The sequence below is a fragment of the Oceanobacillus limi genome, from assembly GCF_900111445.1.
In the GTDB taxonomy this organism is placed as follows: domain Bacteria; phylum Bacillota; class Bacilli; order Bacillales; family Amphibacillaceae; genus Ornithinibacillus; species Ornithinibacillus limi.
The window spans coordinates 359329-416999 of the sequence record NZ_FOHE01000001.1; the positions used below are offsets into that span (position 1 = coordinate 359329).

General features: G+C 36.4%; 60 protein-coding genes (1 of these 60 running past the window's edge). 40 read left to right on the top strand and 20 right to left on the bottom strand.

Translation table 11 applies throughout. The features are described from left to right. Positions 1-179 precede the first annotated feature (179 nt). A complete protein-coding gene (locus BMX40_RS19910) occupies positions 180-554 on the bottom strand; it encodes a hypothetical protein (protein ID WP_139177897.1) in 375 nt (124 codons plus the stop codon). A gap of 147 nt (positions 555-701) precedes the next feature. Between BMX40_RS19910 and BMX40_RS02000 the strand changes: the two genes are divergently transcribed. The 3 genes from BMX40_RS02000 to BMX40_RS02010 are packed head-to-tail and all read left to right on the top strand — an operon-like array spanning position 702 to position 2317. Beyond that, on the top strand, positions 702-1427 hold the full coding sequence (locus BMX40_RS02000) for an AzlC family ABC transporter permease (protein WP_090866303.1): 726 nt from the start codon (positions 702-704) through the stop codon (positions 1425-1427). Beyond that, positions 1427-1726 carry an AzlD domain-containing protein gene (locus tag BMX40_RS02005; protein WP_090866305.1) on the top strand — a complete coding sequence of 100 codons (300 nt, stop codon included), beginning with the start codon at positions 1427-1429 and terminating at the stop codon, positions 1724-1726. Before BMX40_RS02000 ends, BMX40_RS02005 begins: the two co-directional genes overlap by 1 nt. Positions 1727-1777: 51 nt before the next feature. Next, positions 1778-2317 carry a GNAT family N-acetyltransferase gene (locus tag BMX40_RS02010; RefSeq protein ID WP_090866307.1) on the top strand — a complete coding sequence of 180 codons (540 nt, stop codon included), beginning with the start codon at positions 1778-1780 and terminating at the stop codon, positions 2315-2317. A gap of 56 nt (positions 2318-2373) precedes the next feature. Here the strand turns inward: BMX40_RS02010 and BMX40_RS02015 are convergent, their stop codons facing one another. Together BMX40_RS02015 and BMX40_RS02020 are read right to left on the bottom strand one after the other, a co-directional pair. Further along, positions 2374-3090 carry an anti-sigma factor gene (locus BMX40_RS02015; RefSeq protein ID WP_090866309.1) on the bottom strand — a complete coding sequence of 239 codons (717 nt, stop codon included), beginning with the start codon at positions 3088-3090 and terminating at the stop codon, positions 2374-2376. A gap of 5 nt (positions 3091-3095) precedes the next feature. Continuing rightward, positions 3096-3665 carry an RNA polymerase sigma factor gene (locus BMX40_RS02020; protein WP_170840638.1) on the bottom strand — a complete coding sequence of 190 codons (570 nt, stop codon included), beginning with the start codon at positions 3663-3665 and terminating at the stop codon, positions 3096-3098. A gap of 154 nt (positions 3666-3819) precedes the next feature. On the opposite strand from BMX40_RS02020, the gene BMX40_RS02025 reads away from it, so the two are divergent. From BMX40_RS02025 to BMX40_RS02035, 3 genes are read left to right on the top strand one after another with little or no spacing between them, the layout of a single operon-like run. Beyond that, a complete protein-coding gene (locus BMX40_RS02025; protein ID WP_090866312.1) occupies positions 3820-4965 on the top strand; it encodes a COG1470 family protein in 1146 nt (381 codons plus the stop codon). A 3-nt stretch (positions 4966-4968) separates the two neighbouring features. Continuing rightward, entirely contained in the window at positions 4969-5943 is a 975-nt protein-coding gene (locus BMX40_RS02030; RefSeq protein WP_090866314.1) for an ABC transporter ATP-binding protein, read from the top strand. After that, positions 5912-6952, top strand: a complete 1041-nt coding sequence (locus tag BMX40_RS02035; protein WP_090866316.1) for an ABC transporter permease — start codon at positions 5912-5914, stop codon at positions 6950-6952. Before BMX40_RS02030 ends, BMX40_RS02035 begins: the two co-directional genes overlap by 32 nt. Before the next feature lie 41 nt (positions 6953-6993). Here BMX40_RS02035 and BMX40_RS02040 read toward each other — a convergent pair whose 3' ends face one another. After that, positions 6994-7863, bottom strand: a complete 870-nt coding sequence (locus tag BMX40_RS02040; protein WP_090866318.1) for a cation diffusion facilitator family transporter — start codon at positions 7861-7863, stop codon at positions 6994-6996. A 232-nt stretch (positions 7864-8095) separates the two neighbouring features. Between BMX40_RS02040 and BMX40_RS02045 the strand changes: the two genes are divergently transcribed. The 4 genes from BMX40_RS02045 to BMX40_RS20075 all read left to right on the top strand — a co-directional run bounded on the left by BMX40_RS02045 (position 8096) and on the right by BMX40_RS20075 (position 11484). Next, a complete protein-coding gene (locus BMX40_RS02045; RefSeq protein WP_090866320.1) occupies positions 8096-8329 on the top strand; it encodes a hypothetical protein in 234 nt (77 codons plus the stop codon). Positions 8330-8452: 123 nt separating this feature from the next. Continuing rightward, positions 8453-9913 (top strand): methyl-accepting chemotaxis protein, encoded by a 1461-nt coding sequence (locus BMX40_RS02050; protein ID WP_170840639.1) that lies wholly within the window; start codon positions 8453-8455, stop codon positions 9911-9913. A 113-nt stretch (positions 9914-10026) separates the two neighbouring features. After that, positions 10027-11313, top strand: a complete 1287-nt coding sequence (locus tag BMX40_RS02055) for an MFS transporter (protein WP_090866323.1) — start codon at positions 10027-10029, stop codon at positions 11311-11313. Between the two features lie 18 nt (positions 11314-11331). Beyond that, positions 11332-11484 carry a hypothetical protein gene (locus tag BMX40_RS20075; RefSeq protein WP_170840640.1) on the top strand — a complete coding sequence of 51 codons (153 nt, stop codon included), beginning with the start codon at positions 11332-11334 and terminating at the stop codon, positions 11482-11484. Positions 11485-11554: 70 nt separating this feature from the next. Here BMX40_RS20075 and BMX40_RS02060 read toward each other — a convergent pair whose 3' ends face one another. Further along, a complete protein-coding gene (locus BMX40_RS02060) occupies positions 11555-12463 on the bottom strand; it encodes a zinc dependent phospholipase C family protein (protein WP_090866324.1) in 909 nt (302 codons plus the stop codon). Positions 12464-12790: 327 nt separating this feature from the next. Here BMX40_RS02060 and fumC point away from each other — a divergent pair, with 327 nt between their 5' ends. Both fumC and BMX40_RS02070 read left to right on the top strand, forming a co-directional pair. Beyond that, entirely contained in the window at positions 12791-14176 is a 1386-nt protein-coding gene (gene fumC / locus BMX40_RS02065) for a class II fumarate hydratase (protein ID WP_090866326.1), read from the top strand. 169 nt (positions 14177-14345) lie between these two features. After that, complete coding sequence (locus BMX40_RS02070; RefSeq protein ID WP_090866328.1) at positions 14346-14552, top strand: alpha/beta-type small acid-soluble spore protein; 207 nt, start codon at positions 14346-14348, stop codon at positions 14550-14552. Positions 14553-14983: 431 nt separating this feature from the next. On the opposite strand, the gene BMX40_RS02075 is transcribed toward BMX40_RS02070, so the two are convergent. Continuing rightward, positions 14984-16081, bottom strand: coding sequence for an ABC transporter ATP-binding protein (locus BMX40_RS02075; protein WP_090866330.1), 1098 nt, complete (start codon positions 16079-16081; stop codon positions 14984-14986). 124 nt (positions 16082-16205) lie between these two features. Next, positions 16206-17084 (bottom strand): PucR family transcriptional regulator, encoded by an 879-nt coding sequence (locus BMX40_RS02080; protein WP_090866332.1) that lies wholly within the window; start codon positions 17082-17084, stop codon positions 16206-16208. A gap of 275 nt (positions 17085-17359) precedes the next feature. Between BMX40_RS02080 and BMX40_RS02085 the strand changes: the two genes are divergently transcribed. Together BMX40_RS02085 and BMX40_RS02090 are read left to right on the top strand one after the other, a co-directional pair. Next, complete coding sequence (locus BMX40_RS02085) at positions 17360-17719, top strand: YlbF/YmcA family competence regulator (RefSeq protein ID WP_090866334.1); 360 nt, start codon at positions 17360-17362, stop codon at positions 17717-17719. A 180-nt stretch (positions 17720-17899) separates the two neighbouring features. Further along, positions 17900-18673: an enoyl-CoA hydratase-related protein gene (locus BMX40_RS02090; RefSeq protein WP_244513314.1), complete on the top strand. Its 774-nt coding sequence runs from the start codon at positions 17900-17902 to the stop codon at positions 18671-18673. Between the two features lie 270 nt (positions 18674-18943). On the opposite strand, the gene BMX40_RS02095 is transcribed toward BMX40_RS02090, so the two are convergent. Continuing rightward, entirely contained in the window at positions 18944-19132 is a 189-nt protein-coding gene (locus BMX40_RS02095) for a YhzD family protein (protein WP_090866335.1), read from the bottom strand. 194 nt (positions 19133-19326) lie between these two features. Here BMX40_RS02095 and BMX40_RS02100 point away from each other — a divergent pair, with 194 nt between their 5' ends. From BMX40_RS02100 to BMX40_RS02115, 4 genes are read left to right on the top strand one after another with little or no spacing between them, the layout of a single operon-like run. After that, on the top strand, positions 19327-19536 hold the full coding sequence (locus BMX40_RS02100) for a helix-turn-helix transcriptional regulator (RefSeq protein WP_090866337.1): 210 nt from the start codon (positions 19327-19329) through the stop codon (positions 19534-19536). After that, positions 19529-19843, top strand: coding sequence for a DUF2178 domain-containing protein (locus BMX40_RS02105; RefSeq protein ID WP_170840641.1), 315 nt, complete (start codon positions 19529-19531; stop codon positions 19841-19843). The genes BMX40_RS02100 and BMX40_RS02105 overlap by 8 nt, the downstream gene beginning before the upstream one ends. Before the next feature lie 13 nt (positions 19844-19856). After that, positions 19857-20756, top strand: a complete 900-nt coding sequence (locus tag BMX40_RS02110; protein WP_090866341.1) for an ABC transporter ATP-binding protein — start codon at positions 19857-19859, stop codon at positions 20754-20756. Next, on the top strand, positions 20749-22002 hold the full coding sequence (locus tag BMX40_RS02115; RefSeq protein ID WP_090866343.1) for an ABC transporter permease: 1254 nt from the start codon (positions 20749-20751) through the stop codon (positions 22000-22002). The genes BMX40_RS02110 and BMX40_RS02115 overlap by 8 nt, the downstream gene beginning before the upstream one ends. A gap of 72 nt (positions 22003-22074) precedes the next feature. Here BMX40_RS02115 and BMX40_RS19915 read toward each other — a convergent pair whose 3' ends face one another. Further along, a complete protein-coding gene (locus BMX40_RS19915) occupies positions 22075-22398 on the bottom strand; it encodes a hypothetical protein (protein ID WP_139177898.1) in 324 nt (107 codons plus the stop codon). 489 nt (positions 22399-22887) lie between these two features. Between BMX40_RS19915 and BMX40_RS02120 the strand changes: the two genes are divergently transcribed. From BMX40_RS02120 to BMX40_RS02140, 5 genes are all read left to right on the top strand, one after another. Continuing rightward, on the top strand, positions 22888-24117 hold the full coding sequence (locus tag BMX40_RS02120) for a metallophosphoesterase family protein (protein ID WP_090866344.1): 1230 nt from the start codon (positions 22888-22890) through the stop codon (positions 24115-24117). A gap of 10 nt (positions 24118-24127) precedes the next feature. Then, positions 24128-27073 carry an ATP-binding protein gene (locus BMX40_RS02125; protein ID WP_139177899.1) on the top strand — a complete coding sequence of 982 codons (2946 nt, stop codon included), beginning with the start codon at positions 24128-24130 and terminating at the stop codon, positions 27071-27073. A gap of 94 nt (positions 27074-27167) precedes the next feature. Beyond that, entirely contained in the window at positions 27168-27719 is a 552-nt protein-coding gene (locus BMX40_RS02130; protein WP_090866348.1) for a GbsR/MarR family transcriptional regulator, read from the top strand. 93 nt (positions 27720-27812) lie between these two features. Continuing rightward, positions 27813-28760, top strand: coding sequence for a 3'-5' exoribonuclease YhaM (gene yhaM / locus BMX40_RS02135; protein ID WP_090866350.1), 948 nt, complete (start codon positions 27813-27815; stop codon positions 28758-28760). A gap of 72 nt (positions 28761-28832) precedes the next feature. Further along, positions 28833-29042, top strand: coding sequence for a sporulation YhaL family protein (locus BMX40_RS02140; RefSeq protein ID WP_090866353.1), 210 nt, complete (start codon positions 28833-28835; stop codon positions 29040-29042). 60 nt (positions 29043-29102) lie between these two features. Here the strand turns inward: BMX40_RS02140 and BMX40_RS02145 are convergent, their stop codons facing one another. From BMX40_RS02145 to BMX40_RS02155, 3 genes are all read right to left on the bottom strand, one after another. Beyond that, positions 29103-29978: a peptidylprolyl isomerase gene (locus BMX40_RS02145; protein ID WP_090866355.1), complete on the bottom strand. Its 876-nt coding sequence runs from the start codon at positions 29976-29978 to the stop codon at positions 29103-29105. Positions 29979-30088: 110 nt separating this feature from the next. Further along, on the bottom strand, positions 30089-30274 hold the full coding sequence (locus BMX40_RS02150) for a hypothetical protein (RefSeq protein ID WP_090866357.1): 186 nt from the start codon (positions 30272-30274) through the stop codon (positions 30089-30091). A gap of 1078 nt (positions 30275-31352) precedes the next feature. Continuing rightward, the gene (locus BMX40_RS02155; protein WP_090866360.1) at positions 31353-31898 is read right to left on the bottom strand and encodes a DUF3267 domain-containing protein; all 546 of its coding nucleotides are present in this window, start codon (positions 31896-31898) and stop codon (positions 31353-31355) included. A gap of 202 nt (positions 31899-32100) precedes the next feature. On the opposite strand from BMX40_RS02155, the gene BMX40_RS02160 reads away from it, so the two are divergent. Further along, positions 32101-32448, top strand: a complete 348-nt coding sequence (locus BMX40_RS02160; RefSeq protein WP_244513315.1) for a DUF1878 family protein — start codon at positions 32101-32103, stop codon at positions 32446-32448. A gap of 32 nt (positions 32449-32480) precedes the next feature. Here the strand turns inward: BMX40_RS02160 and BMX40_RS02165 are convergent, their stop codons facing one another. After that, positions 32481-32963 (bottom strand): GbsR/MarR family transcriptional regulator, encoded by a 483-nt coding sequence (locus BMX40_RS02165; protein ID WP_090866364.1) that lies wholly within the window; start codon positions 32961-32963, stop codon positions 32481-32483. A 304-nt stretch (positions 32964-33267) separates the two neighbouring features. Between BMX40_RS02165 and BMX40_RS02170 the strand changes: the two genes are divergently transcribed. The 3 genes from BMX40_RS02170 (at position 33268) to BMX40_RS02180 (ending at position 36302) form a co-directional block, all read left to right on the top strand. Next, the gene (locus BMX40_RS02170; protein WP_090866366.1) at positions 33268-34467 is read left to right on the top strand and encodes a quaternary amine ABC transporter ATP-binding protein; all 1200 of its coding nucleotides are present in this window, start codon (positions 33268-33270) and stop codon (positions 34465-34467) included. Then, positions 34460-35323 (top strand): ABC transporter permease, encoded by an 864-nt coding sequence (locus tag BMX40_RS02175; protein ID WP_090866369.1) that lies wholly within the window; start codon positions 34460-34462, stop codon positions 35321-35323. Before BMX40_RS02170 ends, BMX40_RS02175 begins: the two co-directional genes overlap by 8 nt. A gap of 73 nt (positions 35324-35396) precedes the next feature. Next, positions 35397-36302, top strand: coding sequence for a glycine betaine ABC transporter substrate-binding protein (locus BMX40_RS02180; RefSeq protein ID WP_090866371.1), 906 nt, complete (start codon positions 35397-35399; stop codon positions 36300-36302). A gap of 660 nt (positions 36303-36962) precedes the next feature. Here the strand turns inward: BMX40_RS02180 and BMX40_RS02185 are convergent. From BMX40_RS02185 to BMX40_RS02195, 3 genes are all read right to left on the bottom strand, one after another. After that, on the bottom strand, positions 36963-37325 hold the full coding sequence (locus BMX40_RS02185) for a YtxH domain-containing protein (RefSeq protein WP_090866373.1): 363 nt from the start codon (positions 37323-37325) through the stop codon (positions 36963-36965). A 153-nt stretch (positions 37326-37478) separates the two neighbouring features. Next, positions 37479-38000 carry a tryptophan transporter gene (locus tag BMX40_RS02190; protein ID WP_090866375.1) on the bottom strand — a complete coding sequence of 174 codons (522 nt, stop codon included), beginning with the start codon at positions 37998-38000 and terminating at the stop codon, positions 37479-37481. 139 nt (positions 38001-38139) lie between these two features. Continuing rightward, positions 38140-38568, bottom strand: coding sequence for an HIT family protein (locus BMX40_RS02195; RefSeq protein WP_090866377.1), 429 nt, complete (start codon positions 38566-38568; stop codon positions 38140-38142). 578 nt (positions 38569-39146) lie between these two features. On the opposite strand from BMX40_RS02195, the gene BMX40_RS02200 reads away from it, so the two are divergent. Together BMX40_RS02200 and BMX40_RS02205 are read left to right on the top strand one after the other, a co-directional pair. Further along, on the top strand, positions 39147-39890 hold the full coding sequence (locus BMX40_RS02200; RefSeq protein WP_090866379.1) for an ABC transporter ATP-binding protein: 744 nt from the start codon (positions 39147-39149) through the stop codon (positions 39888-39890). Further along, entirely contained in the window at positions 39883-41097 is a 1215-nt protein-coding gene (locus tag BMX40_RS02205; RefSeq protein WP_090866381.1) for an ABC transporter permease, read from the top strand. The genes BMX40_RS02200 and BMX40_RS02205 overlap by 8 nt, the downstream gene beginning before the upstream one ends. A gap of 685 nt (positions 41098-41782) precedes the next feature. Here BMX40_RS02205 and BMX40_RS02210 read toward each other — a convergent pair. Next, positions 41783-42952: a M20 metallopeptidase family protein gene (locus BMX40_RS02210; RefSeq protein WP_090866383.1), complete on the bottom strand. Its 1170-nt coding sequence runs from the start codon at positions 42950-42952 to the stop codon at positions 41783-41785. Between the two features lie 230 nt (positions 42953-43182). Between BMX40_RS02210 and BMX40_RS02215 the strand changes: the two genes are divergently transcribed. The 7 genes from BMX40_RS02215 to BMX40_RS02245 all read left to right on the top strand — a co-directional run bounded on the left by BMX40_RS02215 (position 43183) and on the right by BMX40_RS02245 (position 48589). Continuing rightward, positions 43183-43821 carry a phosphatase PAP2 family protein gene (locus BMX40_RS02215; RefSeq protein WP_090866384.1) on the top strand — a complete coding sequence of 213 codons (639 nt, stop codon included), beginning with the start codon at positions 43183-43185 and terminating at the stop codon, positions 43819-43821. A 92-nt stretch (positions 43822-43913) separates the two neighbouring features. After that, positions 43914-45146 carry an MFS transporter gene (locus BMX40_RS02220; RefSeq protein WP_090866386.1) on the top strand — a complete coding sequence of 411 codons (1233 nt, stop codon included), beginning with the start codon at positions 43914-43916 and terminating at the stop codon, positions 45144-45146. 15 nt (positions 45147-45161) lie between these two features. Further along, positions 45162-45902 (top strand): cell wall-active antibiotics response protein LiaF, encoded by a 741-nt coding sequence (gene liaF / locus BMX40_RS02225; protein WP_090866388.1) that lies wholly within the window; start codon positions 45162-45164, stop codon positions 45900-45902. 12 nt (positions 45903-45914) lie between these two features. Beyond that, positions 45915-46952 carry a sensor histidine kinase gene (locus BMX40_RS02230; protein ID WP_090866390.1) on the top strand — a complete coding sequence of 346 codons (1038 nt, stop codon included), beginning with the start codon at positions 45915-45917 and terminating at the stop codon, positions 46950-46952. Between the two features lie 16 nt (positions 46953-46968). Further along, the gene (locus tag BMX40_RS02235) at positions 46969-47607 is read left to right on the top strand and encodes a response regulator (RefSeq protein ID WP_090866392.1); all 639 of its coding nucleotides are present in this window, start codon (positions 46969-46971) and stop codon (positions 47605-47607) included. An 81-nt stretch (positions 47608-47688) separates the two neighbouring features. Beyond that, complete coding sequence (locus BMX40_RS02240) at positions 47689-48105, top strand: disulfide oxidoreductase (RefSeq protein WP_090866441.1); 417 nt, start codon at positions 47689-47691, stop codon at positions 48103-48105. 4 nt (positions 48106-48109) lie between these two features. After that, positions 48110-48589 (top strand): thioredoxin family protein, encoded by a 480-nt coding sequence (locus tag BMX40_RS02245; protein WP_090866394.1) that lies wholly within the window; start codon positions 48110-48112, stop codon positions 48587-48589. Between the two features lie 328 nt (positions 48590-48917). Here BMX40_RS02245 and BMX40_RS02250 read toward each other — a convergent pair whose 3' ends face one another. Next, positions 48918-49415 carry an antibiotic biosynthesis monooxygenase family protein gene (locus BMX40_RS02250; RefSeq protein WP_090866396.1) on the bottom strand — a complete coding sequence of 166 codons (498 nt, stop codon included), beginning with the start codon at positions 49413-49415 and terminating at the stop codon, positions 48918-48920. 200 nt (positions 49416-49615) lie between these two features. On the opposite strand from BMX40_RS02250, the gene BMX40_RS02255 reads away from it, so the two are divergent. The 4 genes from BMX40_RS02255 (at position 49616) to hemY (ending at position 55409) form a co-directional block, all read left to right on the top strand. Next, positions 49616-51805: a transglycosylase domain-containing protein gene (locus BMX40_RS02255; RefSeq protein ID WP_090866398.1), complete on the top strand. Its 2190-nt coding sequence runs from the start codon at positions 49616-49618 to the stop codon at positions 51803-51805. 195 nt (positions 51806-52000) lie between these two features. After that, positions 52001-53035: a uroporphyrinogen decarboxylase gene (gene hemE / locus BMX40_RS02260; protein ID WP_090866400.1), complete on the top strand. Its 1035-nt coding sequence runs from the start codon at positions 52001-52003 to the stop codon at positions 53033-53035. Positions 53036-53070: 35 nt separating this feature from the next. Beyond that, positions 53071-54006, top strand: coding sequence for a ferrochelatase (gene hemH, locus BMX40_RS02265; protein WP_090866402.1), 936 nt, complete (start codon positions 53071-53073; stop codon positions 54004-54006). Beyond that, positions 54006-55409, top strand: a complete 1404-nt coding sequence (gene hemY / locus BMX40_RS02270; RefSeq protein ID WP_090866404.1) for a protoporphyrinogen oxidase — start codon at positions 54006-54008, stop codon at positions 55407-55409. The genes hemH and hemY overlap by 1 nt, the downstream gene beginning before the upstream one ends. 157 nt (positions 55410-55566) lie before the next feature. Here hemY and pepF read toward each other — a convergent pair whose 3' ends face one another. Beyond that, entirely contained in the window at positions 55567-57381 is a 1815-nt protein-coding gene (pepF, locus tag BMX40_RS02275) for an oligoendopeptidase F (RefSeq protein WP_090866406.1), read from the bottom strand. A 277-nt stretch (positions 57382-57658) separates the two neighbouring features. Further along, positions 57659-57671, bottom strand: the 3' end of a protein-coding gene (gene yhfH, locus BMX40_RS02280; RefSeq protein ID WP_090866408.1) for a protein YhfH. 116 nt of this gene lie beyond the right edge of the window; the window shows 13 of its 129 coding nt (coding positions 117-129); its start codon lies off the right edge, out of view — the gene reads right to left on this strand; the stop codon is at positions 57659-57661.

A 57671-nucleotide genomic window follows, 5' to 3' on the forward strand; every position in this document is an offset into this window, starting at 1 on the left:
GGTTGATAATTCGGGATGAACGTCGATAATTCGGAGCTAATGGTTGATAATTCGGGATGAACGTCGATAACTTGGTGCGAACGTCGATAATTCGGAACGAACGGTTGATAACTCGAAACGAACGTCGATAACCAGGAGCTAATGGTTGATAACTCGAAACGAACGTCGATAACCAGGAGCTAATGGTTGATAAATTGGAACGAACGTCGATAACTTGGTTCTAACGGTTGATAATTCGGGATGAACGTCGATAACTTGGAGCTAATGGTTGATAAGTCGGGACGAACGTCGATAACTTGGAGCGAACGTCGATAACTTGGAGCGAACGTCGATAACTCGGAACGAACGGTTGATAAGTCGGGATGAACGTCGATAACTCGGAACGAACGGTTGATAAGTCGGGATGAACGTCGATAACTTGGTGCGAACGTCGATAACTTGGTGCGAACGTCGATAATTCGGAACGAACGGTTGATAACTCGAAACGAACGTCGATAACTCGAAACAAACGTCGATAACCCAATTCGAACGCTACGACAACGGTATAATTTCATCTAGATACTGATTTTTATAGCTTAAGGGCTTCTTTACATCGAAGAGGCTCTTTTTTAATGCTTGTCATTCATAAGTTGAAATTCTTTTTCATTTTAAAATAATAAGTTATAATAGTAGAAATTTTCGTGTAAGAAGGGGAAGACGAGATGGAGACAGTGGATACGGAGAAACAGAAATCGTCGCAGGCATTACGTATGATTAAAAGTGGGATAGCTGTTGGCTTTCCAATTATGTTAGGCTATTTACCAATTGCCATTACATACGGAGTATTAGCAAAACAGGCTGGAATGACATTGACCGAACTTACATTAATGAGTGTGATGGTATTTGCTGGTGCCAGTCAATTTATGGGGGCTAACATGATCGCTGTAGGTGCTGGGGCATTAGAGATTATCATCGCAACATTTGTCCTTAACTTCCGACATTTTGTCATGAGTCTTTCGTTTATGAATCGTCTTCGGGACATTGGCTTGAACTGGAAAGCACCACTATCACTAGGATTAACCGATGAAACATTTGCGGTTTCATCTCTACATACAAAAGAAGCCAAAATGGAGAAAGGGGCTTTATTTTATACCGCTCTGATTTTGACTGCTTATACTTCCTGGGTATTGGGGTCTGTTTTGGGTGGCGTGCTTGGAGATGTTATACCAGAATCCTTGAGTCAGAGTATGGGAATTGCACTGTATGCTATGTTTATTGGTTTGTTAGTTCCATCTGTGAAAAAAGAAATTCGAGTTGGATTGATCGCAATAATAGCAATGTTAATTAATGCGATCTGTGCCCAATTCATGAGTACAGGATGGGCAATCGTCATAGGCACGGTTCTTGGTGGCTTTTGTGGGATCTTCATTTTGAAGGAGGATGAGTGATGATTTTACTTATTATTATAGGAATGTCACTGGCAACTATGATACCGCGGATTATTCCTGCATTTATAGTAGATAAGTTGCAATTTAAAGGTTGGGTTAATCGTTGGTTAAATGCAATTCCTTATGCTGCTTTAGGTGCACTTATTTTTCCAGGAATTATGACTGTTAAGGAAGGTGAACCACATATCGGTCTTCTTGGTGGTTTAGTTGCGATAGGATTAGCATACATCGGTCTAAATGTAATCATAGTTGTGATAGGGGCAATCGCTACTGTTTTCCTCCTTACTGCCGTGATATAGTAGAGTTGGAATAAGGATATAAGTTTTACTGGAATAGTGGGGGGAAACATTATGTTTACGGTCAGAAGCGCAAATTTTGAAGATGCAGAGTATATTGCTAATGTTCATGTAAGTAGCTGGAAAAGTACATATAAGGAACTTTTGGATGAAAAAGATTTATCCAATATTACATATGAAAATAGAAAAACATTATGGGAAACCATATTAAAGATACAAAAAGAAAATCAATGTACCTTTGTCATGGAAAAAAAAGATGATGGAAAAATTGTTGGTTTTGTTTCTGGAGGACCAGAACGAACGAAGAATTTTCATTATGATGGGGAAATTTATTCAATCTATTTAACAGATGAATACCAAAAGATGGGGTTAGGAACCCAACTTCTACAAACGTTTGTAAAGGAAATGAAGGAAATTGGATACCAATCTATTCTTGTTTGGGTTTTAACTCAAAATCCTTCAAGTAGATTTTACGAGCGTTTTGAAGCACAGCCAGTAGGCACAGAAAAGGTGACAATTGGAAAAGGCACATACCAGGAAACTGCTTATGGTTGGGAAAATATCGAGGATTTATTAAAGAAAATAGAAGGATAGAACGCCTCTGTCTATCCTTCTATAAATGTTTTAAAAGCTTGGCTGGAGCCAAGCTTTTAATCGTTTAAGTTAAGATATAATGTTTCTGGACCAGTAGGAGTTTTACTACCTCCTTGTGGTTCGATACTGACTTTTAGGAGTTTTAGATTAGCAATATCATTTGCTTGATAATAGACATATGCCACACCATCTCGTAGTTGTAATAATTCACCGTACCAATTATCGTCATGGTAGTTAATCCATAACTGATAATCTTGTGCTTGTAATGGCTGCAACCCATCCACATATAGGACCATTTCGTTTGTTTCTTCATTTAACCAAATATCACTTTCAATATTTTCATCTATTGTTGCTGGAACGATATCCAAACGGTTCGTATCCGGATTTTCCATAAAACTACTTTTAGGTACTTCTTCATGTTGTGCGGTATAAAATTGTTGTTCAATTATAGGATTGGTTTCGTTTGAAAAGAATTGATGTAATCCAAAAGAAAGAGTTAATAGAGCCGCAAAACATGTTAATGCAATGACAGGTTTTTTTGGCCGTTTTACTTGTTTTTTGGTTTCTATTTCTTGAATTGATTGAGTAAGCCGATGCTCTAGGGTTTGGGGAACTGCCTCTATTTGTTGATCGGTTAATAATTGTTCCCAATATTGTACAGCTTTATTGCATTTTTCGCAGGAGAATAGATGTTTTCTAATAGAAGCTTGTTGTTCATGTGAGACTTTTCCTAAAGCATAATCAATCATTACTTCTTCATCTATATGCTTCATGAATGTCACTCCCTATCCATTTTTGCCCACTGCAATAAAGATTTTTGTTTACGTAAATTCTTTAGACCATATCGTATGGAAGATTTAATCGAGCCCAATGGCTTATTTAATGTTTTTGCTAACTCAGCGTGTGTTTTCCCTTCAAAATAAACCCCGTAGATTACTTCCTGTTGCTTTTTCGGAAGTTGTTTTAGTGCATCTAATAAAATAGAGCTTTCGATTTGTGTAAGTACATGCATTTCGGTTTCTACTTCATCAACAGTAAATAGCTGCTCTAACTTGTTTTGTAGTACAGGTTTTCGCTTCCGAAGCCGATCAATACATCGACTCTTTGTCTTAACTGCTAGCCAAGCCTTTACACTTCCACGTTGAGCCTTATATTGTAATGGTTTCTTGTAAATATCAAGAAATATATCGTGACAAATATCTTCCGCTTCCGTGCGATCAGCTAGAATCCGTATTGCGATATGGAGAACAAAAGCATTATGTAATTCATAAAAGTGGTTGAAGGCTGATTGTGATCCTTTAGAAATCAATTGTAATAGCATGATATTTTCTTCCTGTTGTCTATCCATTATTATAAATCCCCCTTATGGATTTCTAGCAACAATCTAGATACTATCCCACTTGATTCAAAAAAATTTTACTAAAAAACTTTCAAAAAAACAAATCCAATTTTTTTAGCTGTTCGTACCATGTGTGAAAAAAATAAATTGGGAGGGTTTGTATATGCTGAGAAAAGCTTTCTTTTTAGTTACTGTATTTGTTTTAGGAGGGATGTTGTTTCACACTCAAATAACTCATGCAGATGTAACCGCCTATACCCCCTATACAGGTCTTTCTGTTACCCCTGGTGAGGATATTGAGTACAGTGTGGATATTATTAATGATGGAAATTCTGTTGAGAATGTTTCATTTGAAATGGAGGGGTTACCAGAGGACTGGGACTATTCAATTACAGCCAATGGTACGAGCATTCAACAACTATCGATACGCCCCAATAAGGAAGAGCAGGTTCGTATTAATGTAACAGTACCATTAAAAATTGAAAAAGGAGAATATAACTTTAATCTTGTAACAAAGGGCACAAATCAGGATAAATTACCATTTTTGGTGCGCGTAACGGAAGAGGGTACATTCAAAACAAATTTTACAATGGATCAAACAAATATGCAGGGGCATGCAGATTCTGAATTTAACTACAGTGCGACATTGAAAAATCAGACAGCTGAGAAACAGCATTATGGCCTTAGTGCTCAAGCGCCTGAGGGTTGGAATGTTCAGTTTAAAGCAGATGGCAATACAGTTACCTCTGTCACGTTAGAGCCGAGTGCAGAGAAAAGCGTTGAGGTAGTTGTGACTCCAGCAGAAAATGCAAAAGCAGACACATACAAAATTCCGATAAATGCTTCGTCTGGTACAACCTCAAGTGATATAGAAGTGGAGGCAGTTATCACAGGAACTTATGGTGTTACTGTCACTACTCCAGACGGAAATTTAAATGCAGATGTTACTGCCGGTGGAGAGAGGAATATTGAATTAGTGGTCGAGAATACTGGTACAACTGATTTAACAGACATAGAATTACGTGCTACTACTCCACCAGATTGGGAAGCATCCTTTGACGAAGATACGATTCCAACCTTAAAGGCTGGGAAAAAAGCAACTATAAAAGCAACACTTTCCGCACCAGATAGTGCTATCGCTGGCGATTATGTAACAACATTTACTGCTCAAACAGCGGAAGTATCACATGATGCCACGTTTCGAATGTCTGTAAAAACGTCAACTCTATGGGGATTCGTGGGAGTAGGTACTATTTTAGCTGTAGTAGGCGGGTTATATGGTATTTTTCGAAAGTATGGGAGGAGATAGGTCGTGAGCGAGAAAATTATATCGTTAGACAAATTAACCAAAATTTATGATGATCAGCCTGCTGTCGATCGATTATCACTCTCCATCAACAAAGGAGAGGTATTTGGTCTATTAGGTCCAAATGGTGCAGGAAAATCAACAACTATTTTTATGCTATTAGGACTAATTCAACCAACAAGTGGGAATCTTCAAGTATGTGGTATTGATTCAACAACAAACCCTATAGATGTTAAGAGGCGAGTAGGGTACCTACCAGATGATTTAGGCTTTTATCAAAACATGACCGGATTTGAAAATCTTCTTTATACTGCTTCATTAAATGCAATTTCAAGAGATGAAGCCAAAAGGAGAGCAAAGCAATTACTTGAGCAAGTCGGTTTAGAAGATGCCATGCATAAAAAAACTGGAAAATATTCTCGCGGTATGAAGCAACGACTTGGGTTAGCAGATGTTTTGATCAAAGAACCGGAAATTATTATTTTGGACGAACCAACATTAGGGATCGATCCAAAAGGGGTACAGGAACTTTTGAAGTTAATTAAACAATTAAACAAAGAAAAAGATATTACTGTCCTACTATCCTCGCATCATCTACATCAAGTACAACAAATTTGTGACCGAGTTGGGATATTTGTTGATGGGAAATTACTAGCAAAAGGCAATGTAAATGAACTTGCTCAGCAGTTGTTTGGTGTTCGTTCATCGGTTGTTCAAGTGGAAGTAGGCGAAATTACCGAAAGTTTACTAGCAAGGTTAAATCAATTAGATGGAGTAACTGGGGTGGAGAAAGTGGATGGTTCTTTTATCGAAGTAACGTGCCAAGAAAATATGACTCCAGTTATATCGGAAACGATTACTCAAAACAATGCTAGATTATATAGTATACGCTGTAAAGATCATGGGTTGGATGAAATTTATCATCTCTATTTCGAAGGGCGTGAAATAGATGAAAATACCAAAAAAGCTAAAATTTCGTAAAGGTGAGGAGGAAACGAAGAACGAAAAAGCAGAACAAAAAAATACTTCACCAGTATTTTCTGTTATTGTTCGAAAAGAGTTTACAGATTTTATAAAAAGCTGGCGAATCATTATTTTATTAATAATAATCATACTTACTTGTATGGGTTCACTCTATACAGCTATTACAACCATACAAGATACATTATCTCGATCAGAGGATGTAAAAGAGATAGCCAAAGACACTAATTTATTTTTACAGCTTTTTACGACATCAGATGGAACCTTGCCACCCTTTGTAACCTTTGTTTCTTTTTTAGGTCCATTACTAGGAATTGCATTAGGATTTGATGCTGTAAATGCAGAAAGGAATAAAGGTACGTTAACACGCTTAATGTCACAGCCTGTCCCAAGAGATTATGTAATTAATGCAAAATTTTTAGCTGCGTTGCTTGTAAGTACAACTCTATTTTTTGCATTAGGCTTTATTGTGATGGCACTAGGAATATTGATAATAGGTATTCCACCTACTTTTGAGGAATTTTTGCGAATTCTGTGCTTTTTATGTTTATGTGTTGCATACATTGGTTTTTGGTTAAATCTGGGGATCTTATTTTCAGTCCGATTTAAACAAGCAGCAACTTCAGCTTTATCGAGTATTGCAGTTTGGATTTTCTTTAGTGTCTTTTATAACATGATCATCGATTTTATCAGCAAAGGATATTTAAATCCTGAATCTATAACTAGCACAGACGAAGCTGTTACAAAGCAAGAGACTATTTTGAACTTAATGCGATTGTCACCAAACTACCTATTTTCGGAATCAACTACAACACTCCTTTCCCCATCCGTACGCAGTCTTGGACCACTAACGATGGAACAAACGGTGGGAGCAATTACAGGCCCATTGCCGTTTGGGCAAAGCCTCTTATTAATTTGGCCGCAATTAACGGGCCTAATTGCAGCAACTCTGATTTGCTTTGCAATTGCTTATGTTTTATTTATGCGTCAAGAGATTCGAACAAATTAAGGTAGAATTGAGGGGGGGGAACTAAAATAGCTTTCCCCACCCTATTCTTTATAAGGTTCAATATGAATATGAGCATATGTAATTCCATGTCTCTCTGCTAATAATTCTTCAATTCGTACGGTTATATCATGGCTTTCTGTTACATTTAGAAGTGGGTCAACTAAAATCGTTACCTCAATAAACTGTTGGTTACCATGAATACGTCCTTTAACATCTTCTACTTTTTTTACTTCAGGTGTTTTAGCTATACTCTTTTTAATTTTTCCAATCTCTTTTTCATCAAAACCATCTGTTAATGTGTGGCTAGAATCTTTAAATATATCCCAGGCCGTTTTACAAATGATGACTCCGACAAGAAATCCAGCCAGTGGATCTAACCAAAATAATCCAAACTGTGCTCCTATAATACCTATAAATGCACCAATACTGACTAGTGCATCAGACCTGTTATCCTGTGATGCAGCATAAATCGCACTGCTATTAATTTTTCGGCTTAAGTTCAGGTTGTACCGATAAACAGCAAACATAACAACAGCTGCCCCTAACGCAGTCCAAGCCGTTATCATATTTGGTTGTGCTGTTTGATGCTCAAATATCTTTTGAAACGTATCAATAATTACTTGTATCCCAATTGTCACCATGATGAACGATGCTAATAAGGAAGCAATCGTTTCTGCGCGATAATGTCCGTAATGATGATCTTCATCCGGCGGCTTTCTAGATATTTTTAAGCCGATCAGGATTGCAATTGATGCGATGACATCCGTTGCATTATTTAATCCGTCTGCGCGTAATGCTTCTGAATTACCTGTATAAGCAATGATTAATTTTGTAGCTGCAAGAAATAGGTAAGAAAAAATGCTGATCCAAGCACCCTTTTCACCTTGTTTTAAATTGTCACTGTGATTCATGGATTTTCCTCCAGGCTTGTATGATTATAACAGTCTACCAAAGTAGTATTGACTGAGTCTAGAGAAAAATTCAAGCATGAAGGAATAACAATTAACTTCTTGAAATTATGTTTCCATTGGTAAAACTTTCTGAGGAAGATAAGGTCATACTGTTAAAATTTTTTTAACTTTCCATTGCAATTATTCGCAAAATTTAGGATAATAGAGTAAAGGAGCAAAGGGGCGAGTTCCCATGAGAAAGGAAAAAGTTATTTTCCGTTATCATCCATACGATGGAAAGGTAATAAAAGCAAGAAGAGAAATTCCATATGATGTCAAACTAACGGCAAGGCTTGTATTGGATGAAATATGCTTTAATTGGAATAAAGCACAATTAGAAGCAAAATTGAATAGCTCCATTGAAGAAGGAAACAAAGAAAAATTTGAACAATTGCGTGAAGCGTATTTAGATTATATTTGGGAGTAAAAAAACAGCATCAATAATTAACGTGGCATTTTCCAAACTGCCTTCGTTACAGTTTATACAAGATAGTTAAAGCCTTGCCTTATTAGGTGAGGCTATTTTTAATCAAAAAAGGGGGACAAGATGATGAATTTAGATGCAGCAATAAGGGATAGACAGAATGGTATATTATTCTACATTTTATTATTTTCATTATTCCTAGGATTGGGTGCTGAAGTAATTGTTGGTGCGCCGCTGGAGAATATGCTAGCACTAGGTGTTGGTGGAGGATTTTGTGTACTGTTAATGGGATTGTTTCAGTATAAAAAAATATATGGTAATCTTATCCCATATATCGCTGTAATTGGATTAGCTGGAGTAGCATTCACAATAATTTTGAGCTCTGATTATGTAACAAACATGCTGTTTACGTTTTATGTCTTGGCTGTGGCAGCTGTTTCCTTATCACGCGCTGTGTTAATTACGGGTGGTGGACTAGGGTTAACCTTACTCACATATTTTGTTGTGACAAAAGGATCTATACTAGGTTTTGATGTAAGAGCAACTGCGATAACAATTGTCTTTTTTGTTTTAGTGTTTATTGTATTGTTTATCCAAGTGAAGGTAGCGCGAAACTTTTTAACTGATATGCAATTTGCATTGGCTGAAAGCAATCAAAAATCAGAGGAGCAAATGGAGCATGCACAATTTGTGCAATCCAGTGCCAAGGATGTACGGAAGCAAATGAATGCAATTGAAGCTGATAGTAATTTTAATGCACAAATAATGAAAGAAATGAGAGAGGGATTTTATGAAATAACGAAAGCTAGCCAGACTCAGTCCGAAACAACAACGACCATTTCTACTACTACAGAGGATACGGCTCAATTGGTAGGAAAAATGTTGAGATCATTTGAACGAAGTACGAAGGATGGGGAAGAGTTAGTGAAATTATCATCTGAAGGGCAAATATCGATGGAGCGACTATCGGAAACCATTACTGGGTTTCAGCAGTCTTTTGGGCAATTAACAGCTACGATGGAAAGTCTTGTAGATCGAATTCAAGAAAATAATCGATTTGCCGTGAAAATTCAAGATATCGCAGAGCAAACCAATTTATTAGCGCTTAATGCAAGTATTGAAGCAGCAAGAGCTGGAGAAGCAGGTAAAGGGTTTTCGGTTGTAGCAGCAGAAGTAAGAAAGCTCGCAGAAGTTTCACAGCATACGGCAAAACAAATAAGTGAAAATTTAGCATTGGTAGAGCAAGAAGCGCATGGAGCTCAAACAGAGGTAATCAATAATAACGAACAACTTGAAGTAAGTGCTAATCGTACAAAAGAGGCAAGGAGTAACTTTGGGAAAATCACAGATCAGTTAAACAACTTCATTACATACTTACAATACTTACAAAATCAAGCGACAGAAATTGATCAAGCTTCTGGGACAATTGACCGTTCAGTGGATGGCTTGGCTTCGGTAATCGAAGAGACAACGGCTACAATTGAAGAACTAGAAGCAATGGTGGATGAACAAGTAACACGAATAGGAAGTTTAGCGAAGGCAATTGAAAGCACAAACCAAGTGGCAGCAAGCTTAGAAAGTGTGTAAGTATATCATTTTTGAAATCGCTTACGTATAAGAAAAGACAATATTTACATTGGTTTCATCGTTATTTTACGTTCGTCTGGTAGAATGGCAGGGAGGAAGGGGTGTTGGTGAGAATGAATGAAAAAAAGAAAAAACAGCTTAGTTGGGCTTTATATGATTTTGGTAACTCAGCATTTGCGACAACGATAATGGCAGCAGTTCTACCAGTTTATTACTCAAGTGTGGCTGCTAAGGGGTTAGATGAAGGCTTAGCAACGAGCTATTGGGGCTATTCTAATTCCATCGCAGTACTCATCGTTGCTATTTTAGCACCCATATTAGGAGCGATTAGTGATTATTCTGCAGCGAAGAAGAAGTTTTTACGCTTTTTTGCGTTTATGGGGATCATTGCTAGTATCCTTTTAGCATTTGTTGGTGAAGGTCAATATATCTTTGCATCCGTTATATTTATCGTAGCTTCTATTGGATTTTCTGGTGCTAATATTTTTTATGACGCTTTTTTACCAGAAATAGCCGACGAAAGGGAAATGGATAAAGTTTCATCAAACGGATTTGCATTGGGTTATGTTGGTGGTGGACTATTATTACTCGTAAATGTACTGATGATCTTAAATCCTAGCTGGTTTGGTTTGCCAAACACTACTGTTGCAAGTCAAGTTTCTTTCGTTACAGTTGGAGTGTGGTGGTTCGTATTTTCAATTCCACTTCTTATCCATATTAAAGACGAAAAAAGGACTTCTACGAAGAGGGATAAGTCCTATATTAGAATTGGGTTCTCTAGAGTAGGAGCTACTTTTAAGGAGATAAGGCAATACAAGCAGTTATTAATTTTTTTGTTTGCTTTTTGGATGTACAATGATGGGATATCTACGATCATTCGAATGGCTACTATTTACGGAAGTGAGATTGGAATTGACCAGAATTCACTTATTGTTGCGCTGTTAATTACTCAATTTGTTGGAATTCCTTGCACTTTCTTTTTCGGTTGGTTAGCAACAAAAATTTCAGCAAAAAAAGCACTTATCCTATCCTTGTTCATTTATTTAGGGATCGTAATTTTAGGATACTTCATGTCCTCTGCTTTCCATTTCTATTTACTAGCAGTCTGTGTGGGGCTTGTACAAGGTGGTGCCCAATCGTTGAGTAGGTCCATTTTTGGAAAAATGATTCCAGAAGGTAAGCAAGGCGAATTTTACGGATTTTACGGAATCTCTTCCAAGTTTGCGGCTATTTTTGGACCGTTCTTTTTTGGACTAGTAGGGCAACTTACTGGAAATCCTCGATTAGGAATTTTGTCATTGGTATTCTTCTTTATCGTGGGTATACTTTTACTAACACGTGTTAATGTGGATAAAGGCATTGAAGATGCCAAAAGAATGTCTACTGTTCATCCGAAATAGAGCAAGGGGGGGTTGGCGATGAATATAAATAAGATTCGAAAAACATTATATAAAATCGCTCGAATATTGGGGGATGTTAACGCAGTTAAAAAAGGAAAAGTGGGAAAAAGAGTTGGGAGAAGAGTTGCAGGGAAAGCAACTGGAAAAGCATTACGAAAACTATTTAAATAACTTACTTTTTGAAAGAAGTCGGACAATTACAAAAAACCTGCAAAACAGCTTTGCAGGTTTTTTTACATGCTTAAACAATTGGATCACTATAACGGTTTTCTAGATGTAATTCTAATGGTTTCCCTGTATCGTATGAAATATCACCAATTAAATCATAAAGATGGTTTTCGGTAACGTTGTCATCATTCCAATAACTTAAGATAGAGGAAGTGATTTCAATGGCTTCAATTCGGCCTTGTTCATAAAGATCAATAAAGCTTTTTGTACTTGGCTCTTTTGTTGCTGGATGATACCAAGTATCCTTATTTATATTCAAGTAATCCTCTTGATCTTTTAATGGACGGTGAGAAAATGATGATATCATTGATTTTAACAATAAATTTTTCCACCCGTATGGATCAGCTAAGATTTTTAAAGCCAATTTCATATCCTGATACGCTTTATTGATGTCTGTTTCATCCAATTTAACATTGTTATAATGCCTCTTAATGGTTTTATCCAAAAGATGTACGATGTCATCATGTAAGGATGATCCTACATTAATTTCCTTATATACTGGTACTTTCCATGTTTTTAAGTTTTTATCTTTTTCCATCATGATCGTATCAATTATCACTTCTAGCTTTTGGTGTTTGTTCCCCTCGTATCCTGCACGGTAATGAATATATGGATGTGTGTTTCGATCAAGAATATGGTGCGTGACAAAACCGAATACATAGGCACGTACATGATCATTAAGTGACTTTGCTGCGGTAATTAAATCCAATAAAAACGATCCGCATTGTTCTTGGTGTAGCTTTAGTCCTACCTCCTGGACAGCATCCTCTTTTATCCACGGCCAAAAGTTATGGTAAAAGAATGGGTCAGGCCCTTGTGCTCCTAAATTCATGAACTTTTCGTTAGCTGGGAATGGATTTGGCTTTCCGATGGAGTCTACTACATCTTCGCAAAAAAGCATATGTGTCCATATATTAGGCATTAAAATCCCCCTTATAAAAGCGAGTTTGTATATCACAAAGACATATGCTTTTATGAAAACAAAATTCGTTTATTACATTTCTATATCTAGTATAAAACAAAAAAGAGATGAATTGGTGGGAAAAGTAAAGACAATTTTGTGTCTATATGATTGTATTTGGTTGCGAAAAAATCTTATTCTACAAAAATTATTGTGTGAAGAATAAGTTATTCCTGGACAACAATAGAAAAATTCCCTTCTCTTAAACAGAAAAGGATTAAATATTATTAAAAATTTGGTACAATAGGATAGGGATTAAAATAGTAAAGACACTTGGGAGGAATACATATGGACTATCGTATAGAACGAGATACATTAGGTGAAGTTAAAGTTCCCGCTGAAAAAGCTTGGGGAGCACAGACACAGCGAAGTAAACAGAACTTTCCAATTGGTAACGAGAAAATGCCTAGCGAAATTATAAAAGCGTTTGCAATTTTGAAAAAGAGTGCAGCAAAAGCTAATAGTGATTTAGGTTTATTGGAGCCAAAGAAAGCAGAAGCCATTGCATATGCTGCAACACAAATAATTAATGATCAATTAGAAGACCATTTTCCATTAGTTGTATGGCAAACAGGAAGTGGAACACAATCGAATATGAATGTAAACGAGGTTATTGCATTTGTTGGAAATGAATGGTTAGAGGAACAAGGAAGTGATCTTATATTACATCCAAATGATGATGTGAACAAATCACAAAGTTCGAATGACACCTATCCAACGGCAATGCATATTGCTACAGCATTAAAATTAGAAGATGTTGTACTGCCAGCACTTCGCACGCTGAAAAATACATTTAAAGGAAAAATGGATAAATTCCAAGACATTGTAAAAATTGGACGTACTCACTTACAAGATGCAACTCCACTTACCCTTGGTCAAGAAATTAGTGGTTGGCACCGTATGCTTGAAAAATCGGAGAATATGATTCGTGAAAGCCTTCAATACCTAAAGGAACTAGCAATTGGTGGCACGGCAGTAGGAACAGGCTTAAATGCACATCCTGAGTTTTCTGAACGCGTATGTAAGGCGATTAATGAACATACGGGTAAAGATTTTGTATCTGCACCAAATAAATTTCATGCATTAACTGCTCATGATGAGTCCGTATACGCACATGGTGCATTAAAAGCGTTAGCTGCTGATTTAATGAAGATTGCAAATGACGTTCGTTGGTTAGCTAGTGGCCCACGTTGTGGAATTGGAGAAATCACGATACCTGCTAATGAACCAGGTAGCTCGATCATGCCAGGGAAAGTAAACCCTACGCAAAGTGAAGCAGTAACAATGGTTGCTGCGCAAGTGATGGGGAATGATGCAACGATTGGTTTTGCTGCCAGTCAAGGTAATTTTGAATTAAATGTATTTAAACCAGTAATTGCATACAACTTCCTACAATCTAGTCAATTATTAGCGGATAGTATGCTATCTTTTGATGAGCGTTGTGCTCAGGGAATCGAACCAAACCATGAACAAATCGAAAAATATTTAAATGATTCTTTAATGCTTGTAACTGCATTAAATCCTCATATCGGTTATGAGAATGCAGCTAAAATAGCGAAAAAAGCATTTAATGATAATGCTACTTTAAAAGAAACTGCAGTCGCGTTAGGACTTTTAACAGAAGAAGAGTTCGATAAATATGTGAATCCAAAAGAGATGACATATCCGAAATAAACAGAGAAGACCCCGCTTTGCCTAGCAAAAGCGGGGTTTTCATTCTTATTAATTATCCACTCCTGTACACTTCTTTAAAATTGTAGAAAAACATGAACAAATTACCAACAAATATTTGTGATAAGATTTGCAGATCTGCTCACAATAGTTAGTACAGGAGGTGATAAACATGGCTAACAACAACAGTTCAAATCAATTAGTTGTACCTGGCGCTCAACAAGCTCTTGACCAAATGAAATATGAAATCGCTACTGAATTTGGTGTTAACTTAGGAGCTGACACAACTTCTCGTGCTAACGGTTCAGTTGGTGGAGAAATCACGAAGCGTCTAGTACAAACTGCTCAACAACAACTAAATGGACAACAAACTCAATAACCATGGCCTCTAGGGGATAAACCCTGATGAAAAGGGAAAGTCGTTAAAGACTTTCCCTTTTTCTTATGGTAGGAAACGAACGGTTTGTTTTCTGATAGATGGTGTAAGTTACTAGTAGCCAAATAACTCGTGTAAAGCTAATCTCTACGCATAAGGAAAAAGGACTTCAAATACCTGACATCTTAGCCTATTCAACTTTCGTGTCTAATGAATTAGTGGTAGTATTTACTAATCCTTTGAAAAAAATTCCATGAAACGATAAATCATTCAATGTTTTTAAATTAAAAATATTAATAAATGAATGAAATACGGATAAAATTAAGAAAACTTTCATCCATAACAAAAAACCGAATGAATTCAGATTCACGAAAAATTGAATTCATCCGGTCTTCCTTGAATTAGTACTTTGTTGTTCTAGCTGTCTTTATGAATTAGCGAATACGAAGCTCAGATTCAGCATCAAAGAAGTGGCATTTATTCATATCAAATGCTAAATCAATTTTGTCTCCGCCTTTAATATCCGAACGGGAGTCAACACGTGCAATAAAGTCTTGCTCATTAACTTTCGAATAAAGGAATGATTCTGCACCCATTAATTCAGCAACATCGATTTGTGCTGTGATTTTCGTTTCTGGAGTTGATTCAATAAACACTGGCTCATCATGGATATCCTCCGGACGAATTCCAAGAATTACTTCCTTATTCACATATCCATTTTCACGAAGTGTTTTTAACTTACCTTCAGGAACTTTTATTTTAACATTTTCCATTTCGAAATGCGTTTCGGTTAGCTTACCATTAAAGAAGTTCATAGATGGAGAACCGATAAACCCTCCTACGAAAACATTCTCTGGAAGATCATAAACATCCTTTGGCGCTCCAACTTGTTGAATAATACCATCCTTCATAACAACAAGACGAGTAGCCATTGTCATTGCTTCTGTTTGGTCATGCGTTACATAAATCGTAGTTGTTTGTAGACGCTGGTGGAGCTTTTGGATTTCTGCACGCATTTGTACACGTAGTTTCGCATCCAAGTTTGATAAAGGCTCATCCATCAAGAATACTTTCGCATCTCGTACAATTGCACGTCCAAGAGCAACACGTTGACGTTGTCCACCTGAAAGGGCTTTCGGTTTACGGTCTAAGTATGCTTCTAATCCTAAAATTTTCGCAGCATTTTGCACACGTTTATCAATTTCGTCTTTTTTAAATTTACGTAGCTTTAAGCCAAATGCCATGTTATCGTATACATTCATATGTGGATAAAGTGCATAGTTTTGGAATACCATTGCAATGTCACGGTCTTTAGGTGCAACATCATTCATCTTTTTATCATCAATGAATAATCCGCCATCTGTAATTTCCTCTAGTCCTGCAATCATTCGTAGTGTTGTTGACTTTCCGCAACCAGATGGTCCAACAAATACGATAAATTCTTTATCTTGGATGTGAAGATTAAAGTCGTCCACTGCAATTACATCTTTATCATACTGTTTCTGAATATGTTCTAATCGTAATTCTGCCATTATTAATTCCTCCAATTTTGAAAGCGTTTTACTATAATTAGTATATCCACATCTAGAAGCTTGGTAAATAGCAAAGATGCACAAAGAAGTTTTAACTCTTTGTGCATCTTTACAAGTCTTCCTATTACTTCTGATTTGCTAATAGAGCTAGGTATACTGGCAAGGCTTGATGAAAGTCTCTTACATCAATACCAGTATTCTCATTAAATTTATCTAATCGGTATTGGAGGCTGTTGCGATGCATATATAACTTTTTAGCTGCAACAGATATATTTAAATTGCTTTCTAAAAACACCTCAATCGTCTGTATTAGTTCTTGATCATCGGCGAATCCTTTCAAAACGATACTTGATATATCCTGCTTTGTAGAGGTACTCGTTTGGTCGATGAGAAGATGTGGAATAGCTTCGACATAAGAAATAACATTTCTTTCCGTGTAGGAAAAAGCTATTCTAGCACTATGGATAATGTATTGATAATGTTTTTGAACTGATTGTAAATCGGCTTGGAATGGTCCGACTAGAAATTTAATCTTTACATATAGATCACTCATTAATATATCGATAATCTGTTTATAAGATATTGCTTCATTACTTTCATCTTCAACAATAATTCCTTCTTGTTGATTTTCCCATAAGATCGATATATCTGTAGGGAATAATTCTGTAATTGCTTCTTTAAATGATATGGGGTCAATTTGATTACTAGGAATAGAAAAGTAAACAAACCGAAACCTGTTTAGAGAATCCTCTTGTTTGGCTGAGTGGTGATGAATCCGCTTTTGCCACAACTTTTCTTTCTCGGTAGGAACGGGAAAGTTATGGTTGTAAGGCTCTAAGAATGTATGAAGTAACTGCTTATCTTTTACAGATAATTCACGTTTAAGAATTCCAATTAATTCTTTTTTTTCACTAAGGTACCACTCGTACTCTGGGTCGATTTTATGTTCCATTGTATTGTATGTAATTAATGATGGGAAAATTTTTTTTAATTGGTCAATCATATGTAAGAATCCTCTTTTCCTCTAGACCTTAATTTAATTATAGCAGTGTTCGATTAGGTAAAAAAATATTTTTGTGTTTTTGAGAAATTAACGAATCGCTATACATGAATCCGTTCGTTTGTTACACTTAGTCAAGGTTATAAATGGAGAAAAGCTGCATTGTTTTAGAAAGGTTTTTCTAGTAAATAATCTATATTACATAGTAAACTTTGGCATTTACCATAATGACTTAGCAAATGGCAAGTTTACGATAAAAAATTTAAGGAGGCTATATCATGCCAAATATTTATGATAGTGCATATGACCTAGAGAAAGCAATTCGTGAAAGTGAAGAATTTAAAGGATTAAAATCGGCTTTTGAAGCGGTAATGAATGATCCTTCGGCAAAGCAAATGTTTGAGAATTTCCGTGATACGCAAATGCAGTTACAGGAAAAACAAATGCAAGGACAAGAAATTACAGAGGAAGAAGTAGAGAAAGCTCGTAGTGTTGTTGAATTGGTGCAGCAACATGAGGATATTTCTAAATTAATGGAAGAAGAGCAACGCTTAAACATGATGATTAATGAAATTAGCCAAATCATTACCAAACCACTAGAAGAGCTTTATGGTTCTCAAGAGGAAGCAGCAGAATAAAGCCAAACGCGAGAAAACCCACAATTAATTTGTGGGTTTTTTTATTATTTTGTTAGTAATGTACAATTCAATTACAAAACACATCTTACCAAATTTTAAAGCATTTAATTTTCAACGTGAAAATAAAGGAATTTTACAAAAAATAGCGAATTAAATAGTAAAAGAGAGGGGAATGAACTCATGACAACCGTACAATTTGAAAGTGAAGATGGAATCTCATATATTCGATTAAATCGACCAGAACGCTACAATGCCTTAGACAAAAAAATGCTAGAGGATTTATTAGAGGTCATTGAAAAAGTTGAAAATAACCATGATCGAATCGTAATTTTGTCTGGAAATGGAAATGCATTTTGTGCTGGTGGGGATATCAGTATGATGAAAGAATTCAGTAACCAGGATGTATTTGGGGAGATTATGGATACAATTGGGTTGATTGTACGAAAACTATACGTATTGAATAAAATTGTTATTTCAGCTGTTCAAGGATCTGCTGCTGGTTTGGGACTGAGTCTAGCTCTAACAGCAGATTATGTTATCGGCCAAAATGAATCTAAGTTTGGAATGCTATTTCTTGGTGTTGGATTGGCACCAGATGGTGGAGGGCATTTTTGGTTAGAACAGCGTTTAGGTGCTCAACGTGCGAAACAGTTTATTTGGGGAATGAAGCAAGTGCAAGGTCAAGTAGCAAAAAGTATGGGACTTGTTGATATACTTACAAATAAGAGTGTCGTAGAAGAAGCAACTAGACTTGGTCAAAAATTACTTACGACTCCAACTATTGCTATGTTGAAAACAAAGCAAATGTATCATTCCAAAAATGTAAATACATTAGACTTTTACTTAAAAGAGGAAAAAAATCGCAATGGGACTTACGAAATACAGCAGATCATAAGGAAGGAGTTCATGCGTTTCTCGAAAAAAGAACTCCACAATTTACAGGAGAATAGATGAGAAGGAATTTTTTCTGGTCTTATTAAGAAAACGGAAGATAAAATTAGAGAACAATGGCTAGTATGGGCCAAAAGTTTTTATGAAAACGAAATGCGATACTGCCAGAAGTATCGCATTTTTATTGAATATTAAATTCCACAAAATTATCTCTTTGCCTAGTTGTTGGTTCATTTTGGCTGAAGACGAGTTTTATCAAGCTCCAAAATTAACATGAAAACTTTTGTACGGAAATTAGGCAGTCCCAGTTCGCGAATAAGTGGACTTGTGCAACTAACGATGAAATAATACTAATTTTGCTTCGGGTGATACACAGCGATGTGTATGCTCATTGTATCCACTTTCCGATAACTTTGCTGTTCCTACCTCTTTTGCCTCCTGATCATTAGCCGCGGTGAACGATTCGTCCATTAATTTTCCACCTGATTTATCAAAAACCGTTAATACGTATGTTCGTGTCATACGATGCCCTCCTTGACGTTATTCTTCTATAACACTATTCGATAGAAAAGGGAAAAATCCTTCTTTTTAAAAGTACTGAAATGATGTACTTATTATTATTAAAAAAAATAGTTTTGTAAAGTCAACTTGACACGAGTGAAATTGTCATGTAAGCTTTACGTAAAGTTAACTTTACTATAAAAGTGGGAGATCATATGAAAACGTTCATTCGAGAAAAGCGTAATGAAAAAAATATGACACAGGAAGAATTATCAAAGGTATTAAAGGTTTCTAGACAAACGATTATTTCCCTAGAAAAAGGAAAATACAAACCATCTTTAATTCTTGCACATAAGCTCGCGCAACTTTTTGATTGTTCCATAGAAGACTTATTTATATTTGAGGGGGACGAAAATCTTGAGTGAGGATTTCTTACAAAACCCAAGTGTCATACTCATTTTACTTGGTAATTATGTATTTTTAATTACCCTGTTTTTTATCCAGCGCAGAATCGGAAAGAAAAACCATCGATATGATGAACGGTATTATCAAGTTAACAATCAAGCAAAAGGGAAAACGTGGGATGTTATGTTAGTTGTTATGTTAATAGCTTGGCCAATTGTCATTATGTTTGATGGGATATCGTTTAGCTTTTTCTTGCTAACTATATTATATATACTTCACTGCATGATTTTTGCAATAGCTAGTGCTTATTATAATTCCAATGAATGAAGGGGGAACTACCATGACGTTAATGCTTAGAAATGTAACGAAAAAATTTGGCCCAAATTTAGCGGTAGATCGTTTATCGCTAGAAATTCCTGAAAGCGAAATGTTTGGGTTTTTAGGAGGAAATGGAGCAGGTAAAACTACAACATTTCGGATGATTCTGGGTCTTTTGGATCGTACGGATGGGGAAATTTCTTGGAACGGGGAGAAGATTAATTATGATAAAAGTCATTTAATTGGCTACCTACCAGAAGAAAGAGGTCTTTATCCGAAACTAAAAGTAAGAGATCAGCTAGTCTATTTAGGAAAATTACGAGGAATGGAAAAGCAAGATATTCTAACAGAAATTGAATACTGGTTGGACCGATTTAAAGTTCCAGAATATATGAATAAGCGAGTAGAAGAATTATCCAAAGGGAACCAGCAAAAGATTCAATTTATTTCCGCTGTTATTCATAAGCCGAAATTACTCATATTAGATGAGCCTTTTTCCGGGTTAGATCCGATCAATGTAGAAATGTTAAAGGAAGCAGTCGTAGATTTAAAAAATCAAGGTACCTCCATTGTCTTTTCTTCTCATCGAATGGAACATGTAGAAGAATTATGCGAGCATCTGTGTATTTTGCATAAAGGTAAACAAGTTGTTCAAGGTTCTTTGCGTGATATTAAGCGATCCTTTGGGAAAAAGAATTTAATCGTACATGCAGATATGCCATTAGAATTTTTACAAGATATTACTGGTGTAGTTCGATTTAAAAAGATTTCTGAAGGCTGTGAATTACAAATTGAAAATGAAGATGTATCCCAAAAGGTTTTTTCATCTTTACAGAATAAAGGTTTTGTTCGAAAATTTGATCTCGAAGAACCATCGTTAAATGATATTTTCATTGAGAAAGTAGGTGCGGCATATGAATAAGTTTTGGATTATTTTAGCGCATACGTATATGACAAGATTAAAAACAAAATCGTTTTATATAAGTACGGCAATAATATTGTTATTTATAGTTGGTATGGCTAACTTTCAAACAATTGTTGATACCTTTTCCGGTGAAGACAAAAATCAAATTGCAGTAATCGATGAATCTGGTGAATTGTTTGAAGCATTACAAGCAAATGTCTCAAGCACAAATGATGATATAGAGCTGGTTGCTGTTGAAGAATCAGAAGAGAATGTGAAGGAAGATGTACAAGATGATGTCTATCAAGCTCTTATGGTGCTAGAAATAAATGAAGAACAGTTACCTGAAGCAACATACTATTCCAATAATATTACAGAATCATCTACACTAACGGTCTTGGAACAACAACTACAACAAGTAAAGGTTGCTTTGGCTACAACAGCAGCAGGTATTGATCAGGAAACGATAACCGATATATATAGTCCTGTGACATTTCAAAAAATCGCACTTGATGAAAGTGCAAAAACAGATGAAGAGCTAAGTCAGGCACGTGGGATTGTATATGTTATGTTATTTGTGCTATACATTGCTGTACTAATGTATGGAACAATGATAGCGACAGATGTAGCTACTGAGAAATCTTCACGTGTGATGGAGATCTTAGTTTCGAGTGCTTCTCCAGTTACACATATGTTTGCTAAAATTTCCGGTATTGCCTTACTAGGCCTTACGCAAATCATTTTATTTGTAGTTGTTGGTTATAGTGTCATACAGGCGAAGCAAGAGGAATTAACGGGAGGGATATTTGAATACTTTGGGCTCCAGGATACGTCTCTATCGGTTTATATTTATGGCGTCATTTTCTTCCTTTTAGGGTATCTATTATATGCGACATTGGCTGCAATGCTAGGTTCCTTAGTAAGTAGGGTAGAAGATGTTAATCAGTTAATTACACCAATGACATTATTAGTTGTTGCTGCTTTTCTACTAGCTATGTTTGGTTTAAATATGCCGGAATCTACGATAGTTACCGTAACGTCATTTATTCCGTTTTTTACACCAATGTTAATGTTCTTACGCGTAGGTATGCTAGATATTGCTTTTTGGGAAGTTGCAATTTCCTTAGGGCTTTTAATAGGAACGATTATAATATTGGCATTAATAGGAGCACGCGTGTATAAAGGTGGCGTATTAATGTATGGTCGTTCAAGCTCTTTAAAAGACATGAAAAAAGCAATCGAGCTAACGAAAAAAGAAAAATAATAGGCTGAGACCAATGTGTTAGCCTGCTGATATCCGAACGATAATTTGATCATTTCCTAATTGGAAAATGGATTAAATACGTTCGGATTTTTCTTTTGAGATGTATTCGGATTTTCTGCTGAGTTTGAATGTAATGCGACGCAACTTATATAATTTGCTCATCCACTCATATTCAAAGTAGTGTAAGAATACCGCTACGATAGAATACTCCGCTTTCCGTGGGCACGGCCTCAGCTTCCTTGAAAATAAAAACCAATTTTCTGCGTGCGATGTATTGCTGACGAAGCCTTCCTTGTCCTCAGAAGCAAAAAACGCTTCTTCCGGGATCTTCGGACTCGTGCTGTTCCCACAGTCTACGTATTCTGTCTCCGCTGGTGTTGTGATCTTGATCTTCACAGAAATATAACTCTTTTTTAAACCAGTGTTTCATGACAATTGAGTTGAAGTACAAAAAAACTGCAACCATACTAGCGTAGGAAATACATGGAGACTCCTGCGGGAAAGCGAAGACGTTGAGACCCCACAGGGATAAGGAACAAAGGCTAGGATCGCCACGTCCTGTGGCAACGCCTTCGTGACCAACATCCTGTTGGCCCGCGAGCGAGGAGGCTCAGCGCGAGCCCGCGGAAAGCGTAATGTATTTCCGTAGCGGTGATAATAATATCCCAAATTCTTTTAGAATTTGTTACGTCGCATAATAGATCAACTGTGAATGAAGATGCAATTGCCAGTATCGTAATTTCAAACACTTCCTATTTGTCTTACAAGTTAATGAATTGTTTTAGTGGTGATCCAAGCACAGATAACCTATATTGTAACGAACGTGCATTCGGTTTTGGTTTTTGGTAGAATAGCTATATCAGAAAGTAATTGGAGTGACGGTTTATGGCAAAAGAAGTGTCATTTATTCATGCAGCTGACCTACATTTAGACAGTCCTTTTAAGGGACTCGCCAACCTTCCAGAGCGTGTTTTTCAAGATGTGCGTAACAGTACATTTTCAGCACTAGACAAGTTGGTAATAGAAGCCATTCAAAAGCAGGTTGATTTTGTTCTTCTAGTAGGAGATCTATTTGATCACGAAGTCCAAAGTTTAAAGGCACAGGTTAAATTACGAGATGCTTTTCAACAATTAGAAGCGCATGATATTAAGGTTTATCTTTCATATGGTAATCACGATTATATAAAAGGGAATAGACACCCAATAATGTACCCACCAAATGTGTTTATTTTTCCAAGTGAAGAAGTCCAGCAGTTTACATATGGAAGAGATGGAGAGGAGCTTGCAAAGATATACGGTTTCAGCTATGAAAACCGTGCTGTTACGGACAGGAAAGTTCCTCAATATAAGGTGATGAATTCTGAAATTCCGTTTCATATCGCAATGCTTCATGGAAGTATAGAAAATGATACTGAGCATGATAACTATGCACCATTTCAACGAAGTGATTTCGACCATGAACCCTTTTCTTATTGGGCATTAGGACATATTCATCAACGGCAGGTAATTAAAGATGACCCACCGGTAGTTTATCCAGGGAATATACAAGGACGTAGCCGAAAAGAGGCAGGGAAAAAGGGATGTTACTATGTAAAGCTGTCGGAATTGGGACATACGATGGAATTCATTCCACTACAATCTATCGAGTTTTGTTCCATAGTAGTAGATGCATTTGAGTGTGAGGAAATACATGAGTTAGAAGGTGTGATCCGTAGTTGTTTAAAACAGGAATTTCACCAAACGGAGATTCCACAACTAATTCATCTTACAATAAAAAGCAAGGCTGATAAACTGCTAGAATGGAAGAAAGGAAATCGTTTAGCAGATTTAATAGAAATCATTAATGAAAAAATAATAGAGTCACCCAATTGGAGGTATATTTATCGCTATCGCGTAAAAACATCGGATAAAGCTGCTTTGCAATCACATGAAGGGGAATATTTTATCGGAGAGTTAGCGGAGCGAACTAGAAATGCTGGTATTCTACCTTACTTAGATGAATTATTCCAACATAAAGAAGCAAGGAAACATATTGAATTTCTTGCAGACGAAGAAATAGAAGAAATTAAAAATGAAGCATATGAGTTATTAATTCATGAGCTTTTAGAGAAATGAGGTGAATGCATTGAAGATTTTACATGGTCGTATCGATGGTTTTGCGAAATGGGTAGATTATGATTTTGATTTATCGAAGCAAAACTTCATGGTTTTATATGGCGAAAATGAAGCGGGGAAATCATCCTTATACCAATTTATATTGTTTATGCTTTTCGGCTTGCCTCCAAAGAAGCGAGCTTATTATCGTCCGAAAACAAGTAGTAAAATGGGAGGAAGGTTAACGGTTTCAGATCCTCAATATGGTGAATTCACAATAGAACGAATGGATGAAAACAGAAATGGTGCTGCAGTCTGTTTTACGAACGATGGAGAAGAACATGGAGAAGATTGGCTTCAAGAACGACTGGGTGGGATGTCAAGGGAAGCTTATCACGGTATATTCTCATTTTCCTCTCAAGATTTAGCGACAATTCAAACCATGAAAGCAGAAGACATGGGAGAAGTGTTATTAGGAATTGGTTTAAGTGGGGCTACTCATATTCACTCCATTGAAAAGCAATTAGACTCCCAACTAACTGGATTATTTAAGCCATATGGAAAGAAGCCAGCAATTAATCAGCAAATTAGGAGCTTAGAAAGTCAGCAGAGGACGTTAAAACAGTTAAAAGAAGATGAAGCTACGTATCGTCAAAAGAAAACAAGACAACAAGAATTAAATGGTTTAATCGAAGACCTGTTACAAAGAATGAAAAAAAGCAAAGAATCGGTCATTCATCTAGAAAAAAAGCGACAGGCGATCCCATCTGTATATGAATATCATAAATATGTGACCCAGCTGTCCACCCTTTCGGAACACATCTCTTTTCCAGAGGATGGTATAGAGAGGCATCATGCATTAAAAGAAAAAATAATTCCACTACAAAGTGAAATGTCTATCTTAAAGCTAAACGAAGATAAACACCGGGAGCAACTACAAAAACTAGAAGAATCACTAAACGCAAAACAATACGTTGTAGAAGCAAGTGATATTTTACGGGATTTTGATACATACAAAGAAATAAATAATGAACGTAACCGATTGAAAGTTGAAATAAACCGAAAAGAGGACCAAATTGTTTCATCATTAGCAGAATTGAATTTGGAACTATCACCAACGGAAATAGAAGAATTGAAGCTGCCATTCCATTTGGAAAAGATTTGGAATGAGTTAAAACAAGAGCAACAAAAACTCATGCTAGAAGATGAGCAAATTCATGAAGAGAAACAATTACTATTGAATAAACAATCATTTATAGAAACTGAGTACCATGATTTAGAAAAACAACTCTTGGACAGAGAGTATGAACAATCTCTTCGAAAAAAAATCAATGATTATAAGGAGCATCAATTACTCGAAAGGTTGCAACAGGAAGATCAAAAAAAACTAGAAAACTGGACGAAAACGAAACAAAGAACCAAACGAAGAACGATAACCCTTTTACTAGGATCTCTCTTCTTTACAGGAATAGTTGCTGTGATGGGTATCTTAATGGATTCTTTTATCTTTTTAAATTTAGCTGTTCTCCTTGCCCTATTTGGAGTTGGCCAATGGGTCTTAGGGAAACAATCAATCGTGAAATTAGAAAAATTCGTATTAGAGACGAACCGGATTTCCTCGAATGAAGATCTAACAGAAAGTGAAATAGGGGAAGCTAATCGACTATTATCAATGGATGAGGAGATACGAAAAGAATGTAGCGCCCTCAAAGAACAACTAAAGTCAATCGATTTACAGTTTATTCAACTCGATGAAAAGCAAACGGTAAAAAGTGAGAAAGAGAAACGGTTATCGGAGAAAATTCAGGAACAAAAAAGACATTATCCATTTTTACAGCAAATGGATGTATCCTATTGGTCTGATATTTTTCATGCGGTGAAAAAGCTGGTTGCCTTACATCAAGAAAAAGGAACACTTGAAAAATCGTATCAGATAGCTAGTAGCAGGGCGGATCAATATGCAACAAAGGTGAAGGATTTTCTCCAAACGATAAACGTGAGCCAGTTTCCGAGTTCTGTTGAAATGCAGGTACAAATCATTCAAGAAGAACTTGATCGAGTTCACGAAATGGAACGTTCTCTAAAGCATGTGAAGAAATCTTTGGAAGAGAATATAGATCAGCAAGAAAATATACAGAAAAAAATAGCTGCATATAATAATGAAATGAACGCCTTATATAAAACCGCAAAGGTAAGTAGTGAGGAAGCGTACTATAAGCAAGGGAATCAGTTGAAACAAAAAGAAGAATTGGAAGCGGCTTGTGAAAAAATTGTGTCACAATATACTTCTATTTTTTCTTCAGAAGAATGGGAACTTATGGTTGATGAAAAGCCAACCCAAAGCCAAATTGAGGCAGAAATAGAGCAAACCGAAGAAACAGTTTCCGAAATGGAAAACCAGTTACAAGCTTGGAGACAGGATCTAGCGGATTTAAATACAGATCTAAAGAAAATGGAATCTTCGGAGGGTTATTCGAAAATAGTACACCAATACGAAAATGAGAAAGAGCATCTGAAGGAAATGGCAAGAGAATGGGCAGTTTATAAAGTTGCAAAAGAGTTACTTATGGATACAAAGCGTTCGTATCGTAATACGTATTTATCAAAAATTATTGAGCAAACTGCGTTTTACTTTGAAAAAATAACTGATGGGAATTATACTAATGTTTATCCACCAACCGATGAAAAATTATTTTTAGTAGAGAATAAAGACAAGATCCGATATACTGTAAATGAATTATCTCAAGGGACAATGGATCAACTATATGTTTCGCTAAGGTTAGCAATTGGTGAGATTATGTCGCAAAAAAATCACCTACCTTTTGTAATGGATGATGCATTTGTTCATTTTGATTCCATACGAACAGAACGTGTCATGGAAATTCTTGCGATCATTGCTGAAACTAGACAAGTGATTTTATTTTCCTGTAAAAAAGAAATAAGGGAATCAACTTTTCCGAATTTAATCTTATTATAAAATTCGGTTCCATAAATGGAAAATAAGTGATAAACTGTTTTCAGATAAAAAAAGCTAAGGTATGATAGGAATTATTGTAAACGGAGGGACTGCCATGCCCGAAGAGAATTATGAAAAAGATTGGGACAAGTACGAACAAACAATTGAACAATTTGTTCAAGTAATTGCTAAAAATATGAACTTATATGGGATTACCTCTTCAGTAGGTAGATTATATGGAACGCTATTTTTTTCAGAAGAGCCAATGACTTTAGATGATATGCGTGATGCTTTAGAAATGAGCAAGACAAGTATGTCTACAGGTGTACGCACACTAGCTGATATGAAAATGGTTGAACCGACATTTAAAAGAGGAATCCGTAAAGACTTGTATCAATCTGAGGAAGATTGGTATAAATCATTTACTTCTTTATTTGGAAATCGTTGGCGAAAGCATACCGAATCTAATATTGAGGAAGCAAATGAAGCGATTGAAGAATTAGAAAAAATTTATCAAAATACCGATAGTCTGGAACTAAAAAATAAAATTGAAGCGGATATTGAAAGATTGGATTACGCGAAGAATTATTATCATTGGTTGATGAAATTTATAAGGGTTGTGGAATCCGGAGAAATTTTTAAATACATACCAAAAAATGAAAAATAAATGAAGCGATCAGAGATTGGCAAGATAAATTAGGCATGAAATTATGGAGCCTATTTACTGTCAGTCTCTTTTTCAATAAGAGGGGGAACAGCAGTGAAGAAGGGATTACGCACCCATCAGATTGGGGATTCATTTGAAGATTTTGTACTTATTAAAGAAGCGAATAGGGGAGTTACTAGTACGGGAAAGCCCTTTTTAACGCTAATTTTACGAGATGCTACCGGAGAAATCGAAGCGAAACTATGGGATGTAACGAAAGAAGATGAAGAGCTATTTGTTGCGGAACAAATCATACGGATTACTGGGGAAATCAATCAATTTCGTGGCAAAGCGCAAATGAAGATTACTTCGATACGTCCAGCCCAACCAACAGATGGTGTTCATGTATCTGACTTTATTGAAAAAGCACCCGTAGAGCGTGATGTTTTAGCAGAGAAACTAACAGAAGCGATATTTGAAATGAAAAATCCAGTATTACAACGGATGGTTCGTGCCTTTATAAAAAAATATCAGGAGCCGCTTTTAACGTATCCTGCAGCTTCTAAAAATCATCATGAATATGTATCTGGACTTGCCCATCACATTGTAAGCATGATCGGCTTAGCAAGAGAGATTTCGAAGCTGTATCCACAAGTAAACCGAGACTTGCTATACGCAGGAATTATCCTTCACGATTTAGGTAAGTTAAAGGAATTATCAGGCGTTGTTTCTACCTCCTATACAATGGAAGGGAAGCTTCTAGGCCATATTCCAATGATGGTTGAAGAGATTGGACATATGGCGAAGGAATTACAAATTGAAGGGGAAGAAGTGCTTATTCTACAACACCTTGTTCTTTCCCACCATGGTAAGGCAGAATGGGGAAGTCCAAAACCCCCTATGGTTCGAGAGGCAGAATTGCTTCATCTCATTGATTTGATCGATGCGAAAATGAATATGCTGAATCGCTCACTTGAAAATGTAAAACCAGGAGAATTTACGGAACGTCTATTTGCAATGGATAATCGCTCGTTCTATAAGCCCTTGTTTGAAGAAGAATAACAATCTACAGTAATGATTTGTCCTACTTGTTCATATATATGTGGTAGACGTGTTGGACAAGGAGGTAATAGAATGATTTTTGGTGTTCCTTGGTGGGTCTTTATGATGGTCTTGTTTATTTTCCTGAGTGGGTATATGGCTTTTCGCGCGATGCGAGCAGAAAAGGAACTGGAAAAGCAATATATTGAGCGAGAAGGTAAAGTATACATGGACCGAATTGAAGAAGATAGGCTAAGAAGATTACAACAAGATCATGAACAGACACAGCAAGCATCTAATTAAGAAAAGGCTATCCTTAAAGAGGGAAAACCCTCTATAAAGGATAGCCTTTCTTGTTTATACTTAACCTTGTGCACTTGCCTCTTGTACGTCAAAGATGTTTTCAAATTCTTCAATTTTAACATCAATATTGGCGTCTTCAATTAGTTTATTAATTTTCTCTTGGAATGCAGTTTGGTCAACCTTTGAATAAGATAACTCAAGACGAATATCTTCTTTCATGTCTTCTAAGGATGCGAAGTCCTCTTTGTCACGCTTGTCCGTTACCTTAATAACGTGGTAACCAAATTGAGATTGTACAGGTTCACTGATATCTCCTACTTCTAGGGCGTATGCAGTCTCTTCAAATTCTGGAACCATTTCACCTGAAGAGAAGTACCCTACGCTCCCGCCTTCTTCAGCAGATCCTTCATCAGTAGAGTATTCTTGCGCAAGTTCTGCGAAGTCAGCTCCTTCGTCTAGTTGACTTTTAATATCGTTTGCTGTTTCTTCATCTTCAACTAAAATATGGCTTGCTTCCACTTCCGTTTTCATGCGATTGTATTCTTCTTCAATTTCTTCATCACTAACTTCTACATCTTCAAATGCCATTTTTTCTTGAAGTAACATTTGATACGTTTGATCACGGAATTCTTCTTCATTCTGTAACCCCTGTTGGTTTAAGTACATTTCAAAGTTATCGCCTTGTTGGTCTTTCGTTTGTTGTACTCTTGCATCTACTTCATCGTCCGTTACTTCATAGTTATTTTCAAGTACTTGAAGAATAACCATCTCATAAAGTAACCCTTCACCAACACGATCTTTTAATTCATTATAGAATTCTTCTTTAGTTATTTCTCCAACTTCTGATTCTACAACTACTTCTGGATCTTCTGAATTACAAGCAGCTAATGTGAAGACACTTGCTGTAATTGTTGCTGCAATTGCTAGTTTTTTCATGCATGACACTCCTAATCATTTTCTTATAAAAGTTTTGTCCTAATAAGTAATATAACATAGGTTAACATAAAAAAAATAGTCCTATTAAAAAATAGGAATATTAGAGGTGTTTATATCATGGAATTTAATACTTTCACATAGGAGGATACTAATAGAATTAGCATCATAATATTGATTACTCGAAAGACGCTCGCTTGTTTGTTTTGGTTCATTTCCAATTTTGTACAAAATTTATGTGTAAGCGAATTGAATATGAATAAAATAATTAATGCATAGATAATAAAAATATAAAACATAATGGCCCTCCTTTATGAAACAGTACCTTTTGTGAATCGAGAAATATTTATAATATATATGCCTTTTACAAATGTACTATGTTGATCTTCCTATCTTACTTTATCAAATTATTTAATTTGTGAATAGTGGTATGATGATTTTTTTGACAGGTAAATTAGCATTCTTATTCTGCAATTTTTCATAACGTGGTCAATTCACATTAAAGTAACAAGTTGATTGTATCTTAGTTGTGTAGTAGATGTATTATGTGACGTAACTAAAAAGTTGGTAATCAAATATGAAGTTGATGGTGGAATCCTTAATCCGCCAATGGGAAAAAGCAGAATTCATCTAACCATCATTGGATCCAAATAGCGGAACCCCGATCCACATCAAAAATGAGGTGGAACCTCATTCCGCTAAATGGTCGAAATAAAGCGTCTGGAACATGGTTATGGTTCCTCATTCCTTTATTCACCTATATTTAGTAAGATTTACACTGATTTATGGCTGATAGAGGAATGAGGATCCTCATACACCTGGTTTGGGTGGTTTTTTGTGAATTAGCGGAACCACGATCCACATCAATGACGAAGTGGTTCCTCATTCCGCTAAATGGCCGATATCATTCATTTGGAACATGGTTGTGGATCCTCATTCCTTTATTCACCTATAGTTAGTATAATTTACACTGATTTATGGCTAATAGAGGAACGAGGATCCTCATACACCTGGTTTGGGCGGTATTTTTGTGATTTAGCGGAACCACAATCCTCATCAATGACGAAGTGGTTCCTCATTCCGCTAAATGGCCGATATAATTCATTTGGAGCATGGTTGTTGATCCTCATTCCTTTATTCACCTATATTTAGTATAATTTACACTGATTTATGGCTAATAGAGGAACGAGGATCCTCATACACCTAGTTTGGGCGGTATTTTTGTGATTTAGCGGAACCACAATCCTCATCAAAAACTAGGATGAACTCCACTCTTTATTATATAGGCTCAGGCAGTCCGCGGAAAGCGAAGTATTCTGCGGTTAGGTTTTTATACCGCTGATAGGTGGAGACAAAAAAGAACCTGCTGTGCAGGTTCTAATGAGGTGCTTTCAAGAGTATATCGAATCCATCTGTTCCTTTTTCCACAATTGAATGTTTAGGAGCTCTTGATATATGGAAAATATAGATGAAGTCGATAAACGTGATCCCAATGTGAATGGACGTATACAATAAAATATATACATAAAACTCAGGGACAAGAAAACTGAGTATAATTCCCGGTATCGTGATAAAAAAGGTTGGTGCAAAGGCAACCATTAAAAAGTGAACTTTCGTTAGTTGCATGCGTGGATACCGAGTAAATAATGGGATTATTCGACTTTTTCGTTTATCGATTAACTTTACTTTTCTTTTTGATAATAATAAAGGTAAAATATGCATTAAAGAATTAAAAGGTGGTAACAAAATTAGCGCAATGATTAAATATAATATGCCTAATTCATTTACTTGGTTGCCGCCGTGTGCAATTGTCGTTGGAACATAGAGTAAAATGAATGCCAATAGACCGGTAAACCAAGAAATAAACCTTAGCCATCTTAAGCCATATTCTTTTTTGAAGTCAATTGTTTTCCAGCAATTCATTTGTATGCCCCCCTAAGTTGCACGAAACTGTTATGATGCTATCTCACGATTAGTTTATTAAAAAATCCTTAATGAATGATATTACGTTTGCAACGGAATTGCAATAGTTTTTTTGTAAATTATTTTATAAAGAATTATAATGAAATAAAATTAGGTTTATGAATACATAAAGAACGGGGTTAGAATGGGGGAGAGGCTGGTATTGAAAAGTTATAGTCAGGGCGATACAGCGATGTTTCATTTACAATTGCTTTCGAAAACAATTGATCTGAAAAAGTACCCATTTACTAAATTAATTATTGAGAAAAATATTACGAATGAAGAATATAATGATCTTTTGGAGTTACTACACGTATTAAATCAAAAATATGAGCTTCAGAAGGAAGAAGGGTTGCTTGACTTTTCTTCGCTGCTAATTAACTTTGCGGGAATGCTAAATGAAAAGCTACATCCTGATGAAACGATCTTAGCATTAAAAAAAGAGGGTTATTATCATGATTTAATGGACTCATTCTTAGGCATATTAAATGAAAAAAAGCGCTTTAAATAAGCGCTTTTTTCTAATTACATGAAGGTTATTTATCATTTCATTTCTCGAAAGAATGAATCCAATTTTTTATGGAATTCCATTATGTCATCTAATTGTTTCGTTAGTTTATCCCATTCATCGTTTTTTCCTGGTTTGTTCCTATACTCACTTAGATTATGTTCCAGTTCTGTTAAGGCATCTTTCTGGTGATTTGTGGCGTCTATCCATTTATTAATATATGTAGTCATAAATAGTTTAAATAGTTGGGAGTTGGATTGATATAGATCTTTGCGCACGCCTTTTTTCCATACAAGTGTTACTAGATTCATATCATATAAACTTCGAATACTATTGCTCATAGAAGTTTTGCTTTTTCCTAATGCATCGCTCATTTCATCCAAGGTGAGGGCTTTTTCTGATAAATATAAGTAGGCAAAAAGTCTTGCCTCTAAAGGGGTTAAATCAAACATCTCTATTGTTTTAGCGAATTCGGTCACTATTTTATTGCGAACTTGTTCTACGTTGTTTTCCAACATGTAATCCTCCTAGAAACATTGCTACATCAAGGTTACAATAAATTAATCAAATTTAAAAATATCAGGTTGGTAAGTATTTTCTAGCAATTTGGAGCATTTAAAAGGAAAATGCACAAAAAGATTGTACAGAATAAACTGTACAAAAAATATGAACGAAATTAATGGTATATAATGTTTGAACTGAATTGGTAAAACGTTATATAGTATTAAGGTAAGTTGACCTAGTTCGGTGCTTATGTGTGTCTAGTTATCTATGACAACTTATTTACTAGATAAAAAGAAATATTAAGAAGAGGTGAAAGATGTGCCTATTATAGAGGCGAAAGACTTATCGAAGGTTTTTGGTAAGAACTCAAAGCAAGCCTTAAAACTTTTAGATGAGGGATTAACCAAAGAAGATATATTAAAGGAAACAGGTAGTACTGTAGGTGTAAACCGTGCATCATTTGCGGTTGAACCGGGTGAGATCTTTGTAATTATGGGATTATCAGGAAGTGGTAAATCTACCTTGGTACGATTAATTAACCGATTGATTGAACCAACAGAAGGAAGCATTCTAGTTGATGGACAGGATTTAGCTAGGATGGATAAGAAACAATTACGTCAAATAAGACGTGAAAAATTAAGTATGGTATTCCAACGATTTGCTTTATTTCCAAATCGTACTGTATTACAAAATGCAGAATATGGATTGGAAATTCAGGATGTACCTAAAGAAGAACGGTCTAAAAAAGCGAAAGAAGCTTTAGAAATGGTTGGTCTTGGTGGTTATTTAGATCAAAAACCAGATCAATTATCTGGGGGTATGCAACAGCGTGTAGGACTTGCGCGAGCATTAGCAAATGACCCTGAAGTACTACTAATGGATGAAGCTTTCTCAGCATTAGATCCATTAATTCGTAAAGATATGCAGGACGAACTGATTGATTTACAATCAACAATGAAGAAAACAATCATTTTCATTACACATGACTTGGATGAAGCATTACGGATTGGGGATCGAATCGCATTAATGAAAGATGGTTCTGTTGTTCAAATCGGAACTCCAGAAGAAATCCTTGTAAATCCTGCGAATGATTATGTAGAAAAATTCGTTGAAGATGTAGATCGTTCGAAGATCTTAACAGCAGGACATATTATGAAACGACCGGAAACCGTAAATATTGAAAAACACGGTCCACGTGTAGCATTGGAACGTATGCGTGAAGAAGGTCTTTCAAGTATTTTAGTTGTTGATGCCAAACGTAATTTGAAAGGTTATGTAACAGCAGATGATGCATCTGAAGCGAAGAAAAAAGATGTTCGTGATCTTCATGAAATATTACGTACAGATATAACTAAAGTTGAAAAAGACACAGCAATGCATGATATTTTCACAATAATTAATGGTTCGCCAATTCCAGTAGCAGTTGTTGAAAATGAACGACTTGTAGGAATTATTGTTCGTGGTGCGGTTATTGCAGCACTTGCTGGAGATAGTGAGGTGAATATTGAAAATGTTTAATACGTTGAAGGAATGGTTTACAGAAGGTATACCGTTAGCAGAAGGAACAGAAGCATTTGTAGATTGGGTAAAAGAAACATTTTCATTTATTTTTAATCCGATAAAAGAGCATTTCGGTACCTTTATGGAATGGGTTTCTGAAGATATATTAATGGTAATTCCACCATTTATCTTAATTCTAGTACTTGCAATCATTGCATTTTTTGTATCTGGTAAACGATGGGGAATTACAGCATTTACATTAATTGGTCTATGGTTGATCCACAACCAAGGTTATTGGGAGCAATTGATGAGTACGATTACGTTGGTACTACTGGCAAGTATTCTATCCGTTATTATTGGGGTGCCAATTGGAATCTTAATGTCTAAAAGTAAAACGGCAGAGGCAATTATTAAGCCCATTTTGGACTTCATGCAAACAATGCCAGCCTTTGTATACTTGATTCCAGCTGTTGCATTCTTCGGTATTGGAATGGTACCGGGTGTATTTGCATCCTTGATCTTTGCAACACCACCAACGGTACGCTTTACGAATCTAGGAATACGTCAAGTATCCAAAGAGCTAGTAGAAGCATCTGAAGCATTTGGTAGTACAGGTGCACAGAAACTATTTAAAGTAGAACTTCCGATGGCGAAAGCGACGATCATGGCAGGTATTAACCAGACTATTATGTTATCTTTATCTATGGTTGTTATTGCATCAATGATCGGGGCACCAGGTCTTGGAAGAGAGGTACTATCCTCACTACAACGTTCTAACGTTGGTACAGGTTTTGTTGCCGGTATCGGTATTGTTATTCTTGCGATTATTATGGATCGTATTACACAAAGTATGAATAGCAAACAAAACAACTAATTATTTCGTTGGTATACTTTTCATTGTGAAAAGTTCCATATATATATTTTAAAAAAAGGGGAGATTTTACGTTATGTTTAAACGTAACTGGAAACGTCTAGGTATTGCTGCTGGACTTTCATTATCATTATTTGCAGCAGGATGTGGATCTGATGACGATTCAGGTTCTAACGATAATTCAGAAGGTTCAGCATCTGTAGGTGATGGTAAAGAGATCGAATTAGTATATGTTGAGTGGGATTCTGAAGTAGCTTCTACTCACGTTGTAGGAAATGTACTTGAAGGTCTTGGGTATGATGTTACTTTAACTCCAATCGACAATACAGCCATGTGGGAAGCTGTAGCAGGTGGAGAAGCAGATGGTATGGTAGCAGCTTGGTTACCAGCAACACATGAGTCTCAGTATGCAGAATTTGCTGATCAAATGGTTGAATTAGGTTCAAACCTAGAAGGAGCAAAAATTGGTTTAGTAGTTCCTGAATACATGGATGTAGATTCAATTGCTGATTTAACTGATGAAGCGGACCAAACAATTACTGGTATTGAAGCAGGTGCTGGTGTTGTTAACGCAGCAGAAACTTCTGTTGAAACATATGAAAATTTATCTGATTGGGAAGTAATGCCTTCTTCAAGTGGTGCGATGGCAACTGAACTAGGAAGTGCTATTGAGAACGAAGAAGAAATTATTGTTACTGGTTGGACTCCACACTGGAAGTTCGCTGAATATGATCTTAAGTATTTAGAAGATCCTGAAGGTGTATTTGGTGAAGCTGAAACAATCGACACAATGGTTCGTGAAGGACTAGAAGAAGACCTTCCAAATGCTTATAAAGTATTAGACCAATTCAACTGGACTACTGCTGATATGGAATCTGTTATGTTAGATGTATATAACGGTGAATCAGCTGAAGATGCAGCAGCAAATTGGGTTGAAGAAAACGAAGAAAAAGTTTCTGAGTGGACTGAAGGCGTAGAATAATAAGGAAAGAGGCTGATACAAGGTATCGGCCTCTTTTTTCATTACATGCTAGTAGGTAGAATCCACCTGTTACGTGAGCTAGTTCAAAGAATAGGAAGTAGATTGAGCCTAATTCAGAGTTGATGTATAATGCGACGTAAAAAATGTATCCAAAAATGAAGTTGATGGTGGAATATTTAATCCTCCAATGGGGGAAGTAGGGTTCCTCTAACCGTCATTGGGTCCAAATAGTGGAAGAACGATCCTCAGCAATGACGAGGTGGATCCTCATTCCGTTAAATGGTAGAAATAAGTCATTTGGAGCATTGTTTTGGTTCCTCATTCCTTTATTCACCAATTTCCACTATAATTTTCACTGATTTATGACTAATAGCGGAATGAGGATCATCATACTCCTTGTTTGGGCTGTGTTTTTGTCATTTAACGGAACCACGATCCTCTTCAAAAACGAAGTGGATCCTCATTCCTTTATATATTGGCTCAAGCAATCTGCGGAAAGCGCAGCCTTCTGCCGTAGCGGTTATCTAACAATATTCTCATTAAGTGAAACCAAAAGTTAGTACGCATAATAAACGTTATACGCAACAAATATATATAAACAAAAAACATCCGAGGTGGTTCGGATGTTTTTTACTTTGTCTCACTCTTTTAGTAAGGCTGCTATTCTTTTTTTTGCACTTTTTCTTCTAATTCTTTTAGGCTTGTTTCAATTTGCTCTAAGTATTCACGGATATTTTCCTGGTGCGGTTCTACTGTACTCTTCCATTCCTGTACAGAGTCTTTCATCTCATGAGTTAATTCCTTAATTAACGTTGCACCTTCTTTAGAGGTTGCAGCAATTTGATTTTTCAATTTTAACCCATCTTGTTTTAAGTTTGCAGCGAGCTGTTTTAACTCAGCACTTTGTTCACGTACACGAAACCGTAATTCTCTTCCAGAAGAAGGGGCACTAAGCAATGTAGCGGTAGCACCAACGACCCCACCAACCATAACTCCGAGTAATAAAGACTTACTATTTGCCATACAAATCCGCTCCTTTCCCACTATACCTTAATTTTTTCCGATTTTTCTCATACTATGAAAGTTTTTATGTATTTATCTTTCTACATTATACCAGTTTTCTTTAAAAAATCCTCTGACAAGCGTTGTGCCAGAGGATTTTAATTCATATTTTGATTAGCTCACTGCAATTGGTTGTGAACGTTTTAAAATTTGTTGTACGATTGGATATGTGATTAAAATAAATGCAGTGTTTAATCCTGCGGTTGGAAGCACAACGGTTAGGAATAATAATATAAATGTTCCATCCATTAATCCAACAACATATAGGGCAACAGTTAAAAATATTGATCCACTAATCATGGTACCTATTGCAGTTAAGACTGGTACGTTAAATTTCATGCTAATGCGGTTTTTGACTAGTAAAAACAGTCCAAAGAACAGCAATGCTGTAATAGGCTTATCGATCATGTTTGCAATCTGACCACCTACTGTCTGGGTAGTCAAAGCAGAAATTACACCTGCTGCAATAGCTAGGGTGACAACATACTTTGGTTTAGGGAATAGCATAATCCCTAAAAACATCATCGATAATAACATATCAGGCTTCATTCCATAGACAAATCCTGGAATGACATAGTGTAATACTGCACCAATCCCCAATAATAGTGATAAAATGACCAAAATTCTCGTATTCATTTGTACCTCTCCTCGTCTCAGCTTTCTCAGCTAAAAAATATTTGTCCCTCAACTGTACACTCGTTGTCAGTTGCAGAAACTTACATTCATTATAACAAACATTTGGTAAAATAAAAAGGTGTAATTTTCAGATATCCTACTATTTAACTTCCTTTTGGATATCTGTAGCAATTTGTTGCAAATCCTCTTGCTTATAATCCTCACTATGCGTATCCCAATTTAATGAAAAACCATCATTTTCCCCATATCGTGGGATAAGGTGAATATGTAGGTGAAAGACAGATTGGTAAGCTGCTTTTTCATTGTTATTTAGTAAGTTAATTCCGACTGGATTGTAGGCATCGCGGATTGCATTGGCGATTTTAGGAACGCGTGCAAATAATTCACTCGCAACCTCTGCAGGGGTTTCATAAATATTCTTCGTGTGAGTTTTAGGAATGACGAGCGTGTGTCCTTTCGTAACTTGACTAATGTCTAAAAAAGCATAAACATAATCGTCCTCATATACTTTGGCAGAAGGGATTTCTCCTTCAATAATTTTACAAAAGATACAATCTTCATGTGGCATAGTAGACAACTCCTTCGGTATTTTTCTCCATTTTATATAGAGTGAAGGTATGATGTAAAGTTTTCCAGCTTTAATCTACAAATTCACTTAAAAACGGGAGTGAATAAAACTTTAATCAAAAAATAAACAGGCAACGTCCCTGGGGTGGGACGCGCCTGCTTTGTGAAGATCGAGGATGTCAATAAAGCTAATGTGGGGACTTTGTAAATTAGTTAATCGCTAAGCTTCATAACTTTCTTTTACCAAAACCTTTTCATCAGTACCTCATGGCGTTGAGATTTCTTCTAACAAAAGGGTTTTATTTCATTAGATTATCGTTCACTAACACCTCATTTGTTTTTAACACATTTTAATTGTAGTGAAGCCTTTTTATACGCCAACACTAACACCTCATTTGTGTTTAACAAATTGTCTTGCAGTGAATCATCCTCGATCTTCATTAGTTATTGTGATCCGATTTGTATTTTCTATACACATCATTTTAAAAAAATGTCGAAAATCGTATGACAGTTTGTTTTGGCTTTGTGTGGTAAAAGTGATAAAATTTTAATCAAGTGATTAGTCTAGGAGGAGTACGTGTGGAGCCTTTGTTACGGATAGATAATTTAGTTGGGGGATATACCCATAAAAATGTTTTACATGGAATTTCTTTTGAAGTTAAACCAAAAGAAATTGTTGGATTAATCGGATTAAATGGCGCTGGTAAAAGCACAACCATTAAGCATATTATTGGTTTAATGCAGGCGAAAAAAGGATCTGTTTCCATTAATGGGAAAACATTTCAAGATAATCCAAATAAATATAGAAATCAGTTAGCATATATACCAGAAATGCCAATCCTATATGATGAATTAACATTGTATGAACATTTAAGGTTAACCGCAATGGCTTATGATATACCAGAAGCTTTATTTGAAGAACGATTGGAAGTCTTACTAAAAGAATTTCGCATGGAGAAGAAGTTGAAGTGGTTTCCCGTTCACTTTTCAAAAGGGATGCGGCAAAAAGTAATGATTATGTGTGCATTCTTAATTGAGCCACCACTGTATATTGTGGACGAGCCATTTGTAGGATTAGATCCTTTAGGAATTCAATCCTATCTACAGTTGATGGAAGACATGAAGAAAAATGGTTCGGGTATCTTAATGTCTACGCACATTTTAGCTACTGCAGAGCGTTACTGTGATCGTTTTGTCATTCTTCATGAAGGAGAAATTCGAGCATATGGGACATTAGAAGAACTGCGAGAGCAATTTAATATGTCGAATGCTACATTAGATGATCTTTATGTACAGTTGACAAAGGAAGATAACCATGTTTAATTCACATGATTTTTTTAAAAGAAGGTTCTCTGCGCATATAAAGGAGACAAGCAGATATCTTAAATACATATTTAATGGACATATTGCTGTTGCTTCCTTATTTTTAATCTCTGCATTGGCATACTACTATCAACAGTGGTTAGCGCAACTACCAGAAGACTTTCCAACGGCATGGATCATCGGCATTGCGTTTGGATTATTAGTAAGCTATAGTCCAGTCCGTACGTTATTGAAAGAGCCTGATTTGGTATTTCTAATTACCGCTGAACATAAGATGAATGCTTATTTTCGCAATGCTCTAATCTATAGTTTTATTATTCAGATCTACTTAATCTTTTTAGCTGTTGCAGCTCTTGGACCTTTATATTTTGAGACGTACACGGATCGAGAAGGTTCTACCTATTTACTTACGCTGTTCGTTGTACTGGTATTTAAGCTGTGGAATTTAATTGCTAATTGGTGGATGTTACGAGTTCGTGATCGTAGTATTCGTCATATTGACCTGTTTGCACGACTGTTGTTAAATATTGCCGTTTTTTATTTTCTTGTTAATGGAGAGCTGTTTTTAGCTGGAATTACAACAGTATTGTTTGTCGTTGTGTTTTTGTATGATTGGAACCTATCTAATAAGCAAGCCGGATTAGCTTGGGAATTATTAGTGGAAAAAGACCAAAACAGGATGCAAACATTTTATCGTATTGCCAATATGTTTACGGATGTACCACATATAAAAAACCGAATTAAAAAGAGACATTGGCTGGTTTCGATGCTAGGTAGTCGATTACCTTTTGCTAAACAGCAAACCTATAATTATTTATATCGCATTACATTTATCCGTGGTGGGGATTATGTCGGGATGTATGTTCGCTTGATCGTCATTGGTGGATTGTTTATTTACTTTGTACCGAATTTGTGGATGAAATTACTGTTTGTCCTGTTATTTTTATATATGAGTAGTTTTCAATTAATGACACTTTACCAGCATCACCGCACGATCATGTGGCTTGATATCTATCCAGTAGAGGTAGAGGTGCGTCAGAAAGCACTGACGTCATGGTTGTTCCAATTAACTTTGGTACAAACAGTATTGTTTGCCCTTGTGTTCTTACTGCAGTTAGAGTATTTAGGTTTTATTGTTGCATTAGCCGGTGGAATTGTATTTAGTTATGTATTTATTCACGGTTATGTCAAACAAAAGCTCGTATGAAAAAGGGGTTAGAATATAACCATAACATTCTATTCTCATGACTAACGAATATGGATAGTAAGAGTGATTGTTACAGGATTTTAATGCATAGTAGATGGATTATGCGACGTAACTTGATTGCTTCAAATTATCCTGTCCTAATGGATGTATTCGTTAGAAAGCCGCTACGGCAGAACGCTTCGCTTTCCGCGGGCACGGCCTCAGCCTCCTCACGGCCAAACCACCGTTGCGGGGTCTTCGGACTCGTGCTGTTCCCGCGTCTACGCATTCTGCCTCCGCTGAGGAAGTGATACTTATTTTATGGAAGAATATACATCATTAAGGTTAAGTTTATTTATTTAATCATAAGAAGAAACTGTTATAGCGGAGGAAATACATGTAGACTCCTGCGGAAACAGCGAAGACGATGAGACCCCACAGAGAGCGATTTTTGCGAGCGAGGAGGCTCAGCGCAAGCCCGCGGAAAGCGAAATGTATTTCCGTAGCGAGTTATATGCATCCAACAATCATTTTTAGTTATGTCACATTATATACATAATGTGCAATAAAGTTACGGAAAATCTTCAAAAGAAAAATCCGACTAATTCTAATGAAAGAATTGTTCGGATTTCACTTGGACTAAAACTCTTTTTCCCAAACTCTTTATCTAATTATCCTTTACCTAGACCGACTTTCTTAAGAGTTCCTACTTCTCTTGGTATGCAAAGTAGGCATTAATTAATGTTTTGGCTGCAATAGGCAGTGCCCGTTCATCAAAATCAAATTTCGGATGATGATGTGGGTATGGATTCCCATCTTTATTGGCACCTGTGAAAAAGTATGCCCCAGGCCTTTCCATTGTATAGTAAGCAAAGTCTTCTCCGCCCATTACAGGAATAACTTCTTCACGTGTATGAATTTCTTCAATATTATCGCTAGCTTTTAAAACAAGTTCTGCCTCTTCGGAGTGATTTTTTAATGGTGGATAACCTTTTTTATAGTCAAATGCATAGGTCACATCATTTGAGACACAGACTCCTTCAATAATCTTTTCCATTTCTGAAATCACAATGTCTTGAATTTCCGGCTCAAGGTAACGAACGGTACCAACCAATGTGGCTGTATCTGCAATTACATTAAATGCGCTTCCAGCCTCGAACTGTCCTATCGTTAATACAGCAGTTTCCAAAGGATCAATTCGACGGCTAACGATTTGTTGAAGCTGTGAAACAAGCTGTGAGCCGATGACGATCGCATCTTTGGTTTCATGTGGATAAGCTCCATGACCACCTTTTCCTTGAACTGTAATCGTAAACCGATCAGCACCTGCCATAAATACATCCTTCGAAGTTTGTAAAACGCCAAGTGGAGTTGTTGCCCATAGATGTGTGCCGAAAACAGCATCCACTCCTTCTAATGCACCATCTTCAATCATAGGTTTTGCCCCACCAGGAGCATACTCTTCAGCAGGCTGATGTAAGAAAACAATCGTACCCGGTAACTCCTCTTGGTAGTTCTTCATGACTTTTGCTAACGTAAGGAGGGTTGTTGTATGGCCATCATGACCACAAGCATGCATGACTCCTTCTACTTTCGATTTGTATGGTACATCTTTTTCATCTTGAATAGGTAGGCCATCAAAATCTGCTCTTAATGCGACAGTTTTGCCGGCTTTTCCACCTTTTAACGTTGCAACCACACCATTGCCACCGACATTTGTTTTGTAAGGAATCCCTAGCTCCTCATAAAACTCTGCGATATACTTTGCCGTTTTATATTCTTGAAAACTAAGCTCTGGATATTGGTGTAAATAACGTCGAATTTCTACCATTTCTGGATACTGCGCATCAATGGCCTTGTGAATTTTTTTTAACAAAACTGTGTCCCCCTTAATTACGTTATTTTCTAACTAGTATAACATTAATTAACGTGAAACCGGAGTTAGAAATCTTGTATGATGATTTCTCAACGTTTATGAAATTTTATGTAAATATTGTTTTTTTAGCAAACATTTTAAGGTATGATAGGAATAAAGTTATTTTCGAAAAATTTCAAGATTTTAATTAGTCAATCGTATAATATGATTTGTTACATAGGAGAGGAAAAATGAAAAAACGTCATTATCTTATCGCACTTTTATCATTGATGGTATTTACTACGATGGTAGTATGGATCGTTAAAATAAACCGCGGAGAGCTTCCATATGTAGACCAATGGACAAGAGATCCGGTTGATACGTTTCCAGGTACCTTTATTTATACTTTTTTTCGTACTGTAACAAATCTAGGCTCGGAACCATTTATGTATCCATTTACTTTTATATGTGGTCTTGGATTGTGGTGGCTCTTTCGCCATTGGTTGCCAGCCTTAATATTCGCTGGTGGTACGTTAATAAGTCATTTGCTCAATAAATTAATTAAGTCTTTGGTTAATCGTGAACGACCAAATATATTAGTAGAGGCGAATGCAGAAGGACACAGTTTTCCTTCTGGGCATGCCATGATTACGTTAGTCTGTTACGGCTTATTAGCATATTTTATTACAAAGAAAATGACTTCGAAAAAGGCAATTTTAGCTGTGCAGATTTCATTTGCCATACTGATTTTTTTAATAGGGATTAGTCGTTATTTTATTAACGTCCATTATTTAACAGATATTGCAGCTGGATTCTTTATCGGTCTGTTCTGTTTAATTGGCTTTATATTCGCATATGAGCATATTCAAAAACGCAAAGCTCGGTCTTAAGTCTGAGATAAAAGCATGCTACAGTTGGTTACCCCTTCATGTGAATTTCATTATGATAAAGATAGGATCAAAACATGGAGGGAGCCATTACGATGGAAGCAGTGGTTGAAAAGGAACAAATGAAAGTTCCGGTTTTTAAGAATAAGAATTTTGTTTTGTTGTTTATTAGTGCGATATTTTCTTCACCTGGTTATTACGTATACTTAATCGGTGCGGAGTGGTTAATGCTTTCAATTAATGACAATCGATTCTACTTTGGAATGTTATTTTTTGCAGCCTCTATACCACGATTGTTGCTACTGACTATAGGTGGTTTAATAGCAGATCGATTTAATAAACGTACGATTTTATTCTGTTCAGATTTATCAAGGGCAATTCTGATTGGTATTTTAATTGGATTTCTACTTACGGATTCGATTACAGCAGTTCATTTGATCATATTAGCCGCTTGTTTTGGAATATCGGATGCCTTTAGCTATCCAGCAATGAATTCATTAACACCGATATTATTAAACGAGGAACAATTACAACGTGGGAATTCATTTATGCAAATGACTACACAAATAAGTCCGATCCTAGGACCCGCACTTGGTGGAACATTAATTGCTTTATTAGGTTTTGAAGGAGTATTCTCCGTATCACTTGCGATGCTGCTTCTAGCATCTATAGCTGTATTGTTTATCCGTTTAAAAGAAGAAAGTGATGAAGCTGAAAAGCCATCTCCATGGGAAGATTTTAAAGCGGGATGGAATTACGCTAGGAAAAATGAATTAGTAGTATCCATCGTTATTATGGCTTTCTTTTTAAACTTCTTCTTTGCAGGACCATTAGCAATCGGACTTCCAATAATGGTTAAGGATATATTTCAAGGTGATGCGGTGAGTCTAGCTACCGTACAAACAGCGATGGGAATTGGAGCATTAATTGGGGCGATTTTGTTGGCCTCTATCAAACTAAAAAAGCCTGGATATGTAATGATTATAAGCTTAATTACGCTTGGAGTTCTTTATACGGTTACGGGTTTTTCAGTCAACACCTTGATAATGGCTGGGTTGGTCGCGGCAATGACATTTACGACACAGCTAGTAAATATACCATTAATCACGATGCTACAACAAACAACGGATAAGAAGATGATTGGTCGAATGATGAGCTTTCTAATGACTGTATCTACCGGATTTGTACCTGTTTCATTTGTGGTAACCTCGGTCTTAATCGCGATAGGTGTTGGTATTCAATCCATAATGATCGTTAGTGGAATCATTATTACCCTTATTGCAATATACAATCTACGAAATAAAAAAATACTAGAGTTCAAATTTTAATAGGGGGCAAAAGACATGCGCTATATAATTGCAACAATATTAATCGTCCTTGGTGCGATGCTTGTATTGGAAAACATCGGTGTAGCATCGTTTAATATGGGAAATGCTTGGTTTTTTATTTATCCTGTTATCTTTGTGGTATTAGGGATTAAATGGATCATAGATCGTTATCGAAACCGTGGAGGAAGTTGGATTTTTGGTTCTTTCTTCTTCATCTTTGGAACCTTATTACTACTCGACCGTTTTGAGGTTATATCATTTGTATTTAAAGATGTGTTTAAATTATGGCCACTATTAATTGTATATTTTGGGTTTCTATTTATAGGTAAGTCGAAAGGTCCTAACGTTATCATTACTTCAGGTGGTGATAAAAAAAGTAAATCACACTATAATGGATCAATTTTTACAGTAGGTAGTCATGAGTATAATCAACCAAATTGGAAGGTAGAGCCAATGAACTTAAGTAATTTGGCTGGTGATTTCTATTTAGATTTTTCTAAGGCGTATATTCCTGAAAAAGAAATTCCGATTAAAATTAGTGCACTTGCAGGAGATGTTCATTTACTAATTCCCGAGAATATTGATTTTCGGGTACATGCTTCGGTTAAGGCTGGTGACATTGATGTTGTAGGAAGGACTGCAGATGGTATTAACCGTAGCCTTCAGTATGAAACAGAGAATTATCATATGGCTACAAGGAAATTAGATTTACACTTAAAATTAAAAGCAGGTTCAATTCGCGTTGATTATGTATAGGGGGAACACGTGATGAAACAGCGATTTGCCAGTATTCGTTACCGATATATTATATCCCATTTAAATGCCCTTTTCTTAACGACGGTAACGATATTATCCATTTTATTAACCATTCACGTTTTATTTAATCCGACATGGTTAACATCAGAAAGTATCTTTTTATTTATCTCTTTATATATTACTTTAGCTATTATTTTTTCCTTTTATGTTGGATTTAAATCGAGTGGTGATTTAAAAGAACGTTTGGATTATCTCTCTGTACTAATTACGCAGTTCGCAAATGGTAATTATAGTTCAAAAGTATATTCGAATGAAGCGGATGAGCTTGCACGAATTGGGAACGAATTAAATGAACTAGGGGAGAAATTACAAAATCAAGTTAAATCCTTGCAACGGATGGCAGATGAAAAAGGAGAACTTGCGAAAACAGCTCATAAGTCAGCTGTAATTGAAGAACGTCAGCGTTTAGCGCGAGATCTACATGATGCTGTAAGTCAGCAATTATTTGCATTAACGATGATGTCAGAAGCGGCTGTGAAGCAATTGGATAAAGATCCTAAGATTGCAAAAGATCAAATGAAGGATGTTGCGGCAGCCTCTTTACAAGCTCAAACAGAAATGCGTGCATTGCTGTTACATTTGCGACCGGTGCATCTGTCTGGTGATCCATTACCTAAGGGGATTCAAAAGTTAGTAAGTGAATTAAAACAAAAGAGTCAAATTGATTTTCACGTATCGATGGATGAGAACATTGTGCTGTCAGAGGCTAAGGAAGAGCACATCTTTCGTATCGTTCAAGAATCATTATCAAATACATTAAGGCATGCGAATGCTACAGAAGTCACGCTTGCGATTACTAGAAGGGCAAATGAATTGTTTATCCATATTCGTGATAATGGAAAAGGCTTTGATAGTACAAATGACTCGGTGAAGAAAACATCCTATGGTTTAAAAACAATGAAGGAACGATGTGAGGAATTAGGCGGTACGTTTACGATCCGTTCAAATGTGAATGAAGGGACGTATATTGATATTCGAATACCATGCTAAAATTGGGGGGATTTAGATGATACGAGTGATTGTGGTGGATGATCATGATATCGTCCGTAAAGGAATTATTTCCTACTTGCAAACGGATGAAGCTATTGATGTAGTTGGGCAGGCTTCTAGTGGTAATGAGGGAGCAAAATTAATTTTAGAGGAAAAGCCGGATGTCGTGTTAATGGACTTAATGATGGATGATGGCAACGGAATAGAAGCTACGAAACAAGTAATAGATAATTACCCTTCTTGTAAGATTATTATTCTAACAAGCTATTATGATGATGAGCAGGTTTTTCCAGCTATTGAGGCTGGTGCATTCAGTTATATTTTAAAGACTTCTTCTGCACCTGAAATTGTAGCTGCGATAAAGAAAGCAGCACGAGGGGAAAATGTAATTGAACCAAAAGTAGCTACCAAAATGATGTCTAGTTTCCGTACGGAGAAACGAAAAGCGCATGAAGAATTAACGGATAGAGAATTAGAAGTGCTTTTATGTGTTGGAAATGGGATGACGAATCAGGAGATAAGTGAGAAATTATACATTGGTATAAAAACTGTAAAAACACATGTGAGTAATATATTATCGAAGCTAGAGGTAAATGATCGTACCCAGGCAGCGGTTTATGTCCACCGAAACCAATTATTGAAACAAGAGGATTAGTAGCAGCTAAGCCTCTTTTTTGTTTTTTTGTCACCAGGATTGTATAATCAAATTGAATTAAAGGAAGGAGTAGCCTTTATTATGAAAAATGAAAATTTACTATTGGGGATATGGACCGTATCCATCATTGCTACAGCAGGGAGCTTATTTTACTCTGAAGTTATGGGCTACATTCCGTGTGAACTTTGTTGGTACCAACGAATTTTAATGTATCCACTAGTTATCATCTATGGAGTTTCCATTTGGAAGAAAGATATAAACCTAGTATTACCAGGTTTCATACTTAGTGGAATAGGTATGTTCGTTTCTACATATCATTATCTTGTACAAAAATTACCGGCCTTACAAGATGCTGGAGATGCCTGTGGTCTGGTTCCGTGTAATGCAGCATACGTCAATTACTTTGGATTTGTTACCATTCCGTTTTTGGCAGGTATTGCTTTTGTACTTATATTTGTATTAAGTTTGCTACTGCTAAAACAAAATAGGGGGAAATAATGACATGCAAAAGAAGATGTTAATCATAGTTGGAGTAATCCTGGTATTATTTGTAGCTTTATACTTCGTTATTGATTATAAAAATAACCAAGCGATTAATAATAGCGAGAATCCGTATGGAACAAAGAATTTGGATCAAGCAACAATCGATCAATTAGACGATCCTAATTATGGAAATCAAATTATGCCAGAAGAGTTAGATGAAAAAGTGGAAACCGGGGACGCGGTAACCGTGTATTTTTATAGTCCAACCTGTGTTTATTGTCAAAATACGACACCATATCTTGTTCCGCTTACAGAAGAATTGGGCGTAGATATGAAAAAACTAAATTTATTGGAATTCCCAGAAGAAGCAAGAAAATATGGAGTTGAATCAACACCAACAGTAGTGCATATTGACGACGGAGAAGTTGTAGCAAGTATTCTTGGTCAACGTGATGAAGATGAGTATACGGCATTCTTTAATGAATTTGTTTTAGATTGATGTTTTTTGATAAGTGAAGATTTAACCTAACGATATGGAAAAGGCACTTAGCTGTGCTTAGAAGTTTTAAAACGATAGGTTACGTGAGGGACTAGTTTCAGTTCGTACTGGAGCTAGTTTTTTCCTATTTAAAATGAAGGAAGTGGAGAAATAGGATCGTAATGTGAATCATCGATCAGCGGTGGGCATACTGCCAGTTGTATGCGGATAAAATAATACGGATAACATAATAAACGCGGGAGATCACATGCGCATTTAAGATCTCCCGCGTTTATTCGTAACCCTTTTGTTCAAAAGCTTTGCCCACTAGTAAATACTTAAATAGCTTTTATTCATCCTCTTTCTTCATATAGTAAGTTGTTAAAAATGGTCGGTCTGCGAAGTAGGCTGGTGGTTTTGTTGGTGATTCGGAGTGAGACTTTTTAAAGCTACCAGAGTTCTTCCAATGATCATAGTCTACTTCCGACTTCCATTGCGTAAGGACGACATACGTGTTTCCAGAGACTGGTCTTAATAAACGAAAGGCTTGAAACCCTTCCATATTATCTACTTCATGTTTTCTGTTTTTAAATCGATCTTCAAAAACAGGTCTACCTTCTTCTGTAACTGGAATGTTATTCATGGCAACGAAACCTTCTTCTTGAATGTTTCCTTTTTCAACAAGCACTTCGTACGTTCTTCCTGCAACAAATAATTCCTTGTTTGTTCCTTCATAGTACGCCAAGCTACCAGCACCACTAGACATAATGTGGATGGTTTGTTGAGGATGCTTTTTAGCTAACTTCTCTAAAAAATCCCCAGTTCCGTTCGTCATATATGCTTTCATGCTACCAACTCCTTCTATTCTCATCGTACCCTATTTTAACCATTCATAGTCAAGTGATTGAAATATCTATTAGCAATTATGTGCAACAACTATTACTTTAAAATAATTATTAATTGGTAAGAGTTATTATTACTTTGAGAATGTAGAAAAATGTCGTATACTAGTATAGTAACCTTAATTGTTTATATAGAGGTGAATAGATGGCCAAAATTTGGAAAGAAAAAATAAATACGATCCCTTTGTTCATTAGAATACCTATTATTATATGTACGTCTATTTTACTACTAGGTATGATCGGTTATGCATTTATATTGTATGGTGGAAGACTGGTTGTTAATGAGGAGAATCTTGTTTTAAATGCAGCAACTACAATTGAAACGAAAGATGGAGAAGTTATCGGAACGCTGTATCGTGAGAATCGTCACTTAGTTGATATTGAATCATTACCAGATCATGTTCTTGATGCTTTTATAGCAATAGAAGATAAACGATACAAAGATCATGCTGGAGTAGATTTTCGATCCGTAATGCGTGCTGTCTATAAAGACGTAGTTGCCATGCAAAAGGTAGAAGGTGCTAGTACAATAACACAACAGGTAGCGAAGAATTTATTTTTATACAACGACAAAACTTGGATGCGTAAAACAAAAGAAGTAATGGCTTCCATATATTTAGAGCGTAATTTTTCGAAAAGTAGAATTCTAGAGTTATATATAAATAGTATTTATTTTGGACAGGGTGCGTACGGAATTGAGGCGGCGTCGCAACTTTATTTTTCTAAACCGTCGAGTGACTTAAGCATTTCTGAAGGTGCACTACTTGCTGGAATGGTAAAAGCACCTAACAGTTATTCACCAATTCATCATCCAGAAAAAGCGACGAAACGTAGGAATGTTGTACTTGAAGCGATGGAGGATGCAAAATTGCTTGATACAAAACAACGTCTCCACGAACAAGGCAAAACATTAGGTCTATCTTCTGAAGAACGGGAGGACAAACCATGGGTTGATAGTTATCTTGACCTCGTTATGAAGGAAGCAGTGGAGAATCAACAATTATCCATTAATGAGTTAAAACGCGGCGGATATCGAATTATCGTGAATATGGACGAAAAAGCTCAAAAAATAGCGTATAATCAGTTTCAAAATGGTGATTATTTCCCAGGAAATACGAATGGTGTCGAAGGTGCTTATGTCATGATGAAGCATGACACGGGGGAAATAATAACCGCTATCGGAGGAAGGGAATATACATTAGGTGATTTGAATCGCGTTAGTGTGAAGAGACAGCCAGGTTCCACATTTAAACCAATAGCAGTTTATGGTCCGGCAATGATGCAAGAAAACTTTAAGGCTTATTCCCTTATCCCTGATCAATTAATGGATCATAATGGATATCAAGCCAAAAATGTAGATGGAAACTATGATGGAATGGTGTCAATTTATGATGCAATTGTTCGGTCCAAAAATACGTCAGCAGTTTGGTTGTTGGACCAAATTGGAATCTCATATGCAAAGAATTACCTTGAGAGAATGGGGATTTCCATTACTGATGATGGTTTGGCAATGGCTTTAGGAGGGCTTCGTGAAGGAATTACGCCTAAAGAAATAATTGAGGCATATAGTGCATTTGGTAATAGTGGGAAAACGGTACAGCCTACAACGATTAATCGGATATATTCCCAAGATAATGAACTCCTTTATCAAATGGAAACAGTGGAAAGAGAAGTGTTTTCTCCACAAGTTGCCTGGGATATGACGGAGATTTTAACACAAACTGTTCAAGACGGAACAGCAGCATATGGAGAGTATAGTAAAGCAATAGCGGGGAAGACCGGTACGACACAACACCCGCATGTTAATGGGGTAAAAGATGCGTGGTTTGTTGGGTATACACCTGAATATGTCAGTGCTTTATGGATGGGGTATGATAAATCAGATGCCGATCACTATCTAACTAGTGGTAGTCGCTATCCAACCGAGCTTACAAAGAAAATTTTATCTGAAATCGATAAGGAAAAGGCGTTAGTAGGAGAGTTTACGAAGCCTGCTAATGTTAATGATTTACCAAAACCGATAGAATTACCACAAATAGCTAATGTTCGTGCATCCTACGAATTCTCAGGTTTGTCTTTTGTTAAAGGAAAAATAACTTGGGATGGATCTGCTGATGAACGAGTAGTTTATCGCGTGTATCAAGATAATCCGGGTGTAGATGAGCGAATAGGGGAAGTAACAGGAACGTCAGAGTATATTATTGATCATGTCCCGTTATTCCAATCTAGTAGGTATTATGTTGTACCTTATGATCCTCTAACAAAGCTAGAAGGCGATCATTCGGATAAGGTAGAATTATCATTTCAATGGAATAAAAAGATTGGCGGATTGTAAGACTTGTAATACATGACCAATTAAGTCCCCATTTTTTAACGGTTTGATTGGTCTATTACATCGTATCAAAATTAGACAAATTCATGACAATAAAGCTTGATTGCTATACACTATCGTTGTAAACCGATATAGTAGAAGAGGACAATAATAGGCATGGAATTAGGATTGGACAGCTATTGAAAAGGGTGAAAAGCGATGACAAGAAAGATAAATGATACCATTATAAGAGCGTATAATGGGGAAGAGGTAGACTATACGCCTGCTTGGTTTATGCGGCAAGCAGGTCGGTCACAGGAAGAATATCGAAAATTAAAAGAGAAATATTCTTTATTTGAAATCACACATCAACCAGAGCTTTGCGCATATGTAACACGACTTCCAGTAGAGCATTATGATGTAGATGCAGCGATATTATACAAGGATATTATGTCTCCACTTCCAGCACTTGGGGTAGATGTAGAGATTAAGTCAGGTATTGGTCCTGTAATTCATAACCCAGTGAAAGATATTCATGATGTTGAACAGCTAGGAATGATTCATCCAAAAGAAGATGTGCCATATGTTTTAGAAACGATCCGGTTATTATCAGAAGAACAATTATCTGTTCCACTAATTGGATTTAGTGGAGCACCTTTTACGTTAGCTAGCTACATGATTGAAGGTGGCCCATCTAAAAATTATGGAAAGGTTAAGTCATTTATGTACCGTGATCCAGATGCATGGTTTGCATTAATGGACAAGCTAGCGGATATGACAATTACATATGTGAAGGCGCAAATAGAAGCTGGTGCCAAAGCTATTCAAATTTTTGATTCATGGGTTGGCGCGTTAAATGCAAGGGATTACCGCGTTTTTATAAAGCCAACAATGACAAGGATTTTTTCTGAGCTACAACAGGAAGATGTACCATTAGTTATGTTTGGTGTAGGTGCTAGTCACTTGCTATTAGAGTGGAATGACCTACCAGTAGATGTCATTGGCTTGGATTGGCGCACATCGATTAAAGAGGCACGTGAGTTAGGTGTCACCAAAGTGTTACAGGGAAATTTAGATCCTGCGATTCTACTTTCTGATTGGGATACAATTGAAACTCGTACAAAAGAGATTTTAGATCAATCAAAAGCAGATGGAAGACACGTATTCAATCTAGGACATGGTGTCACACCAGATATTAATCCAGAAACATTGAAAAAGCTTACAAACTTAATTCATTCTTATTCAAAACGTTAAGGAATAAAGCATACAATTGGTGAGGTGTATTGAAAATGGAAAGAAAAAAAATGGGACTATTGGTAATGGCATATGGAACGCCATACACAGAAGAAGATATTGAACCTTATTACACACATATTCGTCATGGTAGAAAACCAGAACCAGAAGCATTACAAGATTTAAAAGATCGTTATAAAGCAATTGGAGGAATTTCCCCATTAGCTAAAATTACAGAACAGCAAGCAAAAGCTTTGGAAACAAAATTAAATGAATCACAAGAAAAATATGAATTTGTCGTATATATCGGATTGAAGCATATCCATCCATTTATCGAGGATGCTGTACAGAAAATGGCCAATGAGGGTATTAACGAGGCCGTTTCTCTTGTATTAGCTCCACATTATTCAACTTTTAGTGTGAAATCATACAATAATCGTGCCCAAGAAGAAGCAGATAAACATGGTATTTCGATTACTTCTGTAGAAAGCTGGTATGATGCACCAGGGTTTATTAAATACTGGGCAGATCAAATCAATACGGAATACGATAAAATGTCAGCAGAAGAACGTGAGAAAGCAGTTCTTATCGTATCAGCACATAGTTTACCTGAGAAAATCTTGCAACATGGTGATCCGTATCCAGACCAGCTAAAAGAAACTGCTCGATTAATTTCTGAGGAAACAGGAATTAAAAACTATGAGCTTGGATGGCAAAGTGAAGGGAATACACCCGATCCTTGGTTAGGACCTGATGTTCAGGATTTAACCCGTGACTTATACGAGCAAAAAGGATATCGTGCATTTGTATATGCTCCAGTAGGCTTTATCGCAGATCACTTAGAAGTACTTTATGATAATGATTATGAGTGTAAAGTTGTTTGTGATGAATTAGGGGCTAGTTATTATCGTCCTGAAATGCCAAATGTACACCCGCAATTCATTGAAACATTGGCAGATGTTGTTCTAAAAAAAGTAAAGCGTGATGCGTAATGACGGACAATAAAACGATTGTAATTGTAGGTGGTGGAATAACTGGCTTATCTGCTGCTTACTATTTACAAAAACAAATAAAAGCCAATAACCTACCGTATGAAGTGAAGCTGGTAGAGGCGAGTAACCGCCTAGGTGGTAAGATTAAAACCATACGCAAAAATGGCTTTACGATTGAGCAAGGTCCAGATTCGTTTCTATCTCGTAAAAAGCCTGCTGTGAAACTGGCAGAAGAAGTTGGTGTGGATGATCAGCTCATTCGTAATGGAACAGGGCAATCGTATATTTTAGTAAATAATAAACTCCATAAAATGCCTAGTGGTTCATTTATGGGGATTCCTACACAGGTTCGACCGTTTTTATTCTCCGGGATTTTTTCTATGAAAGGGAAATTACGGGCAGGATTTGACTTTGTATTACCCAAAGGGAAGCCTGTTCAAGACCAATCTCTTGGAGCCTTTTTCCGTCATCGATTTGGAGATGAATTAGTTGAGAACTTGATCGAACCCTTATTATCTGGTATTTATGCTGGGGATATTGATGACATGAGTATAATGGCCACGTTCCCTAATTTTTATAAACTAGAGCAAGAGCATCGTAGCTTAGTAAAAGGGTTGCAACAAACAATGCCAAAGCCGAAGAAATCAACTGGTAAAAAGCCAGGTATGTTCTTTTCATTCCCAGAAGGTCTAGAAACACTGGTTGAAAAAGTAACTGAAAAACTGGAAGATGGAACGGTTACATTAGAAGCTCCAGTAGACCATGTAGAGAAAAAAGAAACGGGCTATCACTTATTACTTGGTAATGGTGACGTATTTAAAGCAGATGCTGTTATTATGGCAACACCACATAATCATTTACCTAAGATATTTAGTCAATACGATTTCTTTAAAACATTCCAAGAGATGCCAGCAACATCTGTTGCGAATGTCGCCTTAGCTTTTGATGAGTCAGCCATTAAAAAAGACATTGATGGTACAGGATTTGTTGTTTCTAGAAATAGTGACTACCGAATTACTGCATGCACATGGACACATAAGAAGTGGCCTTCCACAACTCCAGAAGGAAAAGCGTTGGTACGGTGCTATGTCGGTAGACCTAATGATCAGTCTGTTGTAGAGTTATCAGATGAAGAAATTATTGATATCGTGCTAAAAGACTTAAATAAAACGATGGACATTACTGCGAAGCCGGAATTCAGTGTGGTATCACGTTGGAAAAATGCGATGCCTCAATATACAGTAGGACATAAAGAACGAATTGCTACGATTCGTCAAGAGGCAAAAGATAGATTGCCCGGCGTGTTTTTAACAGGTAGTTCCTTTGAAGGTATTGGAATTCCAGATTGTATCGAACAAGGGGAACAGGCAGTCAGTGATGTTTTAGAATTTTTAAAAGGGTAGCTAATAGAAGACTAGTTTCAGCTGATGCTGGAGCTAGTTTTTTTATGAGATTAAGCAAAAAATATTTGCTTTGTTCAGAGTGTTTACTATATGACAATAGACTTTTTTGGTAAAAAAAGAAGACCTCATGCGAACTTGAGATCTTCTTTATCACCTATTATTCGTAACTTTTTTCTAGTTCATCTACTAGAGAACCAACAAAGGCAACAGCTTCTTTAATTGCATCTGGTTTGGACATGTCAACACCAGCTTTTTTAATAAGATCAAGTGGTTTTAATGTGCCACCAGATTTTAGTACCTCTAACCAGTTGTCTGCAGCAGGTTTTCCTTCCGTTTGAATCTTTTGTGCAACAGCAGTAGATACGGTTAATCCAGCTGAATACGTGTACGGATATAGGCCCATATAATAGTGTGGTTGGCGCATCCAAGTAAGTCCGGAATTTTCATCAAAGGTTACAGCATCACCCCAGAAGCTTTCAAGTGCTTCTTGTTTTTGTTGGGTTAGGACATTCGCCGTTAAAGGAGTCCCAGCCTCTGCTAAATCATAAACGCGACGTTGATATTCACCTTCTAGTAGGTGCGTAACAAAGTTATGGTAATACGTTCCTAATAATTGAGTAATTACCCAACGCTTCATCCGTTTGTCATCGGTTTTATTTAACAAGTGATTGGCAAGTAGTAATTCATTAATCGTAGATGGTGCTTCGACAAAGTAAGTCGAAGGACGTGTATTAACTAATGATTGATTTTTACCTGCTAAATAGAAATGTCCAGCATGACCAAGCTCATGGGCTAATACAAACGCACCACGCATTGTATCTGTCCATGTAATCAGGATGTAAGGGTGAACACCATATGGACTAGCGCAGAAAGCCCCAGTTTGTTTTCCAACATTATCTGCTAAATCTACCCAACGGTCATTTAATCCTTTTTGCATAATTTCACTATACTCAGGACCCATTACTTCAAGTGCTTCTAAAATAACAGATTTAGCCTCTTCGTATGTGGTTTCTGGATTAAATTCAGGATCTAGTGGTGCTTTTAAGTCCGCATAATACAACTCATCTAAACCTAGCTTCTCTTTCTTTAATTTTGCGTAACGCCGCATATGTGGCGCAAGCTCCTTTTGAATCACATCCAGCTGATTATGATACATTTCTTTTGTTACCTGTTGTGGAGCAAGGAGCATGTCTGTAACAGAATCATAGTTACGAAGACGAGACATCGTTACTTGTTTGGTTACCTCTGTTGCATAGGTTGCTGCATACGTATTTTTATATTGATTCAACGTTTTGGTAAAGGAATCATAGGCATCACGACGAATTCGAGTATTTGTTTCTAGCTCATAGCGGTCTTCATATAATGCAGCAGACATAGGCAATTCATTACCTGCATCATCTTTAATGGAATCAAATTGCATATCGGAAGATTTACTACGTCCATAAATCATATATGGTGCACCGTGCACCTCACTAAGTGCAGCTAGTGTTTCTTCAATTTCTGGTGATAAGGTATGCGGTTTGTCTTCTAATGTATCTTGTAGCATTTTTTTATAAGTAACAAGACCTTCTTCTTCGGATAGAAATTGATCCACCTGCTCTTCGGATAAGGTTAATAGTTCCGATTGAACAAATGATAGCTTTGCTCCAATACTAGCCATTGCAGAAGAAACTTTAGCCGAGTCTCGTTGATTATTTGGATCACTACCATCTGCGCTAGAACGAAGACTAGCATATGTACCAACTCGAACCAATCGTTTGCGATAGTTTTCTAAGGCACGCAGACCATTTAATAATGTAGTAGAATCGTTCACTAATTTTCCTTTATACTGTGTAACTTCTGTTATATCAGCTTGTACAGCCTCTAATTCTTTTTCCCAAGCATCTTCAGACGGGAATAAATCTGTTAAATTCCATGTTTGTTCTACGGGTACTTCAGAACGATTCAGACGCTTTGCTTTTGTTGTTGTCATTAAAAATCCCCTCTCCTTCAAAAAAACTATTTCGGTACTCTAAGTATTATAATATAAATTTAGCTAGAATGATATGATTTTTCAGTATTTTTTCTAAAAATGAATGAGAAAATTTTCATTCGTGGAAGCTTTATTGGAAGAGAAGCTAAATGACAACAAAAAAACACAGCTATTTGCCCAATAGCTGTAAAGTAGAAGTGTGTTATACTACAGTTGAAATAGGTTGCTATACTTGTTTTTCGGTTAAACTACATTTGTATATAAACTATCTAACGCGTTACCTAGCCGGA

Excerpts from the sequence above, each read along its gene's own strand:
- BMX40_RS19910 (WP_139177897.1), bottom strand. The coding sequence starts at position 554 with ATGAAATTATACCGTTGTCGTAGCGTTCGAATTGGGTTATCGACGTTT.
- BMX40_RS02000 (WP_090866303.1), top strand. The coding sequence starts at position 702 with ATGGAGACAGTGGATACGGAGAAACAGAAATCGTCGCAGGCATTACGT.
- BMX40_RS02005 (WP_090866305.1), top strand. The coding sequence starts at position 1,427 with ATGATTTTACTTATTATTATAGGAATGTCACTGGCAACTATGATACCG.
- BMX40_RS02010 (WP_090866307.1), top strand. The coding sequence starts at position 1,778 with ATGTTTACGGTCAGAAGCGCAAATTTTGAAGATGCAGAGTATATTGCT.
- BMX40_RS02015 (WP_090866309.1), bottom strand. The coding sequence starts at position 3,090 with ATGAAGCATATAGATGAAGAAGTAATGATTGATTATGCTTTAGGAAAA.
- BMX40_RS02020 (WP_170840638.1), bottom strand. The coding sequence starts at position 3,665 with ATGGATAGACAACAGGAAGAAAATATCATGCTATTACAATTGATTTCT.
- BMX40_RS02025 (WP_090866312.1), top strand. The coding sequence starts at position 3,820 with ATGCTGAGAAAAGCTTTCTTTTTAGTTACTGTATTTGTTTTAGGAGGG.
- BMX40_RS02035 (WP_090866316.1), top strand. The coding sequence starts at position 5,912 with ATGAAAATACCAAAAAAGCTAAAATTTCGTAAAGGTGAGGAGGAAACG.
- BMX40_RS02040 (WP_090866318.1), bottom strand. The coding sequence starts at position 7,863 with ATGAATCACAGTGACAATTTAAAACAAGGTGAAAAGGGTGCTTGGATC.
- BMX40_RS02045 (WP_090866320.1), top strand. The coding sequence starts at position 8,096 with ATGAGAAAGGAAAAAGTTATTTTCCGTTATCATCCATACGATGGAAAG.
- BMX40_RS02050 (WP_170840639.1), top strand. The coding sequence starts at position 8,453 with ATGAATTTAGATGCAGCAATAAGGGATAGACAGAATGGTATATTATTC.
- BMX40_RS02055 (WP_090866323.1), top strand. The coding sequence starts at position 10,027 with ATGAATGAAAAAAAGAAAAAACAGCTTAGTTGGGCTTTATATGATTTT.
- BMX40_RS20075 (WP_170840640.1), top strand. The coding sequence starts at position 11,332 with ATGAATATAAATAAGATTCGAAAAACATTATATAAAATCGCTCGAATA.
- BMX40_RS02060 (WP_090866324.1), bottom strand. The coding sequence starts at position 12,463 with ATGCCTAATATATGGACACATATGCTTTTTTGCGAAGATGTAGTAGAC.
- fumC (WP_090866326.1), top strand. The coding sequence starts at position 12,791 with ATGGACTATCGTATAGAACGAGATACATTAGGTGAAGTTAAAGTTCCC.
- BMX40_RS02070 (WP_090866328.1), top strand. The coding sequence starts at position 14,346 with ATGGCTAACAACAACAGTTCAAATCAATTAGTTGTACCTGGCGCTCAA.
- BMX40_RS02075 (WP_090866330.1), bottom strand. The coding sequence starts at position 16,081 with ATGGCAGAATTACGATTAGAACATATTCAGAAACAGTATGATAAAGAT.
- BMX40_RS02080 (WP_090866332.1), bottom strand. The coding sequence starts at position 17,084 with ATGATTGACCAATTAAAAAAAATTTTCCCATCATTAATTACATACAAT.
- BMX40_RS02085 (WP_090866334.1), top strand. The coding sequence starts at position 17,360 with ATGCCAAATATTTATGATAGTGCATATGACCTAGAGAAAGCAATTCGT.
- BMX40_RS02090 (WP_244513314.1), top strand. The coding sequence starts at position 17,900 with ATGACAACCGTACAATTTGAAAGTGAAGATGGAATCTCATATATTCGA.
- BMX40_RS02095 (WP_090866335.1), bottom strand. The coding sequence starts at position 19,132 with ATGACACGAACATACGTATTAACGGTTTTTGATAAATCAGGTGGAAAA.
- BMX40_RS02100 (WP_090866337.1), top strand. The coding sequence starts at position 19,327 with ATGAAAACGTTCATTCGAGAAAAGCGTAATGAAAAAAATATGACACAG.
- BMX40_RS02110 (WP_090866341.1), top strand. The coding sequence starts at position 19,857 with ATGACGTTAATGCTTAGAAATGTAACGAAAAAATTTGGCCCAAATTTA.
- BMX40_RS02115 (WP_090866343.1), top strand. The coding sequence starts at position 20,749 with ATGAATAAGTTTTGGATTATTTTAGCGCATACGTATATGACAAGATTA.
- BMX40_RS02120 (WP_090866344.1), top strand. The coding sequence starts at position 22,888 with ATGGCAAAAGAAGTGTCATTTATTCATGCAGCTGACCTACATTTAGAC.
- BMX40_RS02130 (WP_090866348.1), top strand. The coding sequence starts at position 27,168 with ATGCCCGAAGAGAATTATGAAAAAGATTGGGACAAGTACGAACAAACA.
- BMX40_RS02140 (WP_090866353.1), top strand. The coding sequence starts at position 28,833 with ATGATTTTTGGTGTTCCTTGGTGGGTCTTTATGATGGTCTTGTTTATT.
- BMX40_RS02145 (WP_090866355.1), bottom strand. The coding sequence starts at position 29,978 with ATGAAAAAACTAGCAATTGCAGCAACAATTACAGCAAGTGTCTTCACA.
- BMX40_RS02150 (WP_090866357.1), bottom strand. The coding sequence starts at position 30,274 with ATGTTTTATATTTTTATTATCTATGCATTAATTATTTTATTCATATTC.
- BMX40_RS02155 (WP_090866360.1), bottom strand. The coding sequence starts at position 31,898 with ATGAATTGCTGGAAAACAATTGACTTCAAAAAAGAATATGGCTTAAGA.
- BMX40_RS02165 (WP_090866364.1), bottom strand. The coding sequence starts at position 32,963 with ATGTTGGAAAACAACGTAGAACAAGTTCGCAATAAAATAGTGACCGAA.
- BMX40_RS02175 (WP_090866369.1), top strand. The coding sequence starts at position 34,460 with ATGTTTAATACGTTGAAGGAATGGTTTACAGAAGGTATACCGTTAGCA.
- BMX40_RS02180 (WP_090866371.1), top strand. The coding sequence starts at position 35,397 with ATGTTTAAACGTAACTGGAAACGTCTAGGTATTGCTGCTGGACTTTCA.
- BMX40_RS02185 (WP_090866373.1), bottom strand. The coding sequence starts at position 37,325 with ATGGCAAATAGTAAGTCTTTATTACTCGGAGTTATGGTTGGTGGGGTC.
- BMX40_RS02190 (WP_090866375.1), bottom strand. The coding sequence starts at position 38,000 with ATGAATACGAGAATTTTGGTCATTTTATCACTATTATTGGGGATTGGT.
- BMX40_RS02195 (WP_090866377.1), bottom strand. The coding sequence starts at position 38,568 with ATGCCACATGAAGATTGTATCTTTTGTAAAATTATTGAAGGAGAAATC.
- BMX40_RS02205 (WP_090866381.1), top strand. The coding sequence starts at position 39,883 with ATGTTTAATTCACATGATTTTTTTAAAAGAAGGTTCTCTGCGCATATA.
- BMX40_RS02215 (WP_090866384.1), top strand. The coding sequence starts at position 43,183 with ATGAAAAAACGTCATTATCTTATCGCACTTTTATCATTGATGGTATTT.
- BMX40_RS02220 (WP_090866386.1), top strand. The coding sequence starts at position 43,914 with ATGGAAGCAGTGGTTGAAAAGGAACAAATGAAAGTTCCGGTTTTTAAG.
- liaF (WP_090866388.1), top strand. The coding sequence starts at position 45,162 with ATGCGCTATATAATTGCAACAATATTAATCGTCCTTGGTGCGATGCTT.
- BMX40_RS02230 (WP_090866390.1), top strand. The coding sequence starts at position 45,915 with ATGAAACAGCGATTTGCCAGTATTCGTTACCGATATATTATATCCCAT.
- BMX40_RS02235 (WP_090866392.1), top strand. The coding sequence starts at position 46,969 with ATGATACGAGTGATTGTGGTGGATGATCATGATATCGTCCGTAAAGGA.
- BMX40_RS02240 (WP_090866441.1), top strand. The coding sequence starts at position 47,689 with ATGAAAAATGAAAATTTACTATTGGGGATATGGACCGTATCCATCATT.
- BMX40_RS02245 (WP_090866394.1), top strand. The coding sequence starts at position 48,110 with ATGCAAAAGAAGATGTTAATCATAGTTGGAGTAATCCTGGTATTATTT.
- BMX40_RS02250 (WP_090866396.1), bottom strand. The coding sequence starts at position 49,415 with ATGAAAGCATATATGACGAACGGAACTGGGGATTTTTTAGAGAAGTTA.
- BMX40_RS02255 (WP_090866398.1), top strand. The coding sequence starts at position 49,616 with ATGGCCAAAATTTGGAAAGAAAAAATAAATACGATCCCTTTGTTCATT.
- hemE (WP_090866400.1), top strand. The coding sequence starts at position 52,001 with ATGACAAGAAAGATAAATGATACCATTATAAGAGCGTATAATGGGGAA.
- hemH (WP_090866402.1), top strand. The coding sequence starts at position 53,071 with ATGGAAAGAAAAAAAATGGGACTATTGGTAATGGCATATGGAACGCCA.
- hemY (WP_090866404.1), top strand. The coding sequence starts at position 54,006 with ATGACGGACAATAAAACGATTGTAATTGTAGGTGGTGGAATAACTGGC.
- pepF (WP_090866406.1), bottom strand. The coding sequence starts at position 57,381 with ATGACAACAACAAAAGCAAAGCGTCTGAATCGTTCTGAAGTACCCGTA.